Here is a 57671-nt window from a genome sequence, read left to right on the forward strand (position 1 = left end):
CAACTAAGAACCTGCAAAACCTTAAATAAATTATGCTTTTGCTGATTTATTGCACAGCTTTTTGTGCATTCCAGCCGCCGCCCAGTGCTTTATACAAATTAATTTGGCTTGCCAGATACGCTTGCTTACCCAAAATTAACTGTTGTCCTGCACTGTACCAATTTCGTTGTGCATCCAATACTTGCAAGTAACTATCGGCGCCCTTTTGAAAACGCGCATCCGATAAAGTAAAAGATAGCTCATTACTTTGGTACAAGTCATTAAGGGCATCTAGCTGATGCATATAACCTTCACGATCAGCAAGGGCATCAGAGACTTCTTTGAATGCCTGTTGAATAGTTTGCTCGTAACTGGTTATTGCCATTTCTTGCTGTGCTTTTGCAACATCGAGATTAGCTTGATTACGACCCATATTAAAAATAGGCAAGTTTACCGAAGGCACAAAGCTCCAAGTACCTGAACCTGAATCAAAAAGATTACTCAAGTCTGCAGAAGCTGAACCCGCATTCGCGGTTAAACTGATGCTTGGATAGAATGCCGCTTTTGCCACACCAATGTTTGCATTGGCTGCCTGTAAATCATGCTCAGCCGCTTTGATATCAGGTCGCTGAGTCAATAGCTCAGACGGTAACCCTACTGGCACATCAGGTAAGCTCAGCACATCGTCAATATTTTGTGTTGGTAATAAATCCGCAGTGACGGTTTTACCCACTAAAAAGTCGAGGGCATTTTTATCACGCTTTAGTAAACGCTGATAGTTTGCAATATCGACCTTAGCGGTTGCTACTGTACTTTCAAGTTGCGATAGCGTTAACTGAGAAGCAGCACCTAGAGCAAATGTTTTACGGGTTAGCTCTAAAGACTCCTGCTGAGACTTTAAAGTCTCGTTTGCAAGTGCCAATAGCTCTTTATCCGTCGCATAGTTAAGCCAAGCATTCACTAATTCTGATATCAAACTAATGCGTACACTGGTTAAACTATATTCGGCCGAATATAGGTTTTGCAGAGCTTGCTCTGATTGGTTACGTACTTTGCCCCAAAGATCAATTTCGTAAGCGGTTAAGCCTACAGTTGCTGAATAGTTTTCAGAGATAGTTGCTTGACCAGTACCAGATAAATCTGCCGGCAGACGCTGACGGGTACCTGATGCATTGAGATCAATGCTTGGGTAAAGTGCTGAATCTTCAATCTGATACATTGCTCTTACCTGCTGCACATTGAGTGCAGCAGTTTTAATGTCTTTGTTGTTTTCAAGTGTTAGCGAAATCAACTGTTGAAGTTGCGCATTACTGAAAAATGACTGCCAATTGAGCGCATTGATATCACCTGCAGTACCTTGGATATCATAGTTTTGAGCAACGGGTAATTCACGTTGCTCCATATCTGGCGCCATATTACAGGCAGATAGCATAAGTGCAGCAACAGACACTGAGATAAGTTTAGCTTTCATTATGCCTGCTCCTCTTTAGTTGATTTTGTTTTGCCTGGGAATACTCGGCGCACTAGTACAAAGAACAGTGGCACAAATATTACCACAATGGTCGATGACGCAAGTGTACCGCCAATAACAGCAATACCGAGTGCGTTTTGTGCACCTGAACCAGCACTTGATGCAATTGCTAGCGGTAGTACACCACACACAAATGCCATTGATGTCATAAAGATTGGACGTAAACGTAGACGAATAGCTGCTACTGCGGCATCGACAAGTTTCATACCTTCATCCATTTTATGAATAGCAAACTCTACAATTAAGATGGCATTTTTTGATGCCAGACCTATGGTGGTTAGTAGACCCACTTGTAGATAAATATCGTTTGATAAATTAAATACAAATGACGCAATCGACGCACCAAATACCCCAAGCGGTACAATGAGCATAACCGCCGCAGGAACTGACCAGCTCTCATATAACGCCGCTAAACATAGGAATACAACCAACAATGAAAGTGCATAAAGTAATGGCGCTTGACCACCACTTAAACGTTCTTCATAAGAAATACCTGTCCATTCGAACGATACACCCGGTGGTAATTTCTTAACCATTTTCTCAACTTCAACCATCGCTTGACCAGTACTGTAGCCTGGTGCAGCAGCACCTTGGATTTCCATCGCTGAAAAGCCGTTATAACGCTCAAGACGTGGTGAGCCATAAGTCCAATAAGAATGAGCAAAGGCTGTAAATGGCACCATGTCACCATTGGCGTTACGTACATACCACTCGTCTAAGTCTTCTGGCACCATGCGTGATTCAGGCGTACCTTGTAAGTACACTTTTTTCACACGACCACGGTCAATAAAGTCATTTACATAGCGACTACCCCAAGCCGTTGATAACGTATTATTAATATCTGCTTGTGTAAGACCTAATGCTTCAGCTTTCGCTAAATCAATATCAAGCTCTAGCTCTGGTTTATCTTCTTGACCATTTGGACGCACACCCGATAACACAGGGTTTTGTGCAGCCATACCTAAAAACATGTTACGTGCTTCAAGTAGCTTTTCGTGACCGAGACCAACCCTATCTTGTAAGAACAAAGTGAAACCGTTTGCAGTACCAAGCTCAACAACCGCAGGAGGTGGGAAGGCAAACACGAACGCTTCTTTAATCGTTGAGAAGTATCCCATGGCTTTACCCGCAACCGCACCGACGGTTAAATCAGGACGCTGACGCTCATCCCAGTGTTTTAAACCCACAAAGCCGATTGCCGCATTTTGACCAGAACCTGCAAAGCTGAAACCTGTTACCGTAAAGATAGACTTAACCGCTTCTGATTGTTCTTCTAAGAAGTGATGTTCCATCTTTTCAACAACTTTTAAAGTTTGCTCAGTTGTTGCACCGGCAGGTAAGCTTACTTGGTTAAACAAAATACCTTGGTCTTCATCTGGTAAGAATGCCGATGGTAATTGTGAGAAAATAAACACCATGCCACCCACGATTAGACCGTAAATAAGTAAATAGCGTTTACTGTGTTTGATCATACGAGACACAAAACCTTGTGTACCCGAGTTTGTTCTGTCAAAACCACGGTTAAAGCCAAGGAAGAAACGACCAAATAAAGACTTATCATTATGAACATGACTTGGTTTTAGCATTGTCGCACACAAAGCTGGCGTTAAAATCAATGCAACAAGCACTGATAAACTCATTGCCGTTACCAAGGTGATTGAGAACTGACGATAAATAACCCCTGTTGAGCCTGGGAAGAACGCCATAGGCACGAATACTGCCGAGAGCACCATCGCAATACCAACAAGGGCACCTTTGATTTCATCCATTGATTTGCGTGTTGCTTCAAGAGGAGATAAGTTCTCTTCGGTCATTACACGTTCCACGTTTTCAACGACGACGATTGCATCATCTACCAGTAGACCAATAGCAAGTACCATCGCAAACATGGTCAAGGTATTAATTGAGAAGCCAAACACTTGCAAGATGGCAAACGTACCTAGCAATACAACGGGTACTGCAATGGTCGGAATAAGTGTTGCTCTGAAGTTCTGTAAGAATAAGTACATTACCAAGAACACCAGCACAACAGCTTCGATTAGAGTACTGACAACTTTTTCAATTGAAAGTGATACAAATGGTGTCGTATCGTAAGGAACAACCGTTGTTAAACCTTCAGGGAAGAAAGGCTCAAGTTCAGCAAGAGCGGCTTTTACGCCATCTGCTGTATCAAGTGCATTAGCACCACTGGCAAGCTTAACACCTAAACCTGATGCCGGTTTGCCGTTAAAACGCGCAACAACACCGTAGTTTTCACCACCTAATTCAACATCAGCAACGTCACTTAAACGAACAACTGAACCATCAGCATTGGTTTTTACAAAGATATTTCTAAATTGCTCAGGTGTTTGTAAGCGACTTTGCGCAGTCACTGTTGCATTAAGTTGCTGGCCACTAACCGCTGGCAAGGCACCAAGTTGACCTGCCGACACCTGTGCATTTTGGGCACTGATTGCAGCGCTAATATCAGCAGGAGTTAATGAGTACTTAAGTAATTTAGCTGGATCTAACCAAATACGCATTGCATATTGAGAACCAAACAGCTGTACTTCACCTACACCGTTTACACGCGAAATAATATCAAGCACGTTTGATGAAACATAATCACCGATATCGATGTTGTTCATACTGCCGTCTTCAGATACAAAGCCTACAACCATTAAGAAGTTACGAGCAGATTTTGCAACCGACACACCTTGACGTTGTACTTCTTCTGGTAATAACGGTGTTGCAAGCGACAATTTGTTTTGTACTTGAACCTGTGCGATATCAGGGTCTGTATCAGCACTAAAGGTTAAGGTTAACGTCGCAGAGCCGTTAGACTCAGAGGTTGACGACATGTAAAGCAAGCCATCGAGCCCTTTCATTTTTTGTTCAATAACCTGTGTAACCGTATCTTCTAGAGTACGGGCCGACGCACCAGGGTATGTGGCTTGAATACTAATTGCAGGTGGTGCAATTGATGGATACTGCGCAACCGGCAAACTTCTAATTGCTAAGATACCTGCCAGCATAACAACGATAGCAAGCACCCACGCAAATATGGGCCGATCAATAAAAAATCGTGACATTAAGTTTCTCCGTTACTGGCTGTTAGCTGCTGATTCTGCAGGCATTGCATTGACTGGTGCACCTGGGCGGATTTTCTGTAAACCTTCAACAATTAACTTATCGCCACTGTTTAAGCCGTCTGTCACTAACCAATTTGAGCCAACAGTACGATCAGTTTTAAGCACACGTGTTTCTACGGTATTGTCTTTGCTTACAACCATGGCAGTAGGTTCACCTTTGGTGTTTCTGCTTACGCCACGTTGTGGTGCTAAAATCGCATCACTTTTCACACCTTCAACAATTACTGCGCGAACATACATTCCTGGCAGCAGTAATTTTTCAGGGTTAGGAAATTCAGCACGTAAGGTTACTGAGCCTGTGCTTGGATCAACAGTCACTTCAGAGAATTGCAATGTACCTTTATGTTGATAAGTGCTGCCATCTTCCATTTTTAATTCAACTTTTGAATGTAAAGCGGCATCTTTATCAAGATCACCCGCAGCAATGGCTTTTTTCAAACGTGTTAGTTCACTGCTTGACTGGGTTAAATCAACATAGATTGGGTCTAATTGAGTAATGGTTGCTAATGCAGTTGCTTGATTTGCACTCACAAGGGCTCCGGCAGTGACATCTGATTTACCAATTTGGCCACTAATTGGCGCTAACACTTTGCTGTAGTTTAAATTGATTTCAGCGGTTTTAAGCTGCGCTTGAGCTGTCAGTAAGTCAGCTTTTGCACCTTTGTATGCTGCATCAGCTTCGTCGTAATCTTGTTGGCTTACTGCTTTGATGCTCAATAGCTCTTTATAACGTTCTGCTTTTGCCTTGGCATTTGCAATACTTGCTTGAGCTTTAGTAATAGCGGCTTTACTAGTCGCTACTTCAGCTTCAAATGTAGATGGGTCAATCTGATATAAAGCTTGGCCTTTTTCAACCTCAGCACCTTCAACAAACATACGAGATTGAATAATACCGTTAACCTGCGGACGAATTTGCGCAATACGTGAAGCAGCCACACGACCCGGTAATTCTTTAGTTAGTGTAAGTGGTTTACTTTGCATCTCAATAACGCCAACAGGAACAGCTTGAGCTGCCTGCGTTTGCCCTTGAGCCGATTCTGATTGGCCGCAGCCTGATAATAAAACAGCACCAGCCAAAGCTGACACTGCAAAAAATGGAATGCGAGAGCGCTGCATGTGTAGTTCCTTAGTTTAGAGTGAACGATCATTCTAAACTAAAGAAGGCACAGATCAACCATCTTTAAAGAACTTTACATTAAATAAAATACTTGCTTTAACGCATGAATTTTGTGCAATAAATAAATTACTAATTGAATTATTGCGAAGGTATCTGAGAAAGTTGTTTTAAAACTATTAGTTATGCGAATTGAAGTAATATCAATTAGCAGATTATTCGCCTAAACACATGCCCATTGCGCGGGCACTTGTTATTAAAGAATGCTCTGAAGGGATGACGCGATATTCAGACGTTGCTTCTTTTAAACTGATTGGTTTAATTTCACCGTCTTTACTGACAGGAATAAAACCAAACTGACCTTTCTTAACAAGCTCGAATGCTTGCACACCAAACTCCGCTGCAAGCACCCTATCGAACGCATTGGGTGTGCCACCACGTTGAATATGCCCTAATACGGTTACTCTTACATCAAGTTCAAGCGCCACACGTATTTGTGAAGCAAGCTGCTCGGCAATGCCACCTAGTATTGGGTTTTCGTAACCAAGTTCATTTGATTGTTTACTAACAACAGCACCAGCAACAGGTTTTGCCCCTTCTGAAATGACAATATTGGCAAATCCATGGCCTTTATCAAAACGTGATGTTAGTTTGGCTTTAATCGCTTCAATTTCGTAAGGAATTTCTGGAATAAGTGCGACTTCAGCGCCTGCTGCAATTGCTGAATGCAAACAAATCCAACCGGCATCGCGCCCCATTACTTCAGTCACAATCACTCGGTTATGACTTTGCGCTGTTGGTATTAAACGATCAATGGCTTCGGTGGCGGTGTCGACAGCAGTCTGAAAGCCGATTGTGTAATCAGTGCCATATAAATCATTATCAATAGTTTTTGGCACCCCTACGATATTCAAGCCATGCTCAAATAAATGTTGAGATACCCTATGTGAGCCATCACCACCTATATTTATAACCGCATCGAAACCAAGTTGTTTTATAGTACTGATTAACTCATCAGAGCGGTCAATAAAGACTTGTTCACCCGCTATTTCAGCAGGAAATGCGGTTGGATTTCCTTTATTAACTGTTTCGAGAATTGTTCCACCACGAACATGAATACCCGCCACCACTTCACTAGTTAAGTGTATAATATCATTTGGCTTTTCAAGCACACCACAATATGCTCTTCGGCTACCATACACCTGCCAATTGCCATCATGTTCGGCTGCTTTAACCACCGCTCTGATCACCCCATTAAGCCCAGGGCAATCACCCCCACTTGTTAATAGCAGTAATTTTTTCATTGTGTTACCAACTTCGTTCACTGATTAGTTACAGATTAGCTTATATGTTGAGCTTTCGCGTATGACTTACATCAACTAAAACTTGGTTTTTTATGCGTAGAGAAGAGCGCCACAACAAGCACTAATAATACATACTTAGGCAGACTAGTCAGTAAAGTGGTGTTATCAAAATTTGTAGAAAAGGTGTTAAAAGCAAAATATAAATGCAGCGCTAAAAATGGTGTCAGCAATATAAAATATGAATATGCTTTATCCTTAAGGTACAGCGACTTACTTATGAGTAAAAACACCAAAAGTAACGCTAATAAAGGAAAGCCTAAAGTAACGATATCAACCATTGATAAAGCAAAGTTAGGTGACAAGTCATAAAGGGCTGAAAGTACTTCGGTTGGAATCGCAATAGCTGAACCATAGCCAATAACTGGTATAGATAAATAGGCAAATAAACAGCCAAAAATAAATAAAAGTAGTACGTTATATTTCATAACTCCATTCCATGGTTTGTTCATTATTAGTCTTACGCTAACTAATAATGAACAAATAATCCACTACTTTTTCAGTATCTTATACTATTAAAAGGTTTTAACTTTAAAGGCTAAGTGTTCTACCGCACAGCCTGTACTACTTGTGTTTACACGATAATAATGAGTGTTTTCAGTGGCATTTAAATCCAGTAAAAACTCATCATGCTGAGCGACTGCTTGTTGCTCTTGGGTTAGGCACATAGCCTGTACAAGCGAGCGTAATTTAGCATCTGAAAAAATGGTGCCGAAACGCTGCATCGGCAGTGGCGGAATGTTAATACTAGGGAGTGCATTATCAACAGTTCGTTTAGCTAGAGTAAAACCATCCTTTGTTACATCAATAACCGAACCTGCAGGCCAATAACTGATTGCTCCGCTGTTTTTAGCGTCAGATTTAACATGCACAACACCGCTTTTACCAATCACCGTCATTAGTGAGGTTTCACCTGCTCGAATTGATACAAGCGCTGTGGTCTCATCAATGCCAAAGCCATGCTGTTGCCCTGTATCTGCCAGTAATCTTGCCAAACGCATTGTTCTGTTACGCTCGCTAAAGTGTGTATCAAGAACACCGTAAGTAAAGCTGCCAAGTCCTCCTTGTTTTTCATAGGTAAGGCTATCAGCCGAAAGCTTATCTCCGCATTCATTTTCACAGCGCTCACTAGGTGGAGACACAGCAAACGAGCCTTCTCTCATTGCCGCTAAACTTGTGCCATTTGAAATCATCGGCACTGAGCCATAGCCATTTTCACCACCACTTTGCACCGCGGTACCTGCGCTTGTACCTACAAGTAATGGTCTTTGTAAAATTGATTGAGTCCATGGGTATTGCTTACCCTCTTCATCAAAAAGTACTTTTCTGGTTAAACTCTGATCGCCACCGTTAAACATCATCCCCGTCGCGTTTTCAATCAGTTTAACTAAATGATCGACCCCTTTATCACAAAGCGCTTTTTCGGCCTTAATTCGATCAGGGTAAATTGTCTCACGATTAAAAACGCCCATAGAGTCAGTGCGTAAAGAATCCAACCTGTCACATTGCTTACTGGTAATCGCTTTTGCTAAGGCGGGTGTTAGCGGTAACCAGCTTGATTCTACGCCCTTAAAGTTTAATACCCCTTCATAAAAGTCAGCTGATTCATATGGGTCTCTGCTTGAAGCCGTAACCGCTAAAATTTTTGGTGATTCGGTGGTTGTTTTTAATGAAGCAGCAACAAAGTCTAAAATATCATTGGCTGCACTTTCGTTATTATCGCTTGTACTAACCTGCTCTTTTTGACGGCTAGAATCAGCATTTAATACAGCAACTTCGAGTGAGTCTATGACAAAGTTGTATTCTGAATCAGTGAGTTCGTTTAGTAACTTGTTATCTAAATCACGCCATGCCCATAAAATATCACTTTTAGTGATCACACCTGACTTTTCACGTGCAATCTGTGCTAATACCTTGAGCGTTTGCTGACGATTTTTTTTATTCTTGCTTGGCCAATTTGTCTTTATTGCAGATAAAGCATCATTATTTAATCGAAATTGATTATTCTGTTTACCACTAATCTGTTTATTAGAAAGACAGTTTTTAGGGTTCATACTTGAGCACGTGGTCAAAGATCCACCGACTAAAACCAACGTTTGCTGTTGATCATTTGCATAGACTTTGCTGCCAAATGATGCGAAAAACAAACCAAATACCAAAGAAAAAGCTGAAGTTTGATATTTAGTCTTTTGCTCCTTAAGGATGTTCATATTGTTACACTCTTGTAAAAAAATATTAGAAAATTGCTTGCGCAGCTTTTTGTTGCTTGCTATAAAAAAAAGGAACATTTAAAACGCGAGTAAGCTAGCACTGTATCGCTAGCTTTGTCAAAAGACCTTACGGATTGGAATTATGTTGAAAAACGCATTATCGCTTTGCACATATTTCTACTCTCCACACTACCTTTCGGAGTGGTTTGACGAGTAGCCACACCTCACTTCCTGTGAGGGGCTAGTTGTGTCTATAACCCACTGCCCTGTCTAAAAAATTATAACAATTATTCAAAACGTCACGGTTTTGCCGTGTGTTTTTTAAGACAAAGGTAAATCAATATGTTTCGTCAGTTATCAATTGCTGTAGCAATCAGTGCTGTGCTGTGCCCAGTACAAACTGTGTATGCTCAAAACGACCAACAATCAGAAAAAATTGAACGAGTAGAAGTAACAGGATCACGAATTAAAGGGGTTGATTTAGAAGGAACCATCCCGCTTACCGTGCTTGACCAAGATGCTATCAAGCGCTCAGGAGCGAACACCATTCATGAGTTATTAAAAGATTTATCTGTATTCAAAGGCGGATCAGGTACCTTTTCGACATCTGAAAGCGGTGGTACATCAACCTCAACGCCAGCGGGTCAATCTGCTGCAAGCCTACGTGGTATGGGGCCCTCAGCTACATTAACACTGATTAATGGGCGGCGTGTAGCACCTAGCTCGTTCGCAGCAGGCACTGAAAACTTTGTCGATGTGAACTCAATTCCACTTGCTGCAATCGAGCGCATTGATATTTTAGCCACTGGCGCATCAGCAATTTATGGTGCTGATGCTGTCGCTGGTGTTATTAACTATATTCTCAAAGATGACTATCAAGGAGCTGAAGTAAATACTTCTTACACCAATAGTTTTGACAGTCATGACGAAGCTAAAAAGCAGCTTAACTTAGTCTACGGAACCAATATCGGTGAAAGTAATTTAACGGTATTTGCTGATATATACGACCGCAATGCCTTTAAAGCAACCGACAGAAGTTATACCGCAACACCTAATCTAGTGAATGGTTACTCATATTTACCGAAGCTTGAGAACTCACCAAACATTTATTATTACAGCAGTCGAGATGGCAATGAACTACCAGCGCCAAACTGTAAAACAGAGCTTGTCACGACTGAGTATGGTGAGCAAATTTGTGCTTACTATGCAAACCAAGATGATTACCTAGAAACCCCATTTGAAAGCCTTTCAACTGGCTTTATGTTTAACAGCACCTTAGGTGATTTAGATTGGCATACCGATTTCTTCTATAGCCAAACTAAATCAAAAGCCTATTCATCACCTGCACCAATCAATCAAATAAACGACGATGATGGTCCGTTTATCATAGAAGATGCGCTATTCATTTATGATAACGCTGATGGTAGTAACGACTTAATGGACCAGCTTTATATTGATCCATTTACCACTCAAGCGGGTCGAGAAGTGTATGGCTTTGCATTTGATGCACGTTTTAATTCACCACGTACTGTCGAAGTTGAAACTAAAAACTTTCGCTTAGTCAGTAGCCTAGGCGGTTACATTGGTGATTGGAGTTGGGAGTCAGGGGTAACATTTTCTCGTTCTAAGTCAGAGCAAGAAGCGATTGATGGTATTTACAACCGCTACCAATTTCATTCTGCAATCACTGGTGAATTATGCTCCGACGGATCATTAGCTACATACGATGGAACACAGCTCAATTGTTCGCAAGGTCAGTTAATGCCATTCTACAACCCTTTTTTACAGGGTGATGCTAATAATGATGCAGTGCTTGATCTTGCAAAGGCAAACCCAAGCAGAAGCGGTGAAAGTACAGTATACGGTTGGGATTTAAACTTTAATGGCGATTTATTTACGTTTAATGAGCTACCCATTTATGCTGCATTTGGTATTGAGGCTCGCCGAGAAGAGTTAAAAGATATCCCGTCTTTAGACTCACAAGCGCGTGCTGAAAATGGTTATTTAGTTGATGTTTTTGGTTTTGGCTCGAGCTTATCAGAAGCAGACCGTACGCAATATGCTGCATTTGTAGAATTGAATATGCCAGTTACTGAACAGCTAGAACTGCAACTTGCTGGTCGTTACGATCATTACGATGACTTTGGTGGAACGTTTAACCCTAAAGTGGGTTTAAGCTACCGCCCTTCAGATTCTCTGATCATTAGAAGCTCTTGGTCAACGTCGTTTAGAGCACCGTCATTAACTCAAGCTGGCGTAAAATTACGTACCACACAATCAAGCTTTGATTGCGGCGCAAATCAGGCTGTAGCAGATTTATACTGTATGGGTGATGGTACAGAAGTCAGTGTTAACAGCCTAGAACTTGGTAATCAAGCACTCAAAGCCGAGGAATCTGAAGCACTCAGCATTGGCTTTGCATGGAGCCCATCTGTAAATACCAACCTTACTGTCGATTATTGGCATTTTGATCATGAACAAGTTATCGATACCAACATGACTGCAGTGCTAGATAGAGCAATCACGGATGCTTCTCTTCGTCACTGTGGTTTAGTACCACAAGGCCAACAAGGTATTTCGTACGAACAGCAGCTGTGTGAAGTAACCGATAATGCAGGCCTTAATATCGAGAGTGATGGCGCCAATCTCTCAGAGATCCTAACAAACTATATTAGTGAATTTGACCCGCGAGAAGATGAGCTATTCCTGCCACTATTTAGAGATCATGTTATTCCACTTGAAAATACAGGCACACAAACCTTAGCGGGTATCGACTTTAAGTTCGATCATCGTTTTCTCTTTGCACAAGGTAATTTAACGCTCGCTTTTGATGGTACACACTATTTAGAGTTTGAGAGAAATAAACCAGGTTCAGATGCAATCGAAAAGCTAATCGGCACTTATCGCTACTCTGAAAATGTAGGCAGATTCTCTATCGATTGGGATGCCGAGAGTTATTACATAAATCTAGGTGCCAATTATACCAGTAGCTATGAGGATGATATTGAAGGGATGCGTGGCCGTGAAATAGATGAGTTAGAAGAACTTGGCGAGCTTAATGATGAGTTGAAGCGTGATGTTGATGACTGGCTAGTATGGGATTTATCAGCCGGATATTTTATCAATGATGCATTATCAATCCGTGCTCGTATCGATAATATCTTCGATAAAGAACCGCCTAAACTATATGGTTCAAGCCGAGGTTTTGATTCTATAAACCATAATGCTTATGGCAGTCGCTATACGTTAAGTTTGAGCTATCGCTTTTAGCAAGGTATGGGCGGTTAAATACCGCCCACAATATGCAATTCATTAAACAATACGACTCAATCTTACTACACTCAGTGTTTTTCTTTATTAGCAAGGGATACAATACCTTGCTTATCTAAAAACCCGAATTAACTTAAGTGATTTTATGAAAAACAAACAGTTTGCGATGCCTGATGCCAGCATCATTTTGTTGTGCGTCGCCGTTATCGCCTATTTTGCCAGTTTATTTATCACCCCCGGTGTCTTTAATGCCGAAAAAGACAGTCATAGTGTTGAGTTATCTCAATATCAAACAGTTTCTGACCATACCCCGCCAGCGCTTTTTGCAGAAGGTGGCGAAATTGGCCTAGCTAATGTCTTATTTGAAGGGTTAGTGTCTGGTGATAAGTATGGCGCAGCGATTGGTGTAATGGCGTTTATTTTAATCACTGGCGGCGCGTTTGGGATTATCTTAAAAACCGGTGCGATAAATAACGGCATAATGGCACTGATCAATAAAACACAACATATTGAGTGGGTATTCATTCCTTTATTGTTCGTGCTTTTCTCTTTAGGTGGTGCGGTTTTCGGCATGGGTGAAGAAGCTATCGCCTTTTGTATTGTATTATTCCCGATTATGAAGCAACTTGGCTATGACGCAAAAGTAACGGTATTAACAACCTATGTTGCTACACAAATTGGCTTTGCCACCTCATGGATGAACCCATTTAGCATTGCCATAGCTCAATCAATTGCTGAAATTCCCGTTTTTTCTGGCGCAGGGTTCAGAATGGTTGCTTGGTTTGTTTTTACTTCATTTGGTCTTGTATTCACCATTCGCTATGCCAATTCTATCAGAGCAACTAAACAACACTCTAACCAACACAAAGACAGCACAATAAGTTTAGATAATGCAGATAAACTAATCTTAATGACTTTTATTGCTGGCATTGTTTGGGTTATTTGGGGTGTGATGGCTAGGCAATATTATATTCCTGAATTAGCAGCGCAATTCTTTTGCCTAGGTATTGCTTGTGCTGTAATTGCCAGCCTATTCAAAAAACAAACTGCCAATGAAAGCGCAAATGCATTTAAAGAAGGTGCCCAAGAGCTCCTACCTGCAGCGCTTTTAGTGGCACTTGCTAAAGGGGTTATTTTAATACTTGGCGGTAGCGACTTAACATCGCCTTCAACTTTAAATACTTTGCTGTACTATAGCGCCACCAGCATCTCAGTTGTGCCCGATTATATTGCAGCTTGGGGCATGCTATTATTTCAAAGTGTCTTTAACTTCTTTGTTTCGGCAGGCTCTGGACAAGCAGCCATAACAATGCCGCTAATGTCACCGCTCGGTGATTTGTTAAATATCTCACGTCAAATTGTGGTGTTGGCATTTCAGTTGGGTGATGGTTTAACGAATATTTTTATTCCTACTTCTGCTAGTCTCATTGGCTGTTTAGGGATTGTTAAATTAGATTGGAGTGAATGGGCACGTTTTATTTGGCGCTTCACTTTAGCTTTGTTTGGCCTTGCCAGTGGCTTTATTTTCCTCGCACACTTTATTAACTATCAGTAAAAGATTTAATTATGTTAACACTTATAAAAGGCGCAGACGTTTTCGCCCCCTCACCTTTAGGCATTCAAGATGTTCTTATTGCTGGCGGAAAAATAGTTGATATACAGCCTGAAATCACTATCGATACTTATCAGGAGATTACCACGGTCGATGGCACTCATTGTATTTTGGCCCCGGGGTTTGTAGATTCACTTGTTCATATAACTGGCGGTGGCGGCGAAGCTGGCTTTGCAAGTAGAACACCAGAAATGAACCTGACTGATGCAACACTGCATGGTACAACAACCGTTATAGCAGCCCTTGGCACTGACTCAAGTAGCCGAACTCATAGTAACCTGATTGCTAAAGCAAAAGAGCTAAAAGAGCTTGGGCTCAACGTTTTTTGCCATTCGGGCTCATATCATTTACCTGCGAAAACACTGACAGGCTCAATCACCAGCGACTTAATGTACATAGATGAGTTTATTGGCGTGGGAGAAGTGGCTATATCGGATCATCGTAGTAGCCAACCCACAGTGCAACAGTTGGCCGAACTGGCTGCTGAGGCAAAAGTGGCTGGCATGTTAAGTGGTAAAAAAGGCACTGTCAGCATTCATGTTGGTCCTGTTGATACACATTTATCGTTATTGCATGAGGTTGATAAACTAACCGATATTTCACTGGCACAATTTTACCCAACTCACATGAATCGAAATATCGACTTACTCAATGCTGGGGTAGAGTTTTGTAAAGCCGGTGGCACTATCGATTTTACAACAAGTACAACAGAGTATGACCTTGCGCATGGTGAATACTCTGCCGCACACGCCCTTGCTTATTGCCTTGAGAATAAAGTCGACCCAGCAAAACTAACCATGAGCTCTGATGGCCATGCAAGCCTCCCGATTTTTGACAAAAGCTATAACCTGCTCGGCCTTGAAGTAGGCAAAGAGTCCACATTGCATGGCTCGTTTGTCGAAGCAGTGCAAAAATTTAATGTTTCGATTGAACACGCTTTAATGGCGATTACATCAAACCCTGCACAAATACTGGGTATAAATAAAGGTGTAATTAAGCAAAATGCAGATGCCGATCTTGTGTTACTTAATAAAACAACGCTTGCGCCAACAGAATGTTGGTCAAAGGGTGTTCATATGGTAAGCAAAGGTAAAGCCCTTATTAAAGGCGCCTTTGAATAAGGCCGCAATCGCGGCCTAAACAGTATCCGAAATTCGAGTAACAAGTAGTTGCTCGACTTTCACTCCTTCAACATCGACAACCTCAAACTTATAGCCAGCATAGTTTATAAACTCTGCGCGTTTAGGCAGGCGTTTCATGGTGTAGATCAAAAACCCTGCGACTGTTTCGTAATGAGATTGTTCAGGGAATTCTTCAATTTCAAGGACTTTAGCAAGCTCAACCACAGGTGTTAAACCATCAACTAACCAAGATGAATTATCACGTTGAATAATTAACTCTTCACCCTGGTGGCTAATTAAGTCGCCCATAAACCCTTTCATTAAATCTTTAACAGTAACTATACCTACCATTAGCGCGTACTCATTAACCACTACGGCAAACGGCTCTGCCGCTTTTTTGAAAGTATTTAGCGCCTCTGAAAGACTCAATGTTTCTGGGAGATAAAAAATATCTTGGCTTATTAATTCTTTATCGATTTCAGCGGTTTGCCCTTTTAGCACCTTGCGAAGGATATCTTTTGATTCAACCGAGCCAATTAATTTATCTAAACTACCATCACACACTAAAAAGTGATTATGAGGGTGCTCAATAATTTTGGTTGCAACTTCTTGAGCATCAGCCTTTACATCAAAAAACACAATTTGATCGCGAGGAGTCATCACACTCGATAAAAAACGTGCCTCTAAATCAAATACATTGCCAATTAGCTCATATTCTTGTTGCTGTAAGCTGCCGTACTCTGCCCCTGCATCCATCATCGCAACGATGTCTTCTGTGGTGACAATATCTTCTCGTTCAGCGGGTACTTTAAACGCGCGTAAAACCAAATTAGTTATACCATTAAAGAATACAACAAAAGGAGTGAGCGCAAAGGTCACCCAGCGCATAATGGACACCACGTTTACCGCAACCGCCTCTGGCATAATCATGGCTAACCGTTTAGGTAATAAATCAGCAAATAGAATAAACAAAGAGGTAATACTCAAAAACGAAATTAAAAAGCTGATTTGGCTCAGTAACGGGCCTTGATAAATCATGCCTAAGATTTGTTCTATGTAAGGAGATAAGGCTTGCTCACCAACAATACCACCTAAAATGGCAATAGCGTTCAAGGCAATTTGTATCATGGCAAAAAATGCCCCAGGTTGCTCTTGCAAGCTAAGCACTGCTTGGGCTTTTTTATTACCCTCGTCCACCATCACTCGTAATTTGATCTTACGAGATGCCGCAATCGCAATTTCGCTCATTGCAAACAATGCACTGATCAAAATTAAAATCATGATAATGAGTAAATCACTCATTGTAGCTCCTAATAATTAAGCGCATTCAGAGTGTTGAATGCAAACAACTTTTTGCTCGTTTAGGCTACATAGAGTTTGGCGAGAATGGACAAAAAGCAGCTGATTATAGCCACTTTGTAGTAATCAACAAGTGCTATTTTTAATCGTTAGCAGCAAAGCCTTTATTTAATTTTTCAAGAGTCACAGGATTGATATTTTTATTGCAGGCAAAGAATAACTGAGGTGTGCCAACGGGCAGTTTTAATATCGGTTTTAAATTCTCAAGGGTATTGTCATTATCGCGCTCATATTTAAATTGTTCATCGCTGAGGATAACTAAATCGATACTTGAGCGTCTGCTTTTAAGTACATCATAAATGTTGTCAAAACTATCAAGTAAGATCAGCTGATTACGTTCATCAAAGCCGTTTTCTTTTAAGTAAATATGTGAATAGTTATTTTTTAATACTGCAATTCGGTACTTTTTAGCTTCGTCTATGCTCGCTATTTTTAATTGCTCAGATTTAAACGAATAGAACGACGCCGAAAAACCACCTATTTGCGCTATCCAAGTAAATTTATCTTCACGTGCCGGAAGCCTTGCCATAGAAAAGATGCAGGTATTGCTATCACGCAATGCAGCATTATACGAAATTGACCAAGAATTTACTGACAGCTTATAATCCACGCCACTTTTTTCTAAACCTGATTTAACTTTATCAACCACAGTGCCAGTTAATACGCCATTTTCATCTAGGTATTGAAAATTAGGGAAATTTTCGGTCACCACAGTGATCGCTGCAAAACAAGGTTGCAGAAAAAGCAGCAATGACAGGGTTAGAATTGTGCGCATAATGAGCAATACCAAATAAATTATAATTATTTTTTATAATAATATAGCTCGAAGTTGCAGATATTGAAATATTATTTAGTAAAAAGGAATGAGCGGAAACTGGGTGTTTCCGCTCTAGAGTCAATTACTTATTCATTGCATTAATTAAAAACGCTGAGATTTTAGCGCCTTCTCTTAGTGTTGTTTCAGAACTTGTCTGACCGATTAATGAGCTGTCGGTAAATGGCGCAATTTCCATCATGTCAGCACCAGTAATTGGGAATTCATCAGCTAATGCAACTAGAATGTCTAATGCATGCTGAGGTGTTAAACCACCTGCTTCTGGTGTTCCTGTCGCTGAAGCAAAGCTTTCATCAAGTGCATCAATATCAAAGCTCACATAAAGCTCATCAACATTATCTGCTTTTAGCTGCGCAATAACCTCTTCGGCAACAGCTTTAGCGCCACGTTCGATGATTTCGTGTGCCCAATGTTGTTTAACACCAAACGTGTCTTCCCAGTGTTGCTTAGGCTTTCCACTAGAGCGAATACCAAATTGAATTAAGTTACGTGGAGCTGGTAAGTACTCAAGAATATGTGTACACCACGAACCAAAGCATAAATCGATACCTAAACGTTCAACTAGTAAGTCTGTATGAGCATCAAAATGGATGATTGCAGTGCGTTTACCTGCATCACGCTTTGCTTTTAAGTAAGCTTTAGTCAGCGGGTAACTAATTGAATGGTCGCCACCGATACCAAAAATCCCCTTATCAGGGTAGTTAGCATAAAAACCATCACAGACATCTTCAGTGATAGACAAAGGCGACACATGGTATTCGCTGTCTTCATCAGCATATAACGCCTTTTGGCAGTTTGTAATGGTCGCATCGTTAAGATATTTATCATGTAATAAATGTGGGATCACACGAACATCGCCTAAATCAAAAGCACGTGCTTGTGGTTGTTGATCAATCAAGGTAGAGCGTAAAAATAATGGGCCCCAGTTTGCTCCACGCAAAATACCACCGCCACAATCAGAGCTAATACCTAAAATTACCGCTTTGTGCTCAGACTCTGCCAGTGTTTCAAGTGACTCTTTCCAAAGCACATCAACATTGTCTGTTTGGCCGTATAATTTTGTACGCAGCGCATCTTTACGTTCTTTTGCTGTATTAACTGTAAATACGCCATCGCCAGGAGGACAAAGACACTGACTTAGTTTTTCGTGGAATGCTTTTTGTGTGTTACTCATCTCTACTCCGCTGATCTTTATCTGCATATTCATGCGTAATTAAAAAAATTACGCAATCAGGTTTGTGTATAGCCTGGATTTTTGAGACTCAACAATCACTTGCTCAACCAAACCAATAACTCACTGATATTAAATGATTATATTTTTAATGCAGATGAATTTAAACTGCTCTAGTCAAATAAGAGCGCTGTATTTTGGCAGGTATAACATGCGCGAAAAGAAAGTCAAATTTTGCGGCAACCAAGGCGATTGCCGCTATAGATTTATATTCAAACGAAGTGAATACTCATTATTCGTAGCCTCTTGGCTTCTTAGTTTTGATTACTGCAATGTATGCATGCCAGCTGGCGTAGCTCAATAAAGGCATAATCACAATAAACCCAGCAGTGCCTGTAATAAAACCGACAAACACTAAACACAAGATCAAGCCAGCCCAAACAACCATAGCACCAAAATTGGTTTTAACCGCGTTCATCGAAGATATTACCGCAGTCATAATATCAACGCGGCGTTCCATCATGATTTGCGGGGTAAATGCTGAAATCGCAAATACAGTGACCAATAAAATACCACCAACAATACTACCAAGCGTTAAAAACGCAGATAGCTGCTCAAAACTCGGATTAACAACGTTCGGATACAATGCATGAATAAGCGCAGCTAAGCGCATCCAAACAATCATAATTACCATTAATAACACCGCAAAGCCCCATTCACCTGCGGGGTTTCTAAACATCGATTTAAGGCTGTGCATTAAAGTGGGTTTATGGCCTTTTTCAAGCTCCCAAGCAACGTCGTAAAGGCCTGCGGCAAAAGCAGGGCCAATTAATGCAAAGCCAACGACTGCAGGCAATATGACTAAGTGTGTATCAAACTGATAAACAAAATACATGATAGTCGCCGGTATCAAAGTAAATACTAATCCGTAGACTAGACTCAGTATGGGCGCATTAGCGATATCTTTAAATGCAAGTGCTAACCAATGAAAAGGCGCACCAATTGAAATTTTCGAGCTTTCTAAACAGCGTGCAAACTCATGGTGTTTACTCATAGAAGATGAAGCAGGCATAATATATCCTCTTTTATCGTTACTTCTTTAGGTTTAGGTTATCTGTGCAATTCTTGCAACATTGATGATCTAATAGGACATCTGTCCTGTACTTTAAACACATATGATTAAAGTATTACGCTTTAGACAAAAATAAGGTTTAATAATGGAAAAGGTATTTCACTTAGGGCTCACTCGTCAGGACTTAAACGGCGCAACCCTTGCGATTGTCCCAGGCGATCCTGACCGTTCAGCACGCATTTCTACACTTCTCGATAACCCAGAATGCTTAGCGAAGACCCGTGAATTTCATGTATACCGAGGTGAGCTTAACGGCCACAGTGTTGTAGTTTGTTCTACCGGTATTGGCGGCCCATCTACATCAATCGCTGTTGAAGAGCTTGCTCAGCTAGGTATTGATACCTTTTTGCGTATTGGCACAACCGGTGCAATTCAGCCACACATTAACGAAGGCGATATTTTAATTAGCCAAGCTTCAGTCCGTTTAGATGGTGCTAGCCAGCATTTTGCACCACTAAGCTACCCTGCGGTGTCTGACTTCTTTGCAACACAAGCGATGGTAAATGCATGTGATAAGCTAGGAATTAACTTCCACATTGGTATTACTGCATCGAGTGATACTTTCTACCCGGGTCAAGAGCGTTACGATACCTACTCAGGCTATGTTCCTCGCTCATTCCAGGGCAGCTGTGAAGAGTGGCAAAAGCTAGGTGTGATGAATTATGAAATGGAATCAGCAACACTATTTACTATGTGTGCCGCCCTTGGCCTACGCGCAGCATGTGTTGCAGGTGTATTAGTAAATCGTACTAAACAAGAAATTCCGAATGTTGATCACGGCGAGATTGAGAAAAAATCAGTCGCCGTCGTCATTGAAGCTGCAAAACTATTGCTAAACTAGCCTTCAACTAGTTTAGCAACACAGTGCTCAAATGCTGGTGGGTTTTTAAAGCTTGCCAGCACACTTTTAGCCACCTCATATTGATTTTCTGCCCCTTGTGTTTCTAACAAGGTAATTGATTTAACCGTCTTATCATCAAAAGTTAAACCCGCAAGATAAAACTGACTCAATGCACTTTGTAATGGCGAAAGGCTTGGGCTATAAGCAGCATTTTCGGCATAACTTCCGTAAAAATCACCTTCATGAAAAGTCGTTAATTTTACCGCACTAAAGTTACCTGTGTATGGCACGTATGCATTGAGTGCCAGTTGAGTAAGTTTAGTATCATCAATCGTAAGATCAGCAAACTGTTTATCGCTTTGCTTATGCGAGAATAAACACGCTTCGTTGCCTAAGTCTTTCGGGCCAAATGAATAAGGTAATAACTCATGAAGATTAAAATCGCGCTCTGGCAATAAAATTTCAAGTGAGTCTGCGGTGCTCAATTCATTCATAAATTGTCGACAGTAACCACATGGTGCATCACTAATGGCAATTTTTAACACTGCTTGCGCGCCATTAAGCCATGCATTATTAATCGCTGATTGCTCAGCATGAACGACTAAACTCAATGCTTGATGAGAAAACTCAACATTAGCGCCAAAATAGAAATTTGTTTCGCCTTGCTTGTTTAACCCTACTGCAATAGCGCCCACATAGAATTTAGAAATAGGCGCCACAGAAAATAAACTTGCGACGGGTACACAGGCTTTTAGTAACTCAAGTTGGCTAACTTGAAACTGCTGACAAAGAGAAGAAATATCAGATTGAGATAAGATGCCACGTTGCTGTTTTAGCTGGGCAAAAAGAGAATTTTTTTGTTGTTCATTGAAGCTAAACGGCTCTGAATTTTGAGCTAGTTTGCTTGCATCTATCCTAGTTGCTGTCATAACAAATTATAATTATTAATTGGCTAAACAGTTTAAAAGGTTACGTAGTGAATTACTAGGTTTTGGCGTTAAACATCAAGGTAAATCGCACAATAAAAGCTAAAATTTAGCGGTATTTGTAAGCCAAGATATACACAACAAAATAGCAATGACTAGCTCGACCAATTATTGACGAACCAGCCAATTTTTTGCTTTGTTAAAACATTCAAAGTTTTCAGCTTGTAAGTTATAGCGCTTTGCTTTTTGCATAAATAAGTCGTGCATAAAACCATCAAAGCTTACGACAATTGCTACAACAGCTTCTTTCAAAGAGTTTGCCACTGCCGGCATAATGGTGAATAAATCAGCAGGTGCGAAATTGTGCGTCAATTCAGACACATCAACAAGTATTTTCTCTGACCCATATAATACTGAGTATTGTTGGGCAATTTGGTAAAAATTAATCACATCCTGTGCACTAGCAGTCCCTCTTAACGTCATCATCACGAGTGACGTCGATGCATCATATGTGATGCAAGTAGACACGTTTGGCATAAGTTACTCTAAAAAAGCGTGGGGATCGATTTGGCTTAACGGCAGCTGAATCAAAAAGCTGGGCTATTTTATTTATATCGCCTCCTTAGTCAATACCTAGCAATAAAATAGGTATGACCAGTTGTAAAATTCAGATTTTAGGATTAGATCTAAATTAAGGAGTTGTTACCCGAATTCATATCCCATTTACTTTAAACACAAGTATGAGTTTTCCTTTCATAGAATCAGCTTTTTCAGATAAACCTATATTTAGTTAAAATTTATAATATTTAGCGTTATTTAGACAGTAAAATGGGTGAGCGCTTTTTGTACTCACTTTTAAATGGATTGGTGTGTCATGAAAGCGCGATTGGTTTTATTATTTTGTTCTATCTTGTTGATTTTATTATTTTCAACCCCAACTAAAGCGATGCCCATTAAAGAGTTTGAAAAGCTTAGAACCTCAATAAGGCAAAGTTACGCCAGTTCACCTCAAGAAGGGCTCGAGTTTGTCAATGCACTGATTGAAACGACCGAACTCACCTTAGAACAAAAGATTATAGTCACTAATTATAAAGCTTGGTTTTTACTTGAAACTGACAAATTAGAGCAAGCCATGGAAACCATTGTTAAGTATATGAATATGGTTTCTCAGTCTAATGAAAAAGACCTTATGTATGGCTATTTCAATATTTCAGGAGGCATTTATGCGCGCTTAGGTCTATATGAAGAAGCCTTAGCTTATTATCGTGATGCCATGCCATTTGCACAATCTCGAGATGAACGTTTGGTTTATCAAACTGAAAGTAATATTGCTTTGGTAAAGCTACGCTTAAACCGTTATAAAGAAGCTGCTGAGTCGTTCACATACTATCGAGATTATGCCCACAGTAAAAATCAAACGCTCAACCAATCATTTGCAAGTAATAACTTAGCGCTTGCTTTAATTGGCTTAAAACAGTATCCAGAAGCACTCATGGTTATCAATGAAGCTATAGAGTTACAAAGCCAACACAACTACACCACTCACCTTGCTGCAAGCCTTGCTCTAAAAGCAAAAGTATTACGTTTTCAGGGTTTTTTAGAAGACTCAGAAAAAGTACTTAACGAGGCTTCGGCACTTATTGAAAATAAACAGCTTGAGAATGAGCAACTTAATATTATTTTATGCTTAGCAGAAACGTATGAAGCACAAGGACATACTGACAAAGCGCTCGATACACTTGCATCCGTTGATACACACACTGTTAGCCATACTAATTTTGAAGCCCTGTTATCGATTGCAAAATTAACTGCACAGCTTTACGAACAACAGAAGAATTATGCAAATGCACTAAGCGCTTATAAGCAATACTCGTACATTAACGAAGCTATTTTAACCAGACAAGCCAAAGTCAATTTAGCAAAAGCGCTTGCAGAAGCCGATGTTGCCGCAAAAGAAGTAAGAATTTCTAACTTAACTCGTGCTGAGCAAATTAAAGCCACCAAAGCGAATGCATTTAAAGACCTCACGATTGTAGTAAGCATCTGTTTAGTTGTTATTTTATTTGGCTCATTTATCGCAATTAACAGCATAGACAAACAAAAACAAAAATTAGCTAAAGCATTAGAGCAGTTAAAAGATACGCAAGATCACCTGATTGAAATCGAAAAAATAGCCTCTTTAACAGCACTTGTATCCGGTATGGCGCATCAACTTAACACCCCTATAGGGACCATAGTGACAGCAAGTTCATTAATAGATGATTACATGGAAGGTTTAGAAGAAAAATTTAAAGCCCGAGAGCTCTCTAGCAAGCATTTTCATAAGTTTATAACCGATACTAATAGCGCTAAAGAGCTGGTGATCAGTAGCATTAACCGACTTGCCGGTATAGTCGAGGAATTCAAAGCGCTCAATGTGTCTATACATCTTGATAAACCAATGAGCAAAATACACCTTCCAAGCTTTCTCAATCATCGTTTATGCCCTTTAAGTAAACATTTAGGTAAACAGATTGACTTTAAAATTCATGGCGATGAGGCAGTTATTACATCTTATCCAACTATCATAAGTGATGTATTAAAAACCTTGGTTATTAATTCCTGCGAGCATGGCTTTGTTAATTCTGACCAAGGTGTCGTCGAAGTAATAGTTAAAGCCTATACACATGTAGTTGAAATTACCTACCAAGATAACGGAGTTGGGATAAGCGACGAAATACTTCATGAAATATTTACGCCATTTTACACCACTAATTTAGGCGGTAATCATTTGGGGCTTGGTTTAAACGTAGTATTTAACGCGGTTAAATATAATCTAAGAGGGAAAATCGGCGCCGAGTCATGTAACCACGGCGCACGATTTGTTATTAGCCTACCAATCGATGCTCGATTGATTGATGATACTAGCTATTAACCAGTATTACGCATTCCTGCAGCGATACCTGTCATAGTGATCATCAAGGCATTATCAATATCGCCTGCAGAGCTTTCATCTGCTTCGCGTGAACGACGCAGTAACTCAACTTGTAATAAGTTAAGTGGATCTGTGTACGGGTTACGAAGCCCGATTGACTCTTTGATCCAAGGTTGGTCTGCAAGTAAGCTCTTTTGTGGGCTAAGCGATTGAACAAGCTCAATAGCCTCGCTCAATTCCTGACGTAACTTCACACCTAATGGCTTATATTGCTCAGTTACTAGTGCATCATCGTAATGCGCACTTAACCATGTATCAGCTTTACTAAATACCATCTCTAGCATCTCTAAACGAGCACGGAAGAATGGCCATTTTAAGCTCATTTCATGAAGTGTCTCGATGCCATACTTATCTAAAGCCGCTTTAAGACCTGTTAATGCACCTAACCAAGCTGGCAGCATTAAACGGTTTTGGCTCCATGCAAAAATCCATGGAATAGCACGAAGGCTTTCTACCCCACCGTTCGGGTTACGCTTCGCAGGGCGTGAACCAAGTGGCAGCTTAGAAAGCTCTTGCTCTGGCGTTGCCATTCTAAAGTAAGGAACAAAGTTTTCATCATGACGCACAACTTGGCGGTAATGCTCACAAGAATCAGCACTGATAAGTTCCATAACATCACGCCACTCGCTCTTCGGCTCTGGCGGTGGTAGCAAGTTACTTTCAAGAACAGCACCGGCATAAATATTTAAGCTTTGTAGCGCTACAGCAGGTAAACCAAACTTAAAGCGAATCATTTCACCTTGCTCTGTTACACGTAGGCCACCTTTTAATGAACCCGGAGGCTGTGAGCGAAGTGCTTGCGCAGCTGGAGCACCACCGCGACCGACAGTACCACCACGGCCGTGGAATAAAATAAGCTCAATACCGCGATTTTCGGCTAATTGAACCAGCTTATCCATCGCTTCATATTGTGCCCAACCAGCAGCCATCATGCCTGCATCTTTTGCTGAGTCTGAGTAACCAATCATGACATTTTGTTGGTTTTGAATATGACCTCGGTACCAAGTGTTATCAAGTAAACATTCGATAACCTCTTTACCATTGTTTAAGTCGTCTAACGTTTCAAATAATGGCGCAACCGGTAAGTTAAATTTACAACCACTTTCTTTAAGCAATAACTGCACTGCCAGTACATCAGATGCAGTACGTGCCATCGAAATAATATACAAACCAAATGTTTGTGCATCTTGCGCTGCGATTACATCGAATGTATCTAGCACCTCTTGTACTTCTGGGCTTGGTTGCCAATGTTTTGGAATTAACGGACGTCGAGAGTTTAGCTCAGCAAGTAAAAACGCTTGTTTGTCTTCTTCTTGCCATTGATGGTAATCACCTAAACCTAAATAACGTGTTAGCTCAGAGAAAACATCACCATGACGCGATGAATCCTGACGTACATCAAGTTTTGCAAGGCGTAGACCAAAGCTATTAATACGGCGCAGAACATCAAGCAGCAAGCCATCGGCAACTACTTTCATGTTGGTTTTAATCAGCGAGCGATAACACACTTCGATTGGGTGTTTAATTTGCGCGATATCAGTAATTAAATCTTCAGAATCAGTGCGCTTTTTCTTAATTTTAGCGCCCAAATGCGTCACAGTTTCAGCAATTTGATTCTTTAATTTTTTAAGTACTGCTCGGTAAGGTTCAAAGTCTTGGCCTGCAAGCTCAATAAGCTCATCGCTTGCATCCGACATTGATAGCTCATTACTTAGCGTTTCGATATCACGTGAATATAAATCCAGTGCCATCCAGCGGCCATGATCAAGTACTTGCTGAGTCACTTCAGCGGTTACAAACGGGTTACCGTCACGGTCGCCGCCCATCCAAGAAGTAAATTCAATTGGGCTGAAATCAATCGGCAGCTCAAGGTCAAGCTCTGCTTTTACGTCTTCGCCAAACTCGCGCAAGAAACGCGGTACGGCATGCCATAGGCTATTTTCTATTACCGCAAAACCCCATTTAGCTTCGTCAATTGGCGTTGGGCGTGAGCGACGAATATCGTCGGTATGCCACGCTTGGCTAATAAGTTGGGCAATGCGATTTAATAAATCTGCACGTTCACTTGGTAAATTGTCTTTACGCTCTAAAGAGGCAAGACAATCACTTAATTCAACGTGTTTATTGATCATTGTACGGCGTGTCACCTCAGTTGGGTGAGCCGTGAGTACTAAATTGATGTGGAGTTTTGAGAGTGTTTGTGCCAAGTGATTAGGATCAACTTGACCTTGCTTTGATGCTGTTGCTAACGCTTTTAATGTTTGAGTGAGAGGGTTTAGTTGGCAAAAACCAACATCATTAAAGCGTGATACGGTATGGAATTGCTCAGCAACATTAGCAAGATTCAAAAAATGATTAAATGAGCGTGCAACCGGTAATAGTTCTTCGTCTGTGAGAGCGTGTAGTACTTCGATAAGCGCTTGTCTGTCGGCTTCGTTACCACTACGTGACGATTTAGATAAAGCGCGAATCTCTTCTACCTTATCTAAAATGGCTTGTCCTTGTGCATCTTTAATGGTTTGACCCAGCATTTGTCCAAGCATACTAACATTACCGCGAAGTGCAGCGTATTGTTCACTCATTCTCATACTCCTTTCTTTAACTAAGTTGAAAGTACTTACTGCACAGTATCTAGCCAAGCACGAACGCAGCTAAATACTGATCCCTTTTATTAATATCATTGTCAGCGTTAATTTAATAGATCGAATTTTCTAACATACTCGTAAAAAAGAATAACCAATCTATAAACATAAAAGTGTAATAAATACGCAGCTTAGTCAGCTACTAAACGTTAAAGCAAGCCCAATTGGTAAAATGGACTTACCAATTACAAAGGTAAGATCCCCGTAAATTAAGGGATCCTTAAAGTTTGCATGGTCAAATCTTTACCCGTCTTTTTTATGTGTTTGTAGGGTTAGTTCAAGATAAGCTGAGCTACTATCATTTTATTAACTGGTGATAGTTTGAGCGAAAATATTTTCAACTATTTTTATAACAGGTCAAAAATGCAACTCTATATTTTGTGTGGTGCAAGCAGTGAAATTGCAAATGCCTATTTCACCAGTCTATATAAACAAATCAACACGGGTCATATCGTAACCATAAGTCGAGGTGAATTTAAGGGAAGTTTTAATGAGTCAACAAGCAATGAGATAAGCCACCAGCATTTTATTACTGATTACTCAGAGCAAAGCTTAAGCGGCATTGCTAAAGAACTTGCCGGTGGCCACTATGATTTAGCCCAGTTGATGATATTTAACGGCCTATTGCATGATCCAGATAATGCGCCTGAACGTAAACTTGAACAAATATCTGAGCAGCACTTTATAAATAGCATGACGACAAATGCTCTACTGCCAATTCGCTGTGTGACTTTATTCTCAACGCTTTTAAAGCCGCAAGTAGCAACAGTGATTTGTGCTCTTAGTGCACGTGTTGGTAGCATCAGTGATAACAAGTTAGGCGGTTGGTATAGCTATCGGGCATCGAAGGCGGCTTTAAATATGTTATTTAAATCTGCAGCGATTGAACTTAGCAGACGTTATAAAAAATGCCACTGCACGTTATTTCACCCTGGTACCACTGATACGCCATTATCAAAACCTTTTCAGGCAAATGTACCCGAAGGAAAGTTATTTACCCCTGAGTTTGTAGCTGAGCAGTTGTATTCATTGATAAGTGATGCTGACTATTTACAACAATCACAAAACCCTGCCTACTTTGACTGGCAAGGAAAACCCATAGACTGGTAACAGGAAATTTATGCATTTTACAAAACAAGCCATTGCTGATTTAGAAAACCGCTACCGCGCTCATTTAATTAATAGTTTGTCGGGGTTTAAAAGTGCCAACTTAATTGGCACACAAGATAATAATGGCCAAACTAATTTAGCGATTGTAAGTTCAGTATTTCATCTTGGGTCACATCCCCCTTTAGTGGGTATGATCATCAGGCCTCATTCAGTGCCCCGCCATACCCTAGAGAACTTATTAGCCACTAAGCAGTACACGATTAATCACGTGAACAAAGACATTTATAGCAAAGCACATCAAACATCGGCACGCTACGACAAGGACGAGTCTGAATTTGATGCAACAGGACTCAGTACTGAATACCTAAATGACTTTACAGCGCCGTTTGTTAAAGAAAGTAAGCTTAAATATGCTCTTGAACTTAAGGAGCATCACCACCTTGCCATCAATGGCACTGAGCTTATCATAGGTGAAATAACCGATATTTACTTAGATGAGGCTTGCCTGCAAGAAGATGGCTTTGTCGATATTGAAGCCATTGACACAGTCGCAGTGAGCGGGCTTGATAGTTACCATGTAACTGAACGTTTAGCCCGCTTAGCGTATGCTAAAAAGTAACCTTTAAGTTAAGCACTAGATTATAAATGGCTTAGGCGCATGGGTTAACATCTCAAAGCCAGATTCGGTGACAACTATGTCATCTTCAAGGCGCACACCACCATAGCCTGGTATATAAATGCCAGGCTCAATGGTGATCACATTACCAACTTCAAGGTTGTAGTCTGTCAATGTGTTGATAAATGGCACTTCATGTAAAAACAGCCCTAAACCATGGCCAAGACCAAGACCTGCGTATTCGCCAAAACCCGCATCAGCAATCACCTTGTTTGATATAGCATTTAAATCTAAACAATTAACACCCGGTTTAACCATTTCGAGTGCCGCATTTTGTGCATCAAGTACGGTATTATAAATACGGGTTTGTTTTTCTGACGCTTCGCCAATAATGTAGCTGCGAGTCATATCAGAACGATAGCCATTTACAACCGCACCAAAGTCAAGCGTTACAAAGTCACCTTGCTTTAAAACCTGATCTGACGGGTTACCGTGCGGCAAAGCTGAGCGCTCTGCAAACAGCATGATAGTAGCAAACGACATACCTTCTGAACCTAGCTTTTGCATTCTAAATTCAAGCTCTAAGGCAAGGTCACGCTCAGTCACACCCGGTTTAAAATAAGGTAGCGTTTGTGCTAATGCTTCATCAGCGATGGCCGCAGCAGCTTTAATTTGTGCAACTTCCCAGCTATCTTTAACGCGTCTTAGTTTTTCAATTAAACCGTTTACCGCTGTTAAAGTGTGGCCGCTTAGCTCATCTGCCACACCTTGCCAAATTGCTACCGTGACATAGCTTGCATCAAATGCGACATGGCTGTTTGGGTTAAGGTGTCTATTTATACAATGGCCAAGGGTTTCGTTGTCTCTGTCTCGACAAACAATTTCAAATCCTGTTGTTTCAGCAATTGCGCGTTGATGGTAACGATAATCAGTGATCAACACACACGCATTTTGAGTAATTAATGCATAAGCAGCATTACCGCTAAAACCACTTAAGTAACGAATATTTTCATGACCAAGTACTAACATGGCGCTGTAACCCTGTTGTTCTAGCAAGGCTTTAAATTCAGCTTGTCTTTTTAAGTAATTAACTTGCATTGTCGCTCCTTATTTTTTGCGCATGCTAACAGTTATAACCATAAATACGAATATTATGCGATTAGTCGCAGTGAGTTTGCATCGGGTGTTTACTCAAGCCACAATGCACAAAAAACCAAGGAGTACACAATGACAACATATGGTATTGGCACACAAACGCCAGATCAGGCGCTTGACTCTTTGTCTGATATGACAACAGATTTAACCCCTATTCAAAATGACGAATTTCATGCGCGTATCGCGAAAGCACAAGCGTATATGCAAGCAAACAATATTGATGCAATTTACTTAAATGCAGGCACTAACCTAGCCTACTTTACAGGGATGCGTTGGTACGCAAGTGAGCGTTTAGTTGGCGCTATTTTACCTGCTAAAGGTGATGTGCAATACATAGCACCGTTTTTTGAAATCGGCAGCTTAAACGATTTTATGGTGATTGATGGCCCAATTCGTGGCTGGCAAGAACACGAAAACCCTTATCAACTATGCGTAGATGTTCTTACAGAAATGGGCATTAGCAAAGATGGTACTCTTGGTATTGATGAAAGCGCACAGTTTTTTATCTACGACGGTATTAATAAAGCTAACGGCAATTACAACATTGTTAACGCACAGTGCGTAACAGCTTACTGCCGCATGCATAAATCAGCCAGCGAACTTGCCTTAATGCAACGTGCTATGGACATGACTTTAGAAGTACACAAAGCAACGGCAAGTATGCTTTATGAAGGCATCACCACCACTGAAGTTGAAGCCTTTATTAAAAAAGCGCACCAAAAAGTCGGCGCACCGGGTAACTATTTTTGTATTGTGTTATTTGGTGTTGCGTCGTCTTTCCCGCATGGCGTTAAAAACCCGCAAACCCTTAAAAAAGGTGATGTGGTACTGATTGATACTGGCTGTAAAGTACATGATTACCTCTCTGACATTACCCGTACCTATGTATTTGGTGAAGCAACTGAACGTCAACGTATGTTTTGGCAACACGAGAAAAATGCCCAGCTTGCTGCTTTTGCTGCCGCAAAAAACGGTGAGCCATGTGGCAAAGTGGATGATGCTGCAAGACAGTATCTTGCCGAAAATGGCATGGGACCAGAGTATCAAACACCAGGCTGCCCACATAGAACCGGCCATGGCATTGGTTTAGATATTCATGAATGGCCATACCTAGTTGGTGGTAACCCTACCCCACTCGCAACAGGTATGTGTTTTAGTAACGAACCCATGTTAGTAATACCGGATGAGTTTGGTATTCGCTTAGAAGATCACTTTTATATGACAGACGAAGGCCCGCGTTGGTTTACCGAACCTGCTCATAGCATTGATGATCCATTTGGGTTAGCTAAATAAAATTCAAATTAACTTTATAAGGTCAGTTTTCTGGCCTTTTTTGTATCTGAATTATTACAATCATTAACAGTGTGGACATTTTAGAGACAACCTATCAGCTTTTATCATGTTATGATTTCAAGAATTTAACCTAACATAATTACGGAGAATAAATGGGTTTACGCTTTAAAGTACCGCATACGCTTATCTTACTGCTAAGTATGATGGTCATTGCGCTTATTGCTACATGGTTAGTACCACAGGGCTTTTTCGCCACTACATTAAGTGAATCAGGCCGCGAAATGGTTGTTGCGGGCACCTATCAAACAGTTGCTGAGCGCCATTACCTAACCCCATGGGATTTATTACAAGCCATACCTCGCGCATTTGCTGCTGCTCAAGATGTTATTTTCTTTGTGTTAATTGTTGGCGGTGTATTAGCTGTTGCACGTGCCACAGGCACTGTTGATGCACTTATTGGTAGGCTTTTAGAGCGACACGGTAAAAAGCCGCAACGATTAATCTTTATGGTGGTGTTTTGCTTTGCCTTGGCATCAAGCAGTATTGGTACCGCCGGTGAATATATTCCTTTTGTTATTATTCTCGTCGCGCTTTGTAAAGCAATGCGCCTAGATGCCATGACTGCCGTAGGTATGATAGTCGCAGGTTATGGTATTGGTTATGGTGTATCAGCTTTTAACCCATTTACCGTATTAATCGCACAGCAAATTGCAGGTATTCCTGTTTACTCTGGCTTAGAGTTACGTTTAGCTATATTTATTCCATTTGTGCTCATTGGTTTTCATCATGTTTGGCAATACACCAAAAAGGTAGCGAACGATCCATCTAAATCAATGATGATTGGCGTGCCTTGCCCACTTGAAAATCAAACAGCAACAAGTTACCCAGCACTTGCTCTTCGCCATAAACTCATTTTAGGCAGCTTCATCATTACCCTTGCAATTGCAGTATGGGGCATTGCAACGAAGGGCTGGTATTTATACGAGCTAGGCGGTGTTTTTATTGCTTGGGGTGTGATTGTCGCCATTCTAGGCAAACTCTCTGCAGATGAAGCAGCGAACAAATTTATAGAGGGCGTGTCTGATCTTGTTACCACCGCAGTGTTAATTGGTGTTGCACGCGGTATCGCACTTATTTTAGAAGACGGCCAAATCTTGCATAGTATTGTACATGGCATGTCGTTACCACTTTCTTATGTATCAGCTGAAATATCTGCAATTGGCATGTTGGTTATTCAAACCCTGCTTAATACCTTTATTCCTTCTGGTTCTGGGCAGGCTTATGTCACTATGCCGCTGATGGCGCCACTAGGTGATTTAGTCGGTGTACCAAGACAAGTTGCTGTGCTTGCTTATCAATTTGGTGATGGCTTTTCAAATATGATCATTCCGACCAATGCTGTACTTATGGGCATTTTAGGTATGGCAGGTGTGCCTTACGGACATTGGTTTAGATTCTGTTTACCACTACTAATTAAACTAATGCTCGCAGCCTCGGTTGTATTAGTATTAGCTGTAATGTTTGGCTATGGCTTAGATGTGCAGCCCACACTAAATTAAGTTAGTCGAGAAAGCTAATTGGCTCCTCGATAAATTAATGATGCCCGCTAACACCTATGTGTTAGCGTGGCTCTGTGCATTACTTGTCACGAAATATTGCCAGATGAAAAGCTAATTATAAAAACTTCTGTACGAAAGCTTTTAACTCGTCTTTTTCAGCTTCACTAGCAAATGAATTTGCCGGAATGATCAATGCTGACAATTTATCGACAAAGATATACACGTTACCTTTATGTTCTTCAATTACCTCTACTGCTTCCCATTTATAGAAGCAATGTCCTAGACTATTTATTTCAGTTATTCCGTCAGCTTGAAACTCTAAGCTTTTCTTTCCAATCACTAAACCATTATCATTTGGAATTGATAGTCTTTTGAATTTATTAATGTTGTATAGAAAAACAATAAGTAATATCGAAAAAGGAATTGCTGTGATCAGCGCAGATTGCCAATGAAAATCATTAAAACGAATAGACTTTAATTGGAACACAGACATAAAAGTTACAGCCAATACAAACCAGATGATCATATTCTTAAGAAAACTAGAGCTTGCTTTACTTTTTGTATTACACAGCCTATTCACCGCAAATTTGGAATACTCTAAGTAATCTTGCTTTGTAATGGTTATGTTTTTAATCATGAATTGAAATGTCCTTATAATAAAGAGTCCATAAATACAAATTCCCTTGGCACAAAGCAGCTAATCAAGGTGAGAACACTTGACAGCCTAACCTTTAGACTGTGGATTAACATTACACGTTATGAGTTCTTTAAATAGTTTGTGATGTACGTAGTGAAGTTTCTTAAGCAGAAAGTAAGGGTTTTACAGATTTAGCTTCTTCTTGATAACGATTTCTCGTATCCCATAAATCTACAGAGTGCTGGATATTAAGCCAAAACTCTGGGGTATTCCCTAACGATGCAGCAAGTTTAATTGCAAGGGGCGCTGTTAAGCTACCGCCATTAATCAAATTACTAACTGTATTTCTATGTACACCCATTGCTTCAGCTAAAATTTTTGATGTAATGCCCATAGGCTCCAAAAACTCTAGCTTGAGCATTTCACCTACACTCACAGGACGACGCTTTGTTATACGCATAACTCTTACCTCAATACTTATGAGGGTCTAAATAGGTGTTTTCTGCTACACCATCAACCCACTTAAAAATCAATCGATACTGTTTGTTCACTCGTATTGATCACCAATCTTTCAAGTTACCTTCAAGATGTTCAAACCGGTTACCTGGTGGTACTCTTAAGTCAGCTTCAGCCTTTGCTGCATCTAATATTTCTAGCTTACGGTATAAAGCATTCTCTATAACCTTAGGGATTAATCGATGTCGTTTATCCTCTTCATAGAATGCTTCGAGCCACTCATCCTAAAAATTTACAGCCATATCCTTGCACTGCCCTTTTGTGCATCAATATACAAATAGTAGCGCACAGTCATAATGTGCACAACATATACGTTTAAAAAACACTCTGGGCACTTTTGTCGTGTATAAACTTATTCGTAGAAAAATATTTTTGAATATAAATGAGTTGGTACTGAATGATAGTTCCGTGCCTAAATCAGAAAATAAGCCATACCTTGATTATGCCCCAAAATAAGTTAGGTTAAATGCTCTAACTGCTGCTTTGAGCAATCAAAAAACGGTCCAAGCCCTACACATTGAATGATAAGTTAACGCATCTTTAATAATAGCTAGAAAATTTTGCTTAATGGGCTTACAACACCGTTTGCTCCTTGTTGTAAAACATGGGTGTAAATCTGTGTGGTTTTGACATCAGAATGGCCCAATTGTGCTTGAACGGTGCGAATATCGGCGCCACTTTGCAATAGGTGCGTTGCAAATGAATGGCGCAAGGTATGAGGCGTAATAACCTTTGTAATATTGGTTTGCTTTAATGCTTTTTTAACCGCTTTTCTAACACATGTAGGGTGGAAATGGTGGCGACGTATCTCGCCAGTTTCTGGGTCATCACTTAATTTGTAGGAAGGAAATAAGTATTGCCACGCTAGTGATTTATTAGCTGAGGGATATTTACGAGTTAAAGCGTTAGGCATCCACACACCTGCGTATCGCTCGTTTTGTAAATCTAATCTTAAATATTCTTCAACTTGCAAAATTTGATTTCTAAGTAATGGGATCAACTCCGTTGCAAGAGTAACTATACGATGCTTGTTGCCTTTTCCGTTCCAAATTTGAATGCATTTGTAATCAAAATCAATGTCCTTTACTCGCAATTGCACCGCTTCCATCACACGCAAACCACTTCCATGCATTAACCCCGTGATTAAGTAATATCGCTTGGAAAGATGACTCATCAATTGCTTTACTTCATCAGGCGTCATCACTACAGGCAGCTTGGGTTGTCGATTACTTCGTGCAAAATTCAAGTTTAAAGAAAGCTCATTTTTGACAATATGTTTATATAAAAAAGCGAGCGCATTTAAAGCTGCACTTTGTGTTCTAGGTGACATATTACGTTTTAATACAATATGGTCTAAAAACGCTTTGACTTCTGCATCTCCCATTGAGCTTGGGTGACGTTTGTTGTGAAAGTGAATAAATTTTGCGATCCAACCTAAATAAGCATTAATTGTTCTTAATGAATACTGACGAGTGAGCATAAGTCTGCAATGTAGTTTAAATAAGGAGAGCGAGTTTCATTTTCATTCCTTTGAAATGAAGCTGTATATATACAGTTTTAGCTCAGTCGCTCGTATAGTCAAGAAAACGACCCAATCGCTCGTTTTTATCCTGAGGTAAAAGCGAGAACTCCTAAATTTTAATAACACTGGTAATTAGTTAACAAGTTTGTTAGAAATAATCTAATAAGAAAAACGAGCTACGCTGTGGTAGAAAAACGCGCGATTAGCTCGCTATAAACATGTTAGCTGAACATAATGACTCCAGTATATTTTCATAACATAAGTGTAATAATAAGTGAGCGTAGAAAATTTCTTTTCTATACTTTCGTGTGTTCTTTTTGTGTTTTGGTTGGCAGTTCTTTATTAAGGCATTTCATTAGTATTGATCACACCTTGTTGAGGTTAATTTCTGCTATGTCTGGAGTAACGTTATTCTGGTGTGTTGCTTTATGTGGTCTGTGGTTATGGTATAGAAAAGATCCTATAGATGTTAAACCAACAAACTCAGCACTGAACTTTTTTCAATCTATTGGTCAAGTGTTTCATTGGTTATATTCAATTATATTTGGGCTTTGGTTTGTAGGGTTAATAATCATGACAATTTTTATACCTTTTAGTGTATTGTTCAGCTAACAAGGCCTTTATGAATGGGACGCAAAAAGCTTGGCTTCGCTCATTCTTCGCTATTTTAGCCAAGCATTTTCCGCCCCATAAGGCGGCGTTATATTTTCAGAGGTAGTCCGTTGGAAACTGAATTAAGCATTGAGGGAAGTGTTACTGAATCTAAATCAAGAAAAGAGCTCATTCCTCTATGGATTAAAATATTTGGGTGGCTTTTCTTGGTACTTGGCGTTGTTGCTCCAATTTTATATGTGGCTTCTGCCATTTTCGACTTTGAAGCAACATATGAAATGTTTGGGTTAAGTTACACTGGTAGCGCTTATGCAGCTATGCCTATGCTCATATCATTTATAATTTTAGTTAATGGTTTATGCGCATATGGGCTTTTATTTCAAAAAGATTGGGGGTTAATGTCTTGTTTGGTTATGGGTTACATCGGCTTGCTTATAACTCTAGTAAGTATGTTTATTTACCTGCCAGATTTAACTATCCGTTTAGAACCATTGCTACAAATACCGTATTTAGTAAAGTTGCATAAAATGAAACCTCAGTGGTAATGAAAATATAACAAAGCAATAATGAATGGGACGCAAAAAGCTTGGCTGCGCTCATTCTTCGCTTAGTATAGCCAAGCTTTTGTGCGCCCCATATTGCGGCGTTATGTGTAAATTATGACCATAGAAACATTCAACCATATTGAAGCTGGCTTATGGTTCAGTATTGGCTTAGGGATGCTAATTACTGCTGTCATTAGGCGCAGAGATAATCGTTGGCTAACGCTTTTTCTGGTAGCTACGGTTGCATTCACTCTATTTGGCGTATCAGACATAATCGAAGCTGAGACAGGAGCATGGTGGAAACCGTTGGAACTATTGGCTCTTAAAGCCACCTGTGTTTTAACTTTTATATGGTGCTATCTCAAAGGGAAAAAATTAAGTGCCCAAAACACATAATAAGCGCCATTTAAACGCCGCTGCGTGGCTCATTTCGCAACACGCTGATCGCGTTTGTGGCGGCCGTTACCACCGTCCGCTTCTGGCACAGAACCGCCCGTCGACTAAAACTCATTTTTGTCCATTGACGAGTTATAAACTGCCCCTAGATGAGTTAACGTAATTGCTTTAAAAGTCTGCTATGAGCAGAAATTGAAAATTTTCTTTTGATACATTTTTATATTCAGGAAAACGAGCAATTAGCTCATATTTATCGTCCGACACTTTACCAATATAAAAATATTTTGTTAACTAGCAAAAGGTTAGCTAATTTGATAAAAACATAGTAATAATAAAAAAGTGTAATAATGATAAAAATGTGTAGTTGATTGGTAGAAAAAAACCTATTAACACTATTAAATTGTTATGACCACAATTAACAAAGGAGTTAGTTAATGAAGAGGTTTGTACCTTACCTTGGCATTTTTCTGTTGGGTTGCTCTTCAACCCCACCAATTGATATCAATAACCAAGTCGTTCCGCCGCATGAAAAAATTCTAGGTAAAGGAATGGATGAGTATGCCAATATTTGGTGGCAGTGGACGAGAGCCATACCAAGTGAAGTTAGCCCTTTAAAAGATAGAACTGGCGAGCACTGTCATGTAAACCAAACCGGAGAGGTTTGGTTCCTTGCTGGCGGGTTTGGGAGCTCAAAAATCAAAAGGACTTGTACTATACCTCAAGGAAAACACCTGTTTTTTCCTATAATTAACATGGCATATTGGCCCCGTGCAGGCTATAAGCTTTCATGCGACAGCGCAAAGCAATCAGCCGCATTGAATAATGACAAACTAATTTCAATAAATGTTGAGGTTGATGGCGTCCAAATACCAAATACTGGAGAGTTCAGATTTAAATCTTCTGACTGTTTTGATTTAAATGGTCTAATTCCCAAAGAATACAACGCCCCTGTTGTTTACCCAGCTGCTGCGGATGGCTATTGGCTAATGTTGCGCCCTTTGGAGTTAGGAAGACACACGATTAAATTCAAAGCTCAATACAATAGGCCTAATGGTGCCTATGGTAAAATGGCGCAGGATATTGAATATAACTTGATCGTAAAGTAGCCACAGCAATCGAATCAAGTAGCCCCCTTCAAAGCGGGGCTTTATGCCGGCGTTACTAAAGGCTATCTTATATACAGAGTTGTACTTCGGCTCTAACTCATTTTTGCCCCAAAACGAGTTAAAGTAAATCCTTTTAAGGCTTACTTTTGAAAATAACAAGGTATTGAGTTTGGCCTAAAATAATAGTTAATTGATTTCCATCCTGTGTAGTATCCGCATATATTCAAGAAAATAACCTACGAGCGCATTTTCTTTTTCTGAATATCTTTAGTATCAATAAAAAATTAGAATTGGCAATGCATTACGTTATTTGTTAAAAATAGATTTATTAATACATGAGCTTAACATCAGTAAAAGATGCGCGACGCGCGCACTATAAAATTGTTATACATCTTGAATAGGCTGTTTCCACATATGAGAAAATTGCTCGTTATTTTGTCGTTCTTTTTTGCAACTGGCAGCTCTGCGGTGTGTTTATCAGACAAGCCGAGCGTCAAAAGTGAATATGAAAATAATGAAGCTGTATTCGTAGGCAAAGTAGTAGATGAGGCGTATTTGTCTGACGACCAAGGCTTTTACACCGCACTACTTTATTCAATAAAGGTACAACATACCTATAAGGGAAAGCAGTCAGATATTCTTGTTGCCTTTAATAATATGGATAGTGGTAGATTCCCTATGGACGTGGGAAAAGAATATCTAATTTTTACTGATGCCTCGTATAGCCCAATTATTATTAGTAGTTGTGGTAATTCAAAGGAAGTTTCAAATGCCGCAGAAGCAATCGCGGAAGTAAATAAGCTCGCTAGCCAAGATGTATAACAAACCAAGTCAGCGGGACACTAACACGTAGGCTCCCGTCACTTCGTTCCGTATTTTAGCCTACGTGTTATTGCCCCTGCTTGGGGCGTTACTGATTAAATACTCTAACTCATTTTTGTCCAAAAATGAGTTAAAACCACAGGCTTCAACTCACTAATAATAAATATTAAGGGCTAACGACATGCCTTATTAGTTTTAGGCAGGCTTTAAACTTTACGTTATGTATAGCAATTTGATTACATGCCACCAAAGCGCGTTTTCACTAAATGAGGCTCTAAGATTTCGCCGCTGAATGCTACTTTGTCAAACTGTGGCACCATTTGAGACATTACTTGGTCAAAAATTAATTTGGGCAGACAATAATTTAGCTCAAATCTAAACTGACAGTCACCCGCTTGAAAATGGATGACTGTCAGATCAAGTTTGTGCTAGTACACCTTTATACATTATTTAATCTTTAGTTCGATGACTCTTACCCAATCATCACTCGTTTCAACTAAATTTTCTAAAGTGAGGACGCCATCCTTTTGGTTAAATTTTACCCCCTCATTCGTTGCTAATAATTGAGCAGATTTGATTGGTGTATCTAATTCAATTTCTAATGTTTTTCCCTGCCAATTAAGAATATGCACAAAAATACTGTCTTTGTTTTGTGTAGTTACGCCCCAACTTTGTGGTTTTATTGGTCCACCACGTGTCTTATAAATACTTGTTCCATATTTTCTAAGCCATTTCCCCATCTCCGCAAACGTTTGTAAGTTTTCAGGCTGTAATTTTCCGTTAGGCATAGGGCCTGTATTTAGTAAGTAATTTGAATTTCGTCCTGCTGCACTTACTAATGTTTGTACAAGTTCTTTTGCACTTTTATAGTTGTCGTCAGTTAAACTAAAACCCCAGCTACCATTCATAGTTTGAGCCATTTCTAATGGGAGTTTCCCTAGTCGTTTTTGATTTGTTGGTAGCTGCTGCTCAAAACCTTGATAATCTTCCCCTGGCACGGTAAATCTGTGATGATTGTTCACGATCAACGTTGCTGGCTGTAATTGATGGATCATTTTATAAGTGCGCTGTAATTGCCATTTATCCCAATTCAAAGAATCCTCTTGGTCCCACCAACCATCAAACCATATCCCACCAATAGGTCCATATTGCGTCAATAGCTCAGTCAATTGTGCATCTTGAAACTGTAAATACTTTTCCCAATCACCACTTTTTGCGCGCTTAGTATAGTGCCCTGTTCGCCCCCAAGGATAATAATCAGGATGATGCCAATCTAGCTGTGAATAATAAAAGAATAATGCTAATCCATTTTTATGGGCCGCTTCTGCAAGGGCCTTGATTGGATCTTGCCCATAAGGTGTACTATCGACAATATCGTAATCAGACACTTTGCTATCATACATAGAAAAACCGTCATGATGCTTGGATGTAATTACTATATATTTTGCGCCAGCATCTTTAAATGCTCTTACCCACTCGTCAGCATCAAAACCAGTGGGATTGAAAAATTGTGCTAAACGCTGATATTTTTTCCCTGATATACGTAAATCTTCCATAATCCACTCTGCACCATATGGGCTTCCAACACCGCCAAGCTGGCTATAAAGCCCCCAATGAAGAAACACTCCAAATTTATTATCCTGAAAAGTTTCACGAGCAGATAAATTTTCTGGGGCTGGTGTATAGGGCTCCACTTTAGAAGGGTCTACGGCCACACTTTCACCAGCAACTGTTAGCTCTGACATCAGTAAAGCTGCGAGGGTTAATAATGATAAAATTTTGTACATTCTATACCTCTATATAAAATTAATTGTAACGTTTATATAACATATAAACATGTAGCCCAACATCTAGCAAGCATATATGAAATTAATTTTTACACTTAAAACTTGAGGTGGTTAGACATACTGTATCTATTAATCTTATTTCTTATTGGAATGAGTCCTTAGGAAGGATAATTCTTAACCGTTGTAAGGAGGAAATTTATCAACTTTGTTTTCATCACATATGAATCCATGACTCTATTTATAGAGCCACAAATCTTGAAATTATTGACGTTGCCTTTACGCTTAAATCCATAAAATCATTATGTATTACTTAAAATAAGTCTAAGAGGAGTTCTAAATAACAACTTAAGATAATATAAAAGATTAGCGAATGGAGATAGGGATAAGAAAATTTCTAAAATCAGCACATAAAAAGAAGAGCGACATTAAAAAAGATAAAAAATGAAGCGTATTTAGCGCTTCATTATGTTCGATATAAAACTTTGATTACATGCCAACCAAAGCGCGTTTTCACTAGATGTGGTTCTAAGATTTCACCGCTGAATGCTACTTTGTCAAACTGTGGCACCATTTGACCGCGTCTGAATTCACCTAAGTCGCCGCCTTTTTTACCTGACGGACAGGTTGAATGTTTTTTAGCTAGGGTCTGAAACTTAGCACCCTTTTTAAGTTGCTTAATGATGTCTTCAGCTTGTTCTTTATGCTTAACAAGAATGTGCAGTGCGTGTGCTGTATTTGCCATGGAAAATCTCGAAAATTAAAACGCGCGTATTTTATCACGGCAATCAACACTGAGCCACTGTGGCTATTTATGTTTACTTGTTGCCTGTAAAAATCCTTTCACCAAACAAAATTGCGCTAAATAATAACTACCCATGATTGCGATATCTGCATGCGCTATTTCTAAATAAAAACGATTAAGACCAAGAATAGAGTCTGATATAACAAATACGGCCCCACCTAACACTAAAAAGCCGTTAGATTTATCCGTCATCCAAGTAAAGCTTGCCATTATGGTGAGCACCAGCATATAGAAAAGTACCGGAATGAGCATCTCATTTAAGTTTGGATAAAATAAGCAAAAAACGATGATAGCTAAAAATAGATAAAGAAGTACAACGTCAAGTCGCCAGTTTTTAATTGGCAACATAGTAATGATATAAAAACCGTGGCTTACAAAAAATGCCGCTAAACCGCCTATAAAGAGTTGCCCTGTATCAAGGGCGAGCAACACATCACCTAGTGCTGAAAAACTAAGAGCTAATAATAAAGTAATAAACGTGCGATTTTGTAACTGACTTCGCGCTTTTATCACCATCACAATCAATAGGCCAATAGGTAGTGTTTTAAATAGCGCCATAAAAGGCTGAGGCAATGCGGGCTGTAATAGCAGTAAAGCAATGTAAAACGTACTTAGGGTTAGAAAGACAATGTTCATATTCTTATTATTGTTGTTTGTTCCCAATAACGAGAATAGCAAGCTTTACTTTAAATGTTTATAAAAAATGCTGCTTTTGTTTTTCAGTCAGTAACTTACACTGTGTTTGTTTACCAAAAAACCGATAACGATTACGACCAAGCCAATCATACATACGATCGCGAAAGCCTTTTGGCAGTAGCTTGAAAACGTAAGCCAAAGAGAAAGGAAAACCTAATTGTGTTGCGATAAATAACACAGCGTCACTTTGTTTATATAGCTGGATATTATCAATTACTAACATGGAGGAAAGAGGATCTTTAACTTTGTGAGCCTTTAATAAACGCTCACCTTTATCGCTTTGCATAGGGCATAACTTAAAGGTTATTTGCTTATCAAAGTGAATAATGAACCGCACACAAAAATGGCACAGGTTGCACTGACCATCAAACAGTATGACTGGACAGTGAGTTTGCAAGATTAACCGCTTACCTGCACAACTTGTTTTCCGGTAAAACCACCAGCAAGTTGTTTATTTAAAGCTGCTGAAACAGCCTCAGCGGTAAAGTCTACGGCATGAATTTGTGGCAGTTTTATCTCGCCACGGGCTGCATTATCGAGTAATAAGTTACCCATAAAGCTTAGCTTTTGCTGCGCACATAAGCTATTTGCAAGCCACGCTCCGCCTAACGATACAATGCCAATATTTGGTGCGCGTCTAAACATAAGTTCTTGCTCAAACTTAGGTAATTCATTTAAACAGGCAATACGGCCACAAAAGCGCATTAGCTCAACGTTACGAATAGTAGTATCGCCACCAATACAATCAAGCACTGCATCAAAGCCTTGCGGACCTAATTCACGGCGAATTTTATCTTCAAGTTTTGGGTCTTTGTAATCAAACACCACATCAGCACCTAATTGCTTAAGTAACTTATGATTGTGTTTGCTGGCAGTAGTAAACACAGTTGCACCACGTTGCTTAGCAAATTGAATAGCGAATTGGCCAACGCCGCCTGCACCTGCATCAATAAACAGTGAATCCCCTTCGCTTAGCTGCAACTTATCAAGAGCAATTAATGCTGTCATACCTGAACAAGGTAAGGTTGCAGCGTCTGCCGGTGAAACGTTATCTGGCACAACCGATACTGCATAGTTTGGTACCGTTGTGTATTCAGATAACACACCTTGGTCACCAAGACTGGCGTGCCATACAACACGCGCGCCAACACCAGGGAATACACCTTTATTTGCCTGAACAACCACCCCAACTGCATCATGGCCTAATACATGGGGGTAATGCCATTTACAAAAACCTTGTTTTGCAAAGTTGGCATCACCATGATTTAAGCCCACATATTCAACTTTTATCAAGAGCTCGTTGCCTTCAGGGCTCGGTACTGGCACAGAGAGCTCAGATAACGCAATCGCGTCATTTGGTTCAAGCAGTGCAAGCGCGCGCATTGTTGACGGAAGATCTGTAGTTTGTTGAATATGTGACATTGAATACTCTGGGTTAAAGGTTGTTTAGTTCAAAGCTCCAACGACCATTAAACGCTTGATAAGCACTTACTTTGGCCTGTAACGAAGCAATTGTTGAATCAACAGCGTTCTCTTGCGCTATTAAAACATCCTGTCTCGCATCTAACAACTCTAAGTAAGGAATTTGTCCTTCTTGATACATTGCTTGAGCTTGACCAAATGCTTTATTCGCATAATTAAAACGCTGATCAGCATAACTTAACTGTTGCTGCTGTTTGACTAGTCTTTGTAAAGTAAGTTCACTATCGCTAATGGCTTTTAATACTTTACTTTGATAGTCACTGTAAGCGGCTTCACTTAAAAACTGCTGTGCATCACGCTGAGCTAATAATGCAGGATAGCTGAGCAATGACCATTCAACTTTTGGCGTTACTTGCCATTGTTGCACGGTATCTTCTAAGCCATTACTGGTTAAGCTCACCACACCTGCAAACCCTGCCAAACTAATATCTGGCAGAAGTGCTTTTGAGGCGGCAACACTTAGCGAATAAGCCTGACTAAACTGATACAAAGCACTGGTAATATCTGGTCTCAGTGCCATTGCTTCACTTGCTTTGTTGAACGACACGCTAAATTCGTGACTGAGTAACTCAGGCTCTTCGACCAATGTTATATCGCTTGCAAGTCGACCGGTTAGTACTGCAAGAGTTGCTAAGTCGCGATATTGCAAGTAACTAAGCTCAGGAATAAGCGCTTGTTGCTGCTTTAACTGCGCAAGGGTACGGTTAAGGTCAAGCTCATTCGCAACCCCCTCTTCTACTCGCGCTTTGAGCACATCAATACTTTGCTCGAGTGCCTCGATTTGCATCTCAATGATAGCTTGCTTTTGCACATTACCTTGATAGCTTACATAGCCTTGCACCACGGCTGAGACTACTTCAACCTGTAATGCTCTTACTTGCTCTGCTTGGTTTAATGCACCCGCATTAGCAGCATCGACTAGCGCTGTAATGCGGCCAAACAAATCAAGCTGCCAATTTACGTTCACACCAGCGTTTGATTGGCGTGTAATAACACCATCTAAGCTGCTGCGCTCTGCGCCTACGCTTAGGCTGCCCTGCGGATAATAATCCGCGCGGGCTGCACCTAAACGGGCAATGGCTGCATCAAGTTGAAGTTGGCTGGTTTTTAGGTCGTGATTCATTGCTAATGCATCAGTCACTAAGTTGTTTAACTGCGGCGAATCTAAACGGCGCCACCAGTTATTTTCGCTCGCACCTTCGTTTTGTTCACCAATTTGTGTATCGCTTACAAATTGTGTCAAGCTCACTTGCTGCTCTTGCATATCGACGCTTTGTGCGCAGCCAGCCAGTGCTCCGGCTAACAGCATTGCACTAACTAGTTTGCCGTGTTTAAAGATTGCATGAAGAGGCTTATGCATCGTGTTGCTCCTTCTGCGATTTTTTAGTTACTAACATATAAAATACCGGGGTGAACAATAAGCCGAACACGGTTACACCAATCATGCCTGAAAACACTGCGTTACCCATGGCATGACGCATCTCTGCACCTGCGCCTGTGGCAAGTACAAGGGGTACAACACCGGCTGTAAAGGCAATTGACGTCATTAAAATTGGGCGAAGTCGTAAGCGACACGCTTTAATAATGGCTTCAAGGTGAGACAGCCCCGTTTTATGCTGATCTCGTGCAAATTCAACCATCAAGATGGCGTTTTTACTTGCCAGTGCAACCAGTACGATTAATGCGATTTGCGTGAAGATGTTGTTGTCATCACCAACAAGCCACACACCTAACAAGGCCGAGAATATAGTCATAGGCACAATCAGAATAATAGCCAGTGGTAATCTTAAGCTCTCGTATTGCGCAGCAAGTACCATGAACACAAGCAATACAACCAGAGGGAAAACATACACCATGGTATTACCCGCTAATATTTGCTGATACGTTACTTCTGTCCACTCAAACTCAATACCATTTGGTAATGTCTCAGCTAGGATTGCTTCAATCGCATGTTGTGCTTGGTCTGAGCTATAACCTGGTGCTGGGCTACCATTGAGTTCAGCTGTAGGGTAACCGTTATAGTGCATCACACGATCTGGGCCTGTTGTTGGTGTTACCGTTAACACTGAGCCTAATGGCACCATATCACCCATACTGTTACGTACTTTAAGATTTAAAATTTGCTCTGGATCTTGACGGTAATCGGCATCTGCTTGCGCATTGACCTGATAAGTACGACCAAACAAATTAAAGTCATTCACGTAAACAGAGCCTAAGTACACTTGTAAGGCATTAAATACTTCATCAAGTGGAATACCTTGAATAAGCGCTTGCTCACGGTCAATGTCGATATCCATTTGTGGCACTTGAATTCTAAAGGTTGAGTATAGGCCCATTAACGCAGGGTCTTGCTGTGCTTTAGCAATAGTTGCTTGCAAGCTATTAAAGAGTGCCTCAAAGCCTTTGTTTGCACGGTCTTCAATTTGTAATTTAAAGCCACCTGTTGTCCCTAAACCTTGAATTGGCGGTGGCGGGAATACCGCAACAAACGCTTCATCAATTGTCGCAAACCTTTGATTTAACTGAGCCGCGATTGCCATTGCTGACATACTCGGATCTTGGCGATCTTCAAAAGGGGCAAGTGGAGTAAACATAATGCCGCTATTAGGACTATTTGTGAAACCATTCACCGATAAACCAGGAAACGATACTGTGTTTGCAACACCCGGTACTTGTAATGCAATTTTTTCCATTTCTTGCACGACTTCTTGAGTTCTGTCTAAGCTTGCCGCATCTGGTAGCTGTGCTACTGCAACTAAATATTGCTTATCTTGCTGTGGAATAAAGCCACCTGGTACAGTATCAAACAATTTAACTGTGCCACCGACAAGTGCAACATACGCAACTAATACAATCACACTCATACGAATTAGTTTTTGAACCAGCTTTTCGTAACCATTGGCGCCTTTATCAAATAAGCGGTTAAAAGGTTTAAATAGCCAATTACCGAATATGCGATTTAATAACTTAGTTAAACGGTCAGGTTTTGCATCATGACCTTTTAGTAACAACGCCGATAACGCAGGCGATAGTGTTAACGAGTTAAACGCTGAGATAACCGTTGAAATAGTAATGGTTAATGCAAATTGCTTATAAAATTGACCAGATAAACCTGTAATGAAAGCAGTAGGAATAAATACCGCACATAGGACAAGTGCAATGGCGATAATTGGCCCAGTTACTTCTGTCATCGCGACACGGGTTGCTTCAAGCGGTGATAAGCCTTGCTCGATATTACGCTCAACGTTTTCAACTACAACAATGGCATCATCAACAACAATACCAATGGCAAGTACCAAGCCGAATAACGATAAGGTATTAATCGATACACCCAGCCATTGCATAACTGCAAACGTACCAATCAAAGAAACGGGTACCGCAATAAGAGGAATTACCGATGCACGCCATGTTTGTAAGAACACAACGACAACAATAACCACTAACGCGATTGCCTCTAGTAGCGTTTTAATAACAGCATCAATTGAACCGCGTACGAATACAGTTGGGTCATAAACAATGTCGTATTCAACACCTGCCGGAAAGTCTTTTGATAATACTTTCATGGTTTCACGCACTTGATCAGAAAGCTCTATCGCATTTGAACCCGGGCGTTGGAATACCGGCATTGCAAGGGCTGGTTGACCATCTAACATCGCTCTTAGTGCATAAGTGTCTTGGCCCAATTCAAGGCGTGCTACATCACTTAGGCGCGTAAGCTGGCCTTGCTCACCTACTTTAATGATCACATTTTCAAATTCTTCTTGTGAGCTTAAACGCCCTTTAACATTCATAAGAATTTGAAATTGATTACTTTTCGACGTAGGTTGCGCGCCTAAACTACCCGCAGCAACTTGTTGGTTTTGCGCACGTAATGCATTTACGACGTCCATCGCTGTTAAGTCACGTGCTGAGAGTGCATCAGGATTAAGCCAAACACGCATTGAGTACTGACCACCACCAAACATACGAACATCACCCACACCTGGAAGACGTGCAATTTGGTCTTTGATATACAAATCAGCATAGTTCGCTAAGTAAGTTGTATCATGCGTTTTTTCAGGCGAATATAAATGCACCACCATGGTTAAATCTGGTGATGACTTTTCGGCTACAACACCTAAACGCTGAACTTCTTGTGGTAAGCGTGGTAGCGCACTGTTTACACGGTTTTGCACTTGGACTTGTGCACGGTCTAAATCAGTGCCTAAGGCAAAGGTTACCGTCAATGTCATGCGGCCATCACTGGTTGCTTGCGAAAACATATACAACATGTTTTCTGTACCATTGATTTCTTGCTCAAGTGGCGTCGCTACCGTTTCAGCAATCACCGTTGGGTTTGCACCCGGATAACTTGCCGTCACAACAACGGTTGGCGGCACTACCTCTGGGTACTCACTCACTGGCAATTGAAATAACGAGATTGCCCCTGCGATGAGAAAAATAAGCGACAGCATCGCTGCAAAGATGGGTCGCTGGATAAAAAAGTGTGAAAATTTCATTTTGACCTACTGTTTAGCAACCAAATCTGAGTGATTATTTGAAAGAGTGAATGCAATTCCGTCGCTATTGATAGTGACTGTGTTTGGTGAAATTGGCATACCAGGGCCAACACGCGCAGGGCCATTCACAGCAATCACATCATTTTCATTTAGACCTGATGTAATTGCTCGTAAGCTGCCGTAACGCTCACCAACCGTCACTAATTTATATTCAAGAACATTGCCTTCACCTACGGTAAGTACAAAGCGATTCTTTAAATCAGTACCAATTGCACGTTCAGGCACGATGACTTTTTCGCTCACTTTATTGGCAGCAAGTTTGATACGAGCAAATGAACCTGCGCGCAGTTGTTGTTCATCGTTTTCGAACACGGCACGTACACGAAGAGTGCCGGTAGTTTCGTTGATTTGGTTATCAATGAAGTTAATTTTGCCATTAAAGTTAAAGCTGGTTTGACCCACTTTTTGCATCACAACCGCTTGTTCACTTTGCGCTGTCACATCAGCAAATGACTGATTCCACGTACGCTCATCAATATCAAAATAAGCATACATTTGCTGGTTTGAAACAATGCTGGTTAATACGCTTTGACCAGCAAGCACATTGTTACCTTTGGTAATATTTGCACGCGATACGATGCCATCAATTGGCGAACGAACTTGCGTAAATGCTAAATCAAGCTCAGCGGCAGTTAACTCAGCCTGGAGTGCTAGTAATTGCGCTTCGCGCTGTCTTAGTGTTGATTTACGAGACTCAGCTTGCTCCGTCGAAATCGCTTTACGCTCAGTTAAGCGCTCTGCACGTTTTGCTTCACTTTTAGCTTGCTCAAGTGCCGCCTTGGCACTTTCGATTTGCGCTTTTAAACTATCAACCACGGCAGCAAAAGGACGTGCATCAAGGGTGAAAAGCAAATCGCCTTCTTTAACGCTATCACCTTCTTTAAAGTTAATTTTATCGATAACACCCGAAACACGCGGCATAAGCGCAACTTCTTGTGGCGCTTCTAAACGCGTTGTATAGGTGTGCCAATTTTGTACCGGTTTAACAAGTACTTGTGCTACATCGATAGGTTGTAATTGCTGTTGCTGCGCTGCTTGGTTGGCTTCTGTGCCACACCCTGCAAGCGTTAAGCTCGCAATGGTCACTGCCACTGCAAGAATAGATTTGTTCATCACGACTCTCCTGTTAATAGATTGGAGACAATGTTACGCAACTAATTAGCGGATAAAAATGATAGATTTTTAAATTCATTAATGCCAGAATGGCACCAATAAAGTTTGAGGAACTGCTATGGATACCACCAGCCGCTTATTAATGTTGCTTGAAGTGATTGAACGAGGCTCATTTGCTAAAGCTGCTGAGTCTAGAAATATAGACCGCTCAGTCATTTCAAAACAAATTAGCCGTCTTGAAGATGAATTAGGAGTGCGTTTACTTAATCGTACTACGCGATCTTTTTCATTGACTGCCGCTGGCGCTGAAATGGTAAAAAAGGCAGCCGAACTCAGAGATTTGCTATCAGATACCGTCAGACTTGCAGAGAATTACCACCAAGAACCCCGTGGTACGTTAAAAATTACCTCATCAAGTATTATCGGTAAGCGTTATATTCAACCTGTAATTAATGACTTTCAAAAACGTTTTCCACAAGTTGAAGTCGAGCTTCGTTTAGACGACAGGCTGATTGACTTAGTATCAGAGGGCTATGATTTGGCTTTCCGTGTTGGCGAGCCAAAAGACTCGTCATTCATTGCCCGTAAAATCGCCCGCAACCGTATGTTGCTGCTGGCCTCACCTGAGTTTATTGAAACATACGGTATGCCAAAGCATGTTGAGGATTTAAAAGAACTACCCGCTGCTAGCTATTCAAGCCCGAGTAAACGCATTAGCGGTATTCGTTATCGCAATGCCGATGGCGATATTATTGAACAAAATATAAAGAGTGTCTTTCGTGCTAATGATGCTGAAGTACTTTTAATGAAGGCTATTTCAGGCAATGCTTATGTTCTTGCGCCCGCATTTATTCTTGATGACGAAGTTAAACGTGGCGATCTCGTGCCAATTTTAACCGATATGGAATTACTCGATTACAGTGCGGTGTATGCAGTTTACCCACACAGAGACTTACCTGTAAGAACACGTTTATTCTTTGATGCTATGCGTGAATACATAGGCAAAGATATTCCAGTATGGGAAGCAAACATTCCTGACTTTGAGACTATGTATAAAGGCTAACTTGCGAAGCTTGAATAGCACTAACTCGCTTTATTTTGTTGGCTTAACTCATAAGCTGTTATCACTCTATTTCGGCCTTGCTGTTTAGCTTGGTATAGCGCATCGTCAGCACGCTTAATAAAGTTTTTAAGGGTTTGATTTGGCATGTAGCAAGCAACACCAATACTAATGGTCAGATTGATTGCTTCCTCATCAATGTTGTGGATAGTCGTTGATAACTGCTCGCGCAGCATATCTGCAAATTCATATGCACTCTGCGGGTCGCTATCAGGTAAGAAAATAGCAAACTCCTCACCACCAATACGAAAAACATAGCCTCTGTTAATACGCTGTCTAAAGAAACTGGTTACTTCAATTAAAATGCGGTCTCCCACTTCATGGCCATACTGATCATTAATTTTCTTAAAATAATCAAGGTCGAGCATTAAAATAAACAAGCCATTTTTGTTTTTAAGTTCTACTTCAAAATAATGGGTCATCGCCAAGCGATTACCTGCACCAGTCAATGGGTCGAGTAACGCTAAGTTTTCTAGCCGCTTACCATATTGTGCGCGGCTATTTTCAAAGGTATGAGACACCGCCCAAATACTAATGTACGTGAATGAAAAATTAAGTAAAAAATTAATGCTGTTAAGAGGTTCTAGACTTGATTTGGTTAAGAGAATACTCCCTTGCAGTAAAGCCACTATAAGCGACAAAACTTTGCCGTATTGCTTACCCAATAATAGATAAAATAAGACCGGTAGTGAGCAAGTCCAAATAAATAACAAACTTTTAATGTCGCTGAGATAAGTCCCTAGCGTGATAAGTAGCGATAAGAAAACGCATAATGTGAGTGACTGCCAAAGATGACCATTGCGTTTTCGGGTATAAAAAAAGATATAAAAACAAAACGATGCAAAAACGACTTCTAATGCCCCAAGTACAAAAAAGTCGTTAATAAAAAGATTAAAACCGGCGAATATTCCTGCAAGTACACCAAGACAAAAGCCCATCCATTTAAGAACGTTATTTCGTAATGCTTGAGTGCCTCTTAGCGCCCCAATATCCATCAGGTTTTTCGTTATTGTTTAAGTTGCCTAATTTTAACGCGAAACAAGTATTATAGGAACAAATTATTAAGCAAACTTGCATAAAAATGCAAAAATTTACATAAACCCCGGAAAAACTAATACTTTTTAACTTTTATTTTTAAATTATAGGATACGAGATAGTAGCGATTTCACATCGCGTCCAAGCACAACGAGCGCCTAGCACCTAATCATCAATCAAGTCACTGACCTCTTCAATTAACTCATCAAACTCATCACGAACGTTACTACGTTGTTTGTCGGTTAACGTAGGCTTTAGTTCTAATAACAAGTTAACGTAGTTATCTAGGTTTTTATCATCGGCTGCAATTAACTCATCGCTCATAAAGGCAAAACGATCATTAATGATCACAGCAAGTTGCTGGTTAAAGTCTTCTGGTTTTTGCTTTTGCATAAACAGCGTTTTTAAAGTGTCTAAACGCTTTTGTTTGTATTGCATCCACAGTAAAAATGTACTGACTCGCGTATTTGATGAGTTCTCTATCAGTGTTTTTTGCTGTGAAGAAAGCTTAGTACCGAACCATTCTTTATAGTTTTCAAGGTTTTCTTCAAAACGTTCTTTTTTATGTTGCTCAGGCGATTTCTCTTCGTGTTCTTTGTACTCATCGTTAATGTTTTCTTGCAGTGCAGCAACAAACTCAACTCGCTGCTGATAAGAAAGAGAGTTCGCTAAATCAATAAGCTCAGGCTCAATTTTATCAACCAGCGTTTGCCAATGCTGCTTTGCTTGTACAAAGTGTGCTTTAAGTTCGTTATGGTCAACTTGCTTATCTAACATGGCCTTTAAGCTTTCAAGATCACGTTTGTATAAAGGGAGTTGTGTTTCTCGATGCCAATCGCGGCTGGTTTTGACGATATGCTTAAATTTATCAGCTTGGTCACTGTTGAGATCTACATAGTCATCAATCCAAAATCCTGATAACCAGCCTAAGTTATTGTAAGTAAAGCTAGGGGAACACCCAGCTACTGTAAACAACAAACTAAATACTATTAGATACTTTGATAGCTTTTTCATTGTAGTTTTTTCAAATCCTGTTTCAAAACAAAGTAAACTTACCACTAAGAACAAAAATTCAGCAACTATAATTAAATGAAATTAATTATCATTTAAGTGTTGACGAACAATTAAACCTAAGTAATAATCGTTATCAACAACTTGGTTCGCTAAACTATTCTCACAGCAACATCATACTGTTAAAGGCTTTGATGCTGTTTTGCCAAGTTAGTTCAAGATGTAACTCTTGATTGTCATCTGTTTCCTCGACCCAAACATAGACATAAAACGTTACACTTTACTTGCTACATTGCTCATATCGGTGACGGTAGATATGACTCGAAAAAGCCCGCTACGGGCTTTTTTTATTTCTTTAATTTTTCTGTAAAATCTGTATCTTAAGCCTACTTGTTAATTGCAAAGCTTGCCGCTGTCTATAAATTGGGCATTTGCGGCTGTTGGGGCTAAACTAAAAGTGATGTTTTGCTCAGTGGCTGTTTGGCAATGCATTTTATCAATAGCTCAATGCTTTGCTATTGATACCTAACACACATTTGGAGGCAGACTATGATCAAGCCTAATTTTAAAACACTATTGCTCGCTAGTACGTTAATCTTGTCACCTTTAGCAAATGCCAGTCTTGAAGATGCCCAATTAGCGGCGAATGAAGGTCGTTTTGAAGAAGCACTTCATGAATTTAACTACCTTGCAGACAGAGGTTATGCCCCTGCAATGTATGAGCTTGCTAAAATGTACGAAGGTGGTTTTGGTGTACAACGCGACTACCGCAAAGCGGCAGAATTGTACGAAAAGGCAGTAAAAAAAGTACATGCTGATTCAATGTTCGCATTGGGTGTACTTTATCAAGAAGGTAAAGGAGTCAGACTTGATAGAGAAAAAGCGATTTCACTATTTGAAATGGCATCACAAAAAAATCACCCAGCAGCGCAGTTTAATTTAGGGGTTATGTACGCCAATGGCGAAGGGGTAATTCAAGATTACCGCACAGCACTCAGCTGGTACCAAAAGGCGGCAGCAAATAACTTTACTCTTGCTCAGTTCAATATGGCCTTAATGTATTACGAAGGTTTAGGAGTTCCTAAGAACCTCGAAAAATCATACATTTGGAATACCATTGCTGAATACAACGGCAACATGGATGCAAGCCATAGCCGTAAGCTAGATGAGCGCACTATGATGCCAGCAGAAATTGAAGCAGCGAAAGAAAAAGCAGACGCGATTTATGCAAAAATACAGGCTGGTTTATACGCACCTGACGGGCGTTTATAAACAAGCAGTGTACTTGCGCTTAACGGCGCAAGTACATCCATTTTAATAGTCTGATAAGCAACTTGTTTTGCTTTAGCAACAAACTGGTACGAGGATTAAACTTTCCTGATACTAGAGTATTTCTTGCATGGCTAAAGGTTTTAAAGCCTTCAATACCATGATAGTGCCCCATTCCAGACTCACCAATACCACCAAACGGTAGTTGGTCTGCAGTTACCTGCATCAGTACATCGTTAATTGCCAATGTACCGCTTCTGATTGATGAACTTAACTTACTTATTTTGTCTTTATCATGACCCAAAATGTATAAGGCAAGAGGTGATGAGTCGGCGTTTATAGTGTCAATCACCTGCTGCAGTGATTCATAACTCACAATTGGCAGTAAAGGCCCAAAGATCTCATCTTGCATTACCCGCATATCGTCATTTACTTGCGTTAAAATATGCAAACCCATGCGATGCTTAAGTTCATCGACTTGGTGCCCTTCTATTGGCTCGAATACTTGAGCCCCTTTGTCTTTTGCATCATTTAATGTCGAAATTAAACGTTGATATTGCCTATCAGAGATAATCGAGGTGAGGTTTTTACCTTCAACACCTTGTTTAAAATGCTTTTTATACAGCTCACTGAGTTGCAGTACTAACTGATGCTCAAGCTTTTTGGGCACAAACACATAATCAGGAGCAACACATATTTGCCCTGCGTTGTTTAGCTTTCCGAATAACAGCGTTTTAGCAGCCTCTTTAATATTCACATCATCAAGAATCACAACCGGTGACTTGCCACCTAACTCAAGGGTCACTGGGGTGAGGTTTTTACTGGCCGCTTGCATCACTTTACGCCCTACTGATGTTGAGCCAGTAAATAGTAAATGAGCAAAAGGTAAATCACAAAAAGAGGCGGCGGTGTCGGCTTCGCCTTCAATAATAATGCAGTGCTCAGATATGTCACCGTCCATTATCTGCTTAATAACCGCATTGGTATGTGGGGTAAACTCGCTTAGTTTTAACATAACGCGATTACCCGCCGCTAATGCGCTAAGAGCCGGTACTAATGCTAATTGAATTGGGTAATTCCATGGCGCAATAACACCTACAACTCCTTTAGGCTGATAATGAATATGTGCCGATGAAGGCCATAAACTGATACCCACACTGCGTGACTCGTTTCGTGACCATTTAGGTAAGCGCTTTATGGTATCAGTTAATGACTTTACCGTTGGCAGTAAATCACCAAGCACAGTATCAAACTCGGTACGGTAGCCAAAGTCTTTACTTGTTGCAGCTACTAAGGCTTGCTCATTTTCAATTAGGCGGGATTTAATCGTTTTTAACAGCTTTATACGCTGATCAATCGCTAAATATGGCTCGGCCAAAAAGGCATCGTTGAGTTTTATAAATTCACTCTGTAATTGTGCGTGTATATCAGTCAAAACATCATCTCTTGATAAACGATTTTAGCCACTATAACCAGCTATATTTATCTGAGCAACTTTATAAATGTAAAAACAGCGCTCATAGTGAGCGCTGTTATTGGTTGGAATAGGTTGAAAACTTAAAGGCTTAACTAAAAACCAAATACCACTGCGGCAATAGTCATAGTAACTAATGTGATCATCGCAATAGCAATTATGTTCAGTGCAAAGCCAGAGCGGATCATATCTCGCATTTGAATTTGCCCAGAGCCGAACACTATCGCATTAGGCGGAGTCGCAACTGGCATCATAAACGCACAGCTACACGCAATAGCCGCAGGAATAACCCATACAAGTGGTGTACCAAATACTGACTCAGCAACAGGGCCTAATAATGGTAAGAAACCTGCAGCTGTAGCCGTGTTACTGGTGATCTCAGTTAAGAAAGTGATTAAGGTTGCCACTGCTAGAACACTTAATACCAACGGAATTGCACTCGCTCCTTCAATCATGTGAGCAATGTATTCAGCAAGACCAGAAGATTTGATTTGCGCAGCTAGTGTTAAGCCACCACCGAATAGAAGCAACACGCCCCACGGTACTTTAGCGGCACTTTCCCAATCAAGAATACGCTCACCATCACCTTTGTTTGCCGGTAACACGAACAATAATAATGCTGCCGCAATAGCAATACCCGTATCAGAGATTTTTAAGCCCGATAAGTCGGCAAGTACAGGTCTGAAGATCCAGCATACTGCCGCTAAAACAAACACGGCTGCTACGCCTTTTTCAGCGCGCTTCATTGCACCAAGCTCTTGTAACTGCGATAAAAATAACGATTTAGTATCTTTACTTGCTGCTTTGGCACAATCGGTATCTACTTTATAAGCAAACTTAGTTAACCAAACCCAACATAAAGCCAGCATAACAGTTGCAAGTGGTACACCTACTTTCATCCACTCAGCAAAGCCAATATCAATTTTGTAGCTGTCTGATAAATACGCAGCCATAAGTGCATTGGGTGGGGTACCAATTAAGGTTGCAATACCACCGATACTTGCACCATAAGCGATTGATAATAATAATGCTTTACCAAATTGATCATTTTCAGGGTTAGACTGTTTAACCAGCATAGTAATCGACATAGCAATTGGTAACATCATCACAGCAGTTGCTGTATTTGACATCCACATCGATAAAAATGCCGTTACTAACATCATGGCTAAAATTTGTAGGCTTGGCTTAGTACCAGCACGAAGCATGGTATTAAGCGCAATACGCTTATGTAAACCCCAACGCTCCATCGCGATTGAGATCAAAAAGCCGCCTAAGAATAAAAAGATCAAAGGGTGTGCATAAGGTGACGCGACCCCTTTGATTGCTGCAATGCCAGCAAGAGGTGATATAACCAGTGGCAATAATGAAGTAGCAGGAATTGGCACAACTTCGCTTACCCACCAAGTAGCCATCCAAAATGCAAGGCCTGCGGTACGTAGTGCTGATACACTCATACCCGCTGGTGGATCGATTAAGCAAGTTAATAACATCACTAATGGGCCCAGCAGTAACATTACTGTGCTCATTAATGGGCGTGGCTGTGAGCCATCTTTTGTTTGATTTACTAATGACATACCGACTCCTTAGAACTTGTATTTAAGACCAATTGCAACGCTGTTGTCTGATTCAAGTTCTAAATCTAAATCAGTATAGAATAAGTATGCTGTGGTTTGTTTATCAAAAACATAGTCAACACCTGCTGTCCATTGTTTACCTTCTTCAGCATGGCGAATTTTTGAGTCGTCTTTAACATATTGCAGCTTAGGTACCCATTTATCGATTGCATAGCTTGCGCTAAGTGCATAGCCATTGCCTTCTTTCGTACCGTCGGTTGATTCGCTGCGCTGGAATAAACCCGCTAACTGTAGGTTATCAAGTTTCCATGCTGCAACCACACGGCTTGCTGTTAACTTATTAAGTGCATCAACATGGCTGATAGCAACATAGTAGTCTTTAGATTTTAATGCACGGTCACCATAAATAACCGTTGCCGCAAAACCATCTTCATCGTTGCTACTGTCATCTTTTGGTGCATAAGTTAACGCAAGTGATGCGCCACCGTATGTTTTTGAGCTGTAGGTAATAGTATCGCCGATACGGTCTTGACCTGGGATCAGCTGTGCAATATCTGCTTGGGTTTCGTTAAAACCGTCTACTTTACCTTCTGAGTATTTAAAACGAGTGTCGTTACGACCGACAACCACTTCACCAAAATCACCTGCAAG

General features: G+C 40.4%; 44 protein-coding genes and 3 pseudogenes (1 of these 47 only partly in view). 15 read left to right on the forward strand and 32 right to left on the reverse strand.

Translation table 11 applies throughout. The annotated features are described in order from the left end of the window. Positions 1-46: 46 nt before the first annotated feature. From KQP93_RS20000 to KQP93_RS20025, 6 genes are all read right to left on the reverse strand, one after another. On the reverse strand, positions 47-1450 hold the full coding sequence (locus KQP93_RS20000; protein WP_217876904.1) for an efflux transporter outer membrane subunit: 1404 nt from the start codon (positions 1448-1450) through the stop codon (positions 47-49). Then, positions 1450-4581, reverse strand: coding sequence for an efflux RND transporter permease subunit (locus KQP93_RS20005; RefSeq protein WP_217876905.1), 3132 nt, complete (start codon positions 4579-4581; stop codon positions 1450-1452). Before KQP93_RS20005 ends, KQP93_RS20000 begins: the two co-directional genes overlap by 1 nt. A 12-nt stretch (positions 4582-4593) precedes the next feature. Further along, positions 4594-5757 carry an efflux RND transporter periplasmic adaptor subunit gene (locus KQP93_RS20010; RefSeq protein ID WP_217876906.1) on the reverse strand — a complete coding sequence of 388 codons (1164 nt, stop codon included), beginning with the start codon at positions 5755-5757 and terminating at the stop codon, positions 4594-4596. A gap of 213 nt (positions 5758-5970) precedes the next feature. Next, positions 5971-7059, reverse strand: coding sequence for a 6-phosphofructokinase (locus KQP93_RS20015; RefSeq protein ID WP_217876907.1), 1089 nt, complete (start codon positions 7057-7059; stop codon positions 5971-5973). A 71-nt stretch (positions 7060-7130) separates the two neighbouring features. Next, positions 7131-7544, reverse strand: a complete 414-nt coding sequence (locus KQP93_RS20020) for a hypothetical protein (RefSeq protein ID WP_217876908.1) — start codon at positions 7542-7544, stop codon at positions 7131-7133. 87 nt (positions 7545-7631) lie between these two features. Then, positions 7632-9326, reverse strand: a complete 1695-nt coding sequence (locus KQP93_RS20025; protein WP_217876909.1) for a cyanophycinase — start codon at positions 9324-9326, stop codon at positions 7632-7634. Between the two features lie 342 nt (positions 9327-9668). Here KQP93_RS20025 and KQP93_RS20030 point away from each other — a divergent pair, with 342 nt between their 5' ends. The 3 genes from KQP93_RS20030 (at position 9669) to iadA (ending at position 15329) form a co-directional block, all read left to right on the forward strand. Continuing rightward, positions 9669-12596, forward strand: coding sequence for a TonB-dependent receptor domain-containing protein (locus KQP93_RS20030; protein ID WP_217876910.1), 2928 nt, complete (start codon positions 9669-9671; stop codon positions 12594-12596). Between the two features lie 145 nt (positions 12597-12741). Next, a complete protein-coding gene (yfcC, locus tag KQP93_RS20035; protein ID WP_217876911.1) occupies positions 12742-14151 on the forward strand; it encodes a putative basic amino acid antiporter YfcC in 1410 nt (469 codons plus the stop codon). Between the two features lie 11 nt (positions 14152-14162). Next, a complete protein-coding gene (gene iadA / locus KQP93_RS20040; protein ID WP_217876912.1) occupies positions 14163-15329 on the forward strand; it encodes a beta-aspartyl-peptidase in 1167 nt (388 codons plus the stop codon). A gap of 15 nt (positions 15330-15344) precedes the next feature. On the opposite strand, the gene KQP93_RS20045 is transcribed toward iadA, so the two are convergent. The 4 genes from KQP93_RS20045 to KQP93_RS20060 form a co-directional block, all read right to left on the reverse strand. Continuing rightward, positions 15345-16631 carry a hemolysin family protein gene (locus KQP93_RS20045; protein WP_217876913.1) on the reverse strand — a complete coding sequence of 429 codons (1287 nt, stop codon included), beginning with the start codon at positions 16629-16631 and terminating at the stop codon, positions 15345-15347. A gap of 139 nt (positions 16632-16770) precedes the next feature. Then, positions 16771-17463, reverse strand: coding sequence for a substrate-binding periplasmic protein (locus KQP93_RS20050; RefSeq protein ID WP_217876914.1), 693 nt, complete (start codon positions 17461-17463; stop codon positions 16771-16773). A gap of 124 nt (positions 17464-17587) precedes the next feature. Then, the gene (locus KQP93_RS20055; RefSeq protein WP_054564099.1) at positions 17588-18697 is read right to left on the reverse strand and encodes an arginase family protein; all 1110 of its coding nucleotides are present in this window, start codon (positions 18695-18697) and stop codon (positions 17588-17590) included. A 289-nt stretch (positions 18698-18986) separates the two neighbouring features. After that, the gene (locus tag KQP93_RS20060) at positions 18987-19766 is read right to left on the reverse strand and encodes a DUF2189 domain-containing protein (protein WP_054564098.1); all 780 of its coding nucleotides are present in this window, start codon (positions 19764-19766) and stop codon (positions 18987-18989) included. Between the two features lie 145 nt (positions 19767-19911). Between KQP93_RS20060 and udp the strand changes: the two genes are divergently transcribed. Beyond that, a complete protein-coding gene (udp, locus tag KQP93_RS20065) occupies positions 19912-20667 on the forward strand; it encodes a uridine phosphorylase (protein ID WP_058584290.1) in 756 nt (251 codons plus the stop codon). Here udp and cdd read toward each other — a convergent pair. Together cdd and KQP93_RS20075 are read right to left on the reverse strand one after the other, a co-directional pair. Further along, positions 20664-21596: a cytidine deaminase gene (cdd, locus tag KQP93_RS20070; RefSeq protein ID WP_217876915.1), complete on the reverse strand. Its 933-nt coding sequence runs from the start codon at positions 21594-21596 to the stop codon at positions 20664-20666. The two genes, udp and cdd, sit on opposite strands and share 4 nt — an antisense overlap. 165 nt (positions 21597-21761) lie before the next feature. Beyond that, positions 21762-22130 carry a hypothetical protein gene (locus KQP93_RS20075; protein WP_217876916.1) on the reverse strand — a complete coding sequence of 123 codons (369 nt, stop codon included), beginning with the start codon at positions 22128-22130 and terminating at the stop codon, positions 21762-21764. Between the two features lie 337 nt (positions 22131-22467). On the opposite strand from KQP93_RS20075, the gene KQP93_RS20080 reads away from it, so the two are divergent. Then, on the forward strand, positions 22468-24507 hold the full coding sequence (locus tag KQP93_RS20080; protein WP_217876917.1) for a tetratricopeptide repeat-containing sensor histidine kinase: 2040 nt from the start codon (positions 22468-22470) through the stop codon (positions 24505-24507). On the opposite strand, the gene ppc is transcribed toward KQP93_RS20080, so the two are convergent. Continuing rightward, positions 24504-27149 carry a phosphoenolpyruvate carboxylase gene (ppc, locus tag KQP93_RS20085; protein ID WP_217876918.1) on the reverse strand — a complete coding sequence of 882 codons (2646 nt, stop codon included), beginning with the start codon at positions 27147-27149 and terminating at the stop codon, positions 24504-24506. The genes KQP93_RS20080 and ppc overlap by 4 nt on opposite strands. Before the next feature lie 423 nt (positions 27150-27572). Between ppc and KQP93_RS20090 the strand changes: the two genes are divergently transcribed. Together KQP93_RS20090 and KQP93_RS20095 are read left to right on the forward strand one after the other, a co-directional pair. Then, positions 27573-28319, forward strand: a complete 747-nt coding sequence (locus tag KQP93_RS20090) for an SDR family NAD(P)-dependent oxidoreductase (protein WP_217876919.1) — start codon at positions 27573-27575, stop codon at positions 28317-28319. A 10-nt stretch (positions 28320-28329) separates the two neighbouring features. Beyond that, on the forward strand, positions 28330-28938 hold the full coding sequence (locus KQP93_RS20095) for a flavin reductase family protein (protein ID WP_217876920.1): 609 nt from the start codon (positions 28330-28332) through the stop codon (positions 28936-28938). 15 nt (positions 28939-28953) lie between these two features. On the opposite strand, the gene KQP93_RS20100 is transcribed toward KQP93_RS20095, so the two are convergent. After that, positions 28954-30033: a M24 family metallopeptidase gene (locus tag KQP93_RS20100; protein WP_217876921.1), complete on the reverse strand. Its 1080-nt coding sequence runs from the start codon at positions 30031-30033 to the stop codon at positions 28954-28956. A 129-nt stretch (positions 30034-30162) separates the two neighbouring features. On the opposite strand from KQP93_RS20100, the gene KQP93_RS20105 reads away from it, so the two are divergent. Together KQP93_RS20105 and KQP93_RS20110 are read left to right on the forward strand one after the other, a co-directional pair. Next, positions 30163-31383, forward strand: coding sequence for a M24 family metallopeptidase (locus KQP93_RS20105; protein ID WP_217876922.1), 1221 nt, complete (start codon positions 30163-30165; stop codon positions 31381-31383). Between the two features lie 152 nt (positions 31384-31535). After that, complete coding sequence (locus tag KQP93_RS20110) at positions 31536-32942, forward strand: YfcC family protein (protein WP_217876923.1); 1407 nt, start codon at positions 31536-31538, stop codon at positions 32940-32942. 115 nt (positions 32943-33057) lie between these two features. On the opposite strand, the gene KQP93_RS20115 is transcribed toward KQP93_RS20110, so the two are convergent. From KQP93_RS20115 to KQP93_RS20130, 4 genes and pseudogenes are all read right to left on the reverse strand, one after another. Next, positions 33058-33579 carry a YcxB family protein gene (locus tag KQP93_RS20115; RefSeq protein WP_217876924.1) on the reverse strand — a complete coding sequence of 174 codons (522 nt, stop codon included), beginning with the start codon at positions 33577-33579 and terminating at the stop codon, positions 33058-33060. A 163-nt stretch (positions 33580-33742) separates the two neighbouring features. Beyond that, on the reverse strand, positions 33743-34039 hold the full coding sequence (locus KQP93_RS20120) for a HigA family addiction module antitoxin (protein ID WP_217876925.1): 297 nt from the start codon (positions 34037-34039) through the stop codon (positions 33743-33745). A gap of 10 nt (positions 34040-34049) precedes the next feature. Beyond that, positions 34050-34271 (reverse strand): annotated as a pseudogene (locus KQP93_RS20125) (type II toxin-antitoxin system RelE/ParE family toxin). Positions 34272-34645: 374 nt separating this feature from the next. Further along, positions 34646-35646 (reverse strand): annotated as a pseudogene (locus KQP93_RS20130) (integron integrase). Between the two features lie 693 nt (positions 35647-36339). Here KQP93_RS20130 and KQP93_RS20135 point away from each other — a divergent pair. The 4 genes from KQP93_RS20135 (at position 36340) to KQP93_RS20150 (ending at position 39098) form a co-directional block, all read left to right on the forward strand. Further along, positions 36340-36774, forward strand: coding sequence for a hypothetical protein (locus KQP93_RS20135; protein WP_217876927.1), 435 nt, complete (start codon positions 36340-36342; stop codon positions 36772-36774). A 114-nt stretch (positions 36775-36888) separates the two neighbouring features. After that, complete coding sequence (locus tag KQP93_RS20140) at positions 36889-37170, forward strand: hypothetical protein (RefSeq protein WP_217876928.1); 282 nt, start codon at positions 36889-36891, stop codon at positions 37168-37170. A 434-nt stretch (positions 37171-37604) separates the two neighbouring features. Next, positions 37605-38276: a hypothetical protein gene (locus KQP93_RS20145; protein WP_217876929.1), complete on the forward strand. Its 672-nt coding sequence runs from the start codon at positions 37605-37607 to the stop codon at positions 38274-38276. A gap of 414 nt (positions 38277-38690) precedes the next feature. Beyond that, positions 38691-39098, forward strand: a complete 408-nt coding sequence (locus KQP93_RS20150; RefSeq protein WP_217876930.1) for a hypothetical protein — start codon at positions 38691-38693, stop codon at positions 39096-39098. Positions 39099-39311: 213 nt separating this feature from the next. Here KQP93_RS20150 and KQP93_RS20155 read toward each other — a convergent pair. The 9 genes and pseudogenes from KQP93_RS20155 to KQP93_RS20195 form a co-directional block, all read right to left on the reverse strand. Next, positions 39312-39421 (reverse strand): annotated as a pseudogene (locus KQP93_RS20155) (peptidylprolyl isomerase); the annotation flags it as partial. A 123-nt stretch (positions 39422-39544) separates the two neighbouring features. Next, positions 39545-40885, reverse strand: coding sequence for an alpha-L-fucosidase (locus KQP93_RS20160; RefSeq protein ID WP_217876931.1), 1341 nt, complete (start codon positions 40883-40885; stop codon positions 39545-39547). A gap of 463 nt (positions 40886-41348) precedes the next feature. Continuing rightward, a complete protein-coding gene (ppiC, locus tag KQP93_RS20165; RefSeq protein ID WP_055021968.1) occupies positions 41349-41627 on the reverse strand; it encodes a peptidylprolyl isomerase PpiC in 279 nt (92 codons plus the stop codon). 63 nt (positions 41628-41690) lie between these two features. Beyond that, positions 41691-42323, reverse strand: a complete 633-nt coding sequence (locus tag KQP93_RS20170; protein ID WP_217876932.1) for a lysoplasmalogenase — start codon at positions 42321-42323, stop codon at positions 41691-41693. A 58-nt stretch (positions 42324-42381) separates the two neighbouring features. Next, positions 42382-42720: a thiol-disulfide oxidoreductase DCC family protein gene (locus KQP93_RS20175; RefSeq protein WP_217876933.1), complete on the reverse strand. Its 339-nt coding sequence runs from the start codon at positions 42718-42720 to the stop codon at positions 42382-42384. A gap of 62 nt (positions 42721-42782) precedes the next feature. Then, a complete protein-coding gene (locus KQP93_RS20180) occupies positions 42783-43805 on the reverse strand; it encodes a zinc-binding dehydrogenase (protein WP_058584276.1) in 1023 nt (340 codons plus the stop codon). Positions 43806-43818: 13 nt separating this feature from the next. Then, the gene (locus KQP93_RS20185) at positions 43819-45225 is read right to left on the reverse strand and encodes a TolC family protein (RefSeq protein ID WP_217876934.1); all 1407 of its coding nucleotides are present in this window, start codon (positions 45223-45225) and stop codon (positions 43819-43821) included. After that, positions 45218-48364, reverse strand: coding sequence for an efflux RND transporter permease subunit (locus KQP93_RS20190; protein WP_217876935.1), 3147 nt, complete (start codon positions 48362-48364; stop codon positions 45218-45220). Before KQP93_RS20190 ends, KQP93_RS20185 begins: the two co-directional genes overlap by 8 nt. Before the next feature lie 6 nt (positions 48365-48370). Beyond that, on the reverse strand, positions 48371-49537 hold the full coding sequence (locus KQP93_RS20195; RefSeq protein WP_217876936.1) for an efflux RND transporter periplasmic adaptor subunit: 1167 nt from the start codon (positions 49535-49537) through the stop codon (positions 48371-48373). 118 nt (positions 49538-49655) lie between these two features. On the opposite strand from KQP93_RS20195, the gene KQP93_RS20200 reads away from it, so the two are divergent. Beyond that, a complete protein-coding gene (locus tag KQP93_RS20200; protein WP_217876937.1) occupies positions 49656-50600 on the forward strand; it encodes a LysR family transcriptional regulator in 945 nt (314 codons plus the stop codon). Between the two features lie 20 nt (positions 50601-50620). Here the strand turns inward: KQP93_RS20200 and KQP93_RS20205 are convergent, their stop codons facing one another. After that, positions 50621-51652 (reverse strand): GGDEF domain-containing protein, encoded by a 1032-nt coding sequence (locus KQP93_RS20205; RefSeq protein WP_217876938.1) that lies wholly within the window; start codon positions 51650-51652, stop codon positions 50621-50623. A gap of 205 nt (positions 51653-51857) precedes the next feature. Beyond that, complete coding sequence (locus KQP93_RS20210) at positions 51858-52706, reverse strand: DUF6279 family lipoprotein (protein ID WP_217876939.1); 849 nt, start codon at positions 52704-52706, stop codon at positions 51858-51860. 546 nt (positions 52707-53252) lie between these two features. Between KQP93_RS20210 and KQP93_RS20215 the strand changes: the two genes are divergently transcribed. Beyond that, positions 53253-53975, forward strand: a complete 723-nt coding sequence (locus tag KQP93_RS20215; protein WP_217876940.1) for a tetratricopeptide repeat protein — start codon at positions 53253-53255, stop codon at positions 53973-53975. 19 nt (positions 53976-53994) lie between these two features. Here the strand turns inward: KQP93_RS20215 and KQP93_RS20220 are convergent, their stop codons facing one another. The 3 genes from KQP93_RS20220 to KQP93_RS20230 all read right to left on the reverse strand — a co-directional run. Then, positions 53995-55407, reverse strand: coding sequence for a coniferyl aldehyde dehydrogenase (locus KQP93_RS20220; RefSeq protein WP_217876941.1), 1413 nt, complete (start codon positions 55405-55407; stop codon positions 53995-53997). 134 nt (positions 55408-55541) lie between these two features. Then, positions 55542-56972 (reverse strand): SLC13 family permease, encoded by a 1431-nt coding sequence (locus tag KQP93_RS20225; protein ID WP_254907787.1) that lies wholly within the window; start codon positions 56970-56972, stop codon positions 55542-55544. Between the two features lie 57 nt (positions 56973-57029). Then, positions 57030-57671, reverse strand: the 3' portion of a protein-coding gene (locus KQP93_RS20230) for a porin (protein ID WP_054563982.1). It continues 318 nt past the right edge of the window; 642 of the gene's 960 nt are visible here — the last part of the coding sequence; its start codon lies off the right edge, out of view; its stop codon occupies positions 57030-57032.

The organism is Pseudoalteromonas shioyasakiensis (genome assembly GCF_019134595.1).
Classification (GTDB): domain Bacteria; phylum Pseudomonadota; class Gammaproteobacteria; order Enterobacterales; family Alteromonadaceae; genus Pseudoalteromonas; species Pseudoalteromonas shioyasakiensis_A.

What these genes read in the sequence shown, in the direction of transcription:
- KQP93_RS20045 (WP_217876913.1), bottom strand. Translation starts at nt 16,631, where the DNA reads ATGAGTGATTTACTCATTATCATGATTTTAATTTTGATCAGTGCATTG.
- KQP93_RS20140 (WP_217876928.1), top strand. Translation starts at nt 36,889, where the DNA reads ATGACCATAGAAACATTCAACCATATTGAAGCTGGCTTATGGTTCAGT.
- KQP93_RS20105 (WP_217876922.1), top strand. Translation starts at nt 30,163, where the DNA reads ATGACAACATATGGTATTGGCACACAAACGCCAGATCAGGCGCTTGAC.
- KQP93_RS20190 (WP_217876935.1), bottom strand. Translation starts at nt 48,364, where the DNA reads ATGAAATTTTCACACTTTTTTATCCAGCGACCCATCTTTGCAGCGATG.
- ppiC (WP_055021968.1), bottom strand. Translation starts at nt 41,627, where the DNA reads ATGGCAAATACAGCACACGCACTGCACATTCTTGTTAAGCATAAAGAA.
- yfcC (WP_217876911.1), top strand. Translation starts at nt 12,742, where the DNA reads ATGAAAAACAAACAGTTTGCGATGCCTGATGCCAGCATCATTTTGTTG.
- KQP93_RS20160 (WP_217876931.1), bottom strand. Translation starts at nt 40,885, where the DNA reads ATGTACAAAATTTTATCATTATTAACCCTCGCAGCTTTACTGATGTCA.
- iadA (WP_217876912.1), top strand. Translation starts at nt 14,163, where the DNA reads ATGTTAACACTTATAAAAGGCGCAGACGTTTTCGCCCCCTCACCTTTA.
- KQP93_RS20080 (WP_217876917.1), top strand. Translation starts at nt 22,468, where the DNA reads ATGAAAGCGCGATTGGTTTTATTATTTTGTTCTATCTTGTTGATTTTA.
- KQP93_RS20195 (WP_217876936.1), bottom strand. Translation starts at nt 49,537, where the DNA reads ATGAACAAATCTATTCTTGCAGTGGCAGTGACCATTGCGAGCTTAACG.
- KQP93_RS20000 (WP_217876904.1), bottom strand. Translation starts at nt 1,450, where the DNA reads ATGAAAGCTAAACTTATCTCAGTGTCTGTTGCTGCACTTATGCTATCT.
- KQP93_RS20225 (WP_254907787.1), bottom strand. Translation starts at nt 56,972, where the DNA reads ATGAGCACAGTAATGTTACTGCTGGGCCCATTAGTGATGTTATTAACT.
- KQP93_RS20100 (WP_217876921.1), bottom strand. Translation starts at nt 30,033, where the DNA reads ATGCAAGTTAATTACTTAAAAAGACAAGCTGAATTTAAAGCCTTGCTA.
- KQP93_RS20200 (WP_217876937.1), top strand. Translation starts at nt 49,656, where the DNA reads ATGGATACCACCAGCCGCTTATTAATGTTGCTTGAAGTGATTGAACGA.
- KQP93_RS20150 (WP_217876930.1), top strand. Translation starts at nt 38,691, where the DNA reads ATGAGAAAATTGCTCGTTATTTTGTCGTTCTTTTTTGCAACTGGCAGC.
- KQP93_RS20005 (WP_217876905.1), bottom strand. Translation starts at nt 4,581, where the DNA reads ATGTCACGATTTTTTATTGATCGGCCCATATTTGCGTGGGTGCTTGCT.
- KQP93_RS20170 (WP_217876932.1), bottom strand. Translation starts at nt 42,323, where the DNA reads ATGAACATTGTCTTTCTAACCCTAAGTACGTTTTACATTGCTTTACTG.
- KQP93_RS20010 (WP_217876906.1), bottom strand. Translation starts at nt 5,757, where the DNA reads ATGCAGCGCTCTCGCATTCCATTTTTTGCAGTGTCAGCTTTGGCTGGT.
- KQP93_RS20090 (WP_217876919.1), top strand. Translation starts at nt 27,573, where the DNA reads ATGCAACTCTATATTTTGTGTGGTGCAAGCAGTGAAATTGCAAATGCC.
- KQP93_RS20015 (WP_217876907.1), bottom strand. Translation starts at nt 7,059, where the DNA reads ATGAAAAAATTACTGCTATTAACAAGTGGGGGTGATTGCCCTGGGCTT.
- KQP93_RS20025 (WP_217876909.1), bottom strand. Translation starts at nt 9,326, where the DNA reads ATGAACATCCTTAAGGAGCAAAAGACTAAATATCAAACTTCAGCTTTT.
- KQP93_RS20055 (WP_054564099.1), bottom strand. Translation starts at nt 18,697, where the DNA reads ATGAGTAACACACAAAAAGCATTCCACGAAAAACTAAGTCAGTGTCTT.
- ppc (WP_217876918.1), bottom strand. Translation starts at nt 27,149, where the DNA reads ATGAGTGAACAATACGCTGCACTTCGCGGTAATGTTAGTATGCTTGGA.
- udp (WP_058584290.1), top strand. Translation starts at nt 19,912, where the DNA reads ATGGAAAAGGTATTTCACTTAGGGCTCACTCGTCAGGACTTAAACGGC.
- KQP93_RS20050 (WP_217876914.1), bottom strand. Translation starts at nt 17,463, where the DNA reads ATGCGCACAATTCTAACCCTGTCATTGCTGCTTTTTCTGCAACCTTGT.
- KQP93_RS20145 (WP_217876929.1), top strand. Translation starts at nt 37,605, where the DNA reads ATGAAGAGGTTTGTACCTTACCTTGGCATTTTTCTGTTGGGTTGCTCT.
- KQP93_RS20095 (WP_217876920.1), top strand. Translation starts at nt 28,330, where the DNA reads ATGCATTTTACAAAACAAGCCATTGCTGATTTAGAAAACCGCTACCGC.
- KQP93_RS20205 (WP_217876938.1), bottom strand. Translation starts at nt 51,652, where the DNA reads ATGGATATTGGGGCGCTAAGAGGCACTCAAGCATTACGAAATAACGTT.
- KQP93_RS20110 (WP_217876923.1), top strand. Translation starts at nt 31,536, where the DNA reads ATGGGTTTACGCTTTAAAGTACCGCATACGCTTATCTTACTGCTAAGT.
- cdd (WP_217876915.1), bottom strand. Translation starts at nt 21,596, where the DNA reads ATGACAGCAACTAGGATAGATGCAAGCAAACTAGCTCAAAATTCAGAG.
- KQP93_RS20210 (WP_217876939.1), bottom strand. Translation starts at nt 52,706, where the DNA reads ATGAAAAAGCTATCAAAGTATCTAATAGTATTTAGTTTGTTGTTTACA.
- KQP93_RS20185 (WP_217876934.1), bottom strand. Translation starts at nt 45,225, where the DNA reads ATGCATAAGCCTCTTCATGCAATCTTTAAACACGGCAAACTAGTTAGT.
- KQP93_RS20030 (WP_217876910.1), top strand. Translation starts at nt 9,669, where the DNA reads ATGTTTCGTCAGTTATCAATTGCTGTAGCAATCAGTGCTGTGCTGTGC.
- KQP93_RS20215 (WP_217876940.1), top strand. Translation starts at nt 53,253, where the DNA reads ATGATCAAGCCTAATTTTAAAACACTATTGCTCGCTAGTACGTTAATC.
- KQP93_RS20115 (WP_217876924.1), bottom strand. Translation starts at nt 33,579, where the DNA reads ATGATTAAAAACATAACCATTACAAAGCAAGATTACTTAGAGTATTCC.
- KQP93_RS20120 (WP_217876925.1), bottom strand. Translation starts at nt 34,039, where the DNA reads ATGCGTATAACAAAGCGTCGTCCTGTGAGTGTAGGTGAAATGCTCAAG.
- KQP93_RS20075 (WP_217876916.1), bottom strand. Translation starts at nt 22,130, where the DNA reads ATGCCAAACGTGTCTACTTGCATCACATATGATGCATCGACGTCACTC.
- KQP93_RS20180 (WP_058584276.1), bottom strand. Translation starts at nt 43,805, where the DNA reads ATGTCACATATTCAACAAACTACAGATCTTCCGTCAACAATGCGCGCG.
- KQP93_RS20060 (WP_054564098.1), bottom strand. Translation starts at nt 19,766, where the DNA reads ATGCCTGCTTCATCTTCTATGAGTAAACACCATGAGTTTGCACGCTGT.
- KQP93_RS20020 (WP_217876908.1), bottom strand. Translation starts at nt 7,544, where the DNA reads ATGAAATATAACGTACTACTTTTATTTATTTTTGGCTGTTTATTTGCC.